Origin of the sequence: Subsaxibacter sp. CAU 1640 (genome assembly GCF_023156585.1) — a bacterium.
GTDB lineage: Bacteria > Bacteroidota > Bacteroidia > Flavobacteriales > Flavobacteriaceae > JBPOFM01.
Map to the genome: position 1 here is coordinate 216,078 of NZ_JALNMI010000004.1, position 46,575 is coordinate 262,652.

48 protein-coding genes and 1 other RNA gene (1 of these 49 cut by a window edge) are annotated in these 46,575 nt (G+C 36.5%); 34 read left to right on the forward strand and 15 right to left on the reverse strand.

What is annotated here, in order from left to right; all coding sequences use genetic code 11:
- From M0G43_RS10875 to M0G43_RS10955, 17 genes are all read left to right on the forward strand, one after another.
- On the forward strand, positions 1–642 hold the 3' portion of the coding sequence (locus M0G43_RS10875) for an ABC transporter ATP-binding protein (protein ID WP_248026365.1). The gene continues 18 nt to the left of window position 1, outside the view; the window shows 642 of its 660 coding nt (coding positions 19–660); its start codon lies beyond the left edge, outside the window; its stop codon occupies positions 640–642.
- 115 nt (positions 643–757) lie between these two features.
- On the forward strand, positions 758–967 hold the full coding sequence (locus tag M0G43_RS10880; protein WP_248026372.1) for a hypothetical protein: 210 nt from the start codon (positions 758–760) through the stop codon (positions 965–967).
- A 100-nt stretch (positions 968–1,067) separates the two neighbouring features.
- Positions 1,068–1,520: a hypothetical protein gene (locus M0G43_RS10885; protein WP_248026380.1), complete on the forward strand. Its 453-nt coding sequence runs from the start codon at positions 1,068–1,070 to the stop codon at positions 1,518–1,520.
- The gene (locus M0G43_RS10890) at positions 1,504–2,073 is read left to right on the forward strand and encodes a TPM domain-containing protein (RefSeq protein ID WP_248026383.1); all 570 of its coding nucleotides are present in this window, start codon (positions 1,504–1,506) and stop codon (positions 2,071–2,073) included. Before M0G43_RS10885 ends, M0G43_RS10890 begins: the two co-directional genes overlap by 17 nt.
- Positions 2,074–2,144: 71 nt before the next feature.
- Positions 2,145–2,510, forward strand: coding sequence for a hypothetical protein (locus M0G43_RS10895; RefSeq protein WP_248026387.1), 366 nt, complete (start codon positions 2,145–2,147; stop codon positions 2,508–2,510).
- 356 nt (positions 2,511–2,866) lie between these two features.
- Positions 2,867–3,190 (forward strand): hypothetical protein, encoded by a 324-nt coding sequence (locus tag M0G43_RS10900; RefSeq protein ID WP_248026390.1) that lies wholly within the window; start codon positions 2,867–2,869, stop codon positions 3,188–3,190.
- A complete protein-coding gene (locus M0G43_RS10905) occupies positions 3,180–3,335 on the forward strand; it encodes a hypothetical protein (RefSeq protein WP_248026393.1) in 156 nt (51 codons plus the stop codon). The genes M0G43_RS10900 and M0G43_RS10905 overlap by 11 nt, the downstream gene beginning before the upstream one ends.
- 217 nt (positions 3,336–3,552) lie before the next feature.
- Positions 3,553–4,032, forward strand: a complete 480-nt coding sequence (locus M0G43_RS10910) for a hypothetical protein (RefSeq protein ID WP_248026395.1) — start codon at positions 3,553–3,555, stop codon at positions 4,030–4,032.
- Positions 4,033–4,293: 261 nt separating this feature from the next.
- Positions 4,294–4,710: a hypothetical protein gene (locus tag M0G43_RS10915; RefSeq protein ID WP_248026397.1), complete on the forward strand. Its 417-nt coding sequence runs from the start codon at positions 4,294–4,296 to the stop codon at positions 4,708–4,710.
- Positions 4,711–4,851: 141 nt separating this feature from the next.
- Positions 4,852–5,358, forward strand: coding sequence for a hypothetical protein (locus tag M0G43_RS10920; RefSeq protein ID WP_248026400.1), 507 nt, complete (start codon positions 4,852–4,854; stop codon positions 5,356–5,358).
- A 226-nt stretch (positions 5,359–5,584) separates the two neighbouring features.
- Positions 5,585–6,181, forward strand: coding sequence for a hypothetical protein (locus M0G43_RS10925; protein WP_248026403.1), 597 nt, complete (start codon positions 5,585–5,587; stop codon positions 6,179–6,181).
- Between the two features lie 116 nt (positions 6,182–6,297).
- Positions 6,298–7,032, forward strand: a complete 735-nt coding sequence (locus tag M0G43_RS10930) for a flavodoxin family protein (RefSeq protein ID WP_248026414.1) — start codon at positions 6,298–6,300, stop codon at positions 7,030–7,032.
- Between the two features lie 81 nt (positions 7,033–7,113).
- Complete coding sequence (locus M0G43_RS10935) at positions 7,114–8,187, forward strand: serine hydrolase domain-containing protein (protein WP_248026419.1); 1,074 nt, start codon at positions 7,114–7,116, stop codon at positions 8,185–8,187.
- Positions 8,188–8,549: 362 nt separating this feature from the next.
- Complete coding sequence (locus tag M0G43_RS10940) at positions 8,550–9,824, forward strand: ribonucleotide-diphosphate reductase subunit beta (RefSeq protein ID WP_248026421.1); 1,275 nt, start codon at positions 8,550–8,552, stop codon at positions 9,822–9,824.
- Between the two features lie 3 nt (positions 9,825–9,827).
- A complete protein-coding gene (locus tag M0G43_RS10945) occupies positions 9,828–11,624 on the forward strand; it encodes a ribonucleoside-diphosphate reductase subunit alpha (protein WP_248026426.1) in 1,797 nt (598 codons plus the stop codon).
- A gap of 405 nt (positions 11,625–12,029) precedes the next feature.
- Positions 12,030–12,689: a hypothetical protein gene (locus M0G43_RS10950; protein WP_248026428.1), complete on the forward strand. Its 660-nt coding sequence runs from the start codon at positions 12,030–12,032 to the stop codon at positions 12,687–12,689.
- 188 nt (positions 12,690–12,877) lie between these two features.
- Positions 12,878–13,408: a hypothetical protein gene (locus M0G43_RS10955; RefSeq protein WP_248026431.1), complete on the forward strand. Its 531-nt coding sequence runs from the start codon at positions 12,878–12,880 to the stop codon at positions 13,406–13,408.
- Between the two features lie 103 nt (positions 13,409–13,511).
- On the opposite strand, the gene M0G43_RS10960 is transcribed toward M0G43_RS10955, so the two are convergent.
- Positions 13,512–14,165: a CPBP family intramembrane glutamic endopeptidase gene (locus tag M0G43_RS10960; RefSeq protein WP_248026434.1), complete on the reverse strand. Its 654-nt coding sequence runs from the start codon at positions 14,163–14,165 to the stop codon at positions 13,512–13,514.
- Between the two features lie 135 nt (positions 14,166–14,300).
- On the opposite strand from M0G43_RS10960, the gene M0G43_RS10965 reads away from it, so the two are divergent.
- The 4 genes from M0G43_RS10965 to M0G43_RS10980 all read left to right on the forward strand — a co-directional run bounded on the left by M0G43_RS10965 (position 14,301) and on the right by M0G43_RS10980 (position 17,261).
- Positions 14,301–15,260 (forward strand): hypothetical protein, encoded by a 960-nt coding sequence (locus M0G43_RS10965; RefSeq protein WP_248026443.1) that lies wholly within the window; start codon positions 14,301–14,303, stop codon positions 15,258–15,260.
- A gap of 95 nt (positions 15,261–15,355) precedes the next feature.
- The gene (locus tag M0G43_RS10970; RefSeq protein ID WP_248026446.1) at positions 15,356–15,586 is read left to right on the forward strand and encodes a PLDc N-terminal domain-containing protein; all 231 of its coding nucleotides are present in this window, start codon (positions 15,356–15,358) and stop codon (positions 15,584–15,586) included.
- Positions 15,587–15,856: 270 nt separating this feature from the next.
- The gene (locus M0G43_RS10975) at positions 15,857–16,630 is read left to right on the forward strand and encodes a TIGR02757 family protein (RefSeq protein WP_248026449.1); all 774 of its coding nucleotides are present in this window, start codon (positions 15,857–15,859) and stop codon (positions 16,628–16,630) included.
- Positions 16,631–16,643: 13 nt separating this feature from the next.
- The gene (locus M0G43_RS10980; protein WP_248026453.1) at positions 16,644–17,261 is read left to right on the forward strand and encodes a hypothetical protein; all 618 of its coding nucleotides are present in this window, start codon (positions 16,644–16,646) and stop codon (positions 17,259–17,261) included.
- A 266-nt stretch (positions 17,262–17,527) separates the two neighbouring features.
- Here M0G43_RS10980 and M0G43_RS10985 read toward each other — a convergent pair whose 3' ends face one another.
- On the reverse strand, positions 17,528–19,417 hold the full coding sequence (locus tag M0G43_RS10985) for a peptidase M61 (RefSeq protein ID WP_248026455.1): 1,890 nt from the start codon (positions 19,415–19,417) through the stop codon (positions 17,528–17,530).
- Between the two features lie 99 nt (positions 19,418–19,516).
- Here M0G43_RS10985 and M0G43_RS10990 point away from each other — a divergent pair, with 99 nt between their 5' ends.
- From M0G43_RS10990 to M0G43_RS11010, 5 genes are all read left to right on the forward strand, one after another.
- Positions 19,517–20,524, forward strand: a complete 1,008-nt coding sequence (locus M0G43_RS10990) for a glycosyltransferase family 2 protein (RefSeq protein WP_248026457.1) — start codon at positions 19,517–19,519, stop codon at positions 20,522–20,524.
- Positions 20,525–20,635: 111 nt separating this feature from the next.
- Positions 20,636–22,558, forward strand: a complete 1,923-nt coding sequence (locus M0G43_RS10995) for a BatA domain-containing protein (RefSeq protein WP_248026459.1) — start codon at positions 20,636–20,638, stop codon at positions 22,556–22,558.
- Positions 22,555–23,811, forward strand: a complete 1,257-nt coding sequence (locus tag M0G43_RS11000; protein WP_248026460.1) for a dihydroorotase — start codon at positions 22,555–22,557, stop codon at positions 23,809–23,811. The genes M0G43_RS10995 and M0G43_RS11000 overlap by 4 nt, the downstream gene beginning before the upstream one ends.
- The gene (locus M0G43_RS11005) at positions 23,808–24,134 is read left to right on the forward strand and encodes a hypothetical protein (RefSeq protein ID WP_248026462.1); all 327 of its coding nucleotides are present in this window, start codon (positions 23,808–23,810) and stop codon (positions 24,132–24,134) included. Before M0G43_RS11000 ends, M0G43_RS11005 begins: the two co-directional genes overlap by 4 nt.
- Before the next feature lie 2 nt (positions 24,135–24,136).
- Complete coding sequence (locus tag M0G43_RS11010; protein ID WP_248026464.1) at positions 24,137–24,793, forward strand: alpha/beta hydrolase; 657 nt, start codon at positions 24,137–24,139, stop codon at positions 24,791–24,793.
- Positions 24,794–24,949: 156 nt separating this feature from the next.
- Here M0G43_RS11010 and M0G43_RS11015 read toward each other — a convergent pair whose 3' ends face one another.
- The 7 genes from M0G43_RS11015 to M0G43_RS11045 all read right to left on the reverse strand — a co-directional run bounded on the left by M0G43_RS11015 (position 24,950) and on the right by M0G43_RS11045 (position 31,437).
- On the reverse strand, positions 24,950–25,987 hold the full coding sequence (locus tag M0G43_RS11015) for a hypothetical protein (RefSeq protein ID WP_248026467.1): 1,038 nt from the start codon (positions 25,985–25,987) through the stop codon (positions 24,950–24,952).
- 292 nt (positions 25,988–26,279) lie between these two features.
- A complete protein-coding gene (locus tag M0G43_RS11020; RefSeq protein ID WP_248026473.1) occupies positions 26,280–26,828 on the reverse strand; it encodes a 1-acyl-sn-glycerol-3-phosphate acyltransferase in 549 nt (182 codons plus the stop codon).
- Position 26,829: 1 nt separating this feature from the next.
- On the reverse strand, positions 26,830–27,891 hold the full coding sequence (locus tag M0G43_RS11025; protein ID WP_248026476.1) for an iron-containing alcohol dehydrogenase family protein: 1,062 nt from the start codon (positions 27,889–27,891) through the stop codon (positions 26,830–26,832).
- Positions 27,892–27,915: 24 nt separating this feature from the next.
- The gene (locus M0G43_RS11030; RefSeq protein WP_248026478.1) at positions 27,916–28,653 is read right to left on the reverse strand and encodes an HAD family hydrolase; all 738 of its coding nucleotides are present in this window, start codon (positions 28,651–28,653) and stop codon (positions 27,916–27,918) included.
- Positions 28,644–29,372 carry a 3-deoxy-manno-octulosonate cytidylyltransferase gene (gene kdsB / locus M0G43_RS11035; protein ID WP_248026483.1) on the reverse strand — a complete coding sequence of 243 codons (729 nt, stop codon included), beginning with the start codon at positions 29,370–29,372 and terminating at the stop codon, positions 28,644–28,646. The genes M0G43_RS11030 and kdsB overlap by 10 nt, the downstream gene beginning before the upstream one ends.
- Before the next feature lie 45 nt (positions 29,373–29,417).
- Positions 29,418–29,981 carry a DUF4126 domain-containing protein gene (locus M0G43_RS11040; protein ID WP_248026485.1) on the reverse strand — a complete coding sequence of 188 codons (564 nt, stop codon included), beginning with the start codon at positions 29,979–29,981 and terminating at the stop codon, positions 29,418–29,420.
- A 31-nt stretch (positions 29,982–30,012) separates the two neighbouring features.
- Positions 30,013–31,437 carry an ATP-dependent RecD-like DNA helicase gene (locus M0G43_RS11045; protein WP_248026489.1) on the reverse strand — a complete coding sequence of 475 codons (1,425 nt, stop codon included), beginning with the start codon at positions 31,435–31,437 and terminating at the stop codon, positions 30,013–30,015.
- A gap of 213 nt (positions 31,438–31,650) precedes the next feature.
- Here M0G43_RS11045 and M0G43_RS11050 point away from each other — a divergent pair, with 213 nt between their 5' ends.
- The 3 genes from M0G43_RS11050 to rsmD are packed head-to-tail and all read left to right on the forward strand — an operon-like array spanning position 31,651 to position 33,738.
- Positions 31,651–32,376 carry a hypothetical protein gene (locus tag M0G43_RS11050; protein WP_248026491.1) on the forward strand — a complete coding sequence of 242 codons (726 nt, stop codon included), beginning with the start codon at positions 31,651–31,653 and terminating at the stop codon, positions 32,374–32,376.
- Between the two features lies 1 nt (position 32,377).
- A complete protein-coding gene (locus tag M0G43_RS11055; RefSeq protein ID WP_248026500.1) occupies positions 32,378–33,184 on the forward strand; it encodes a DUF3822 family protein in 807 nt (268 codons plus the stop codon).
- Positions 33,184–33,738, forward strand: coding sequence for a 16S rRNA (guanine(966)-N(2))-methyltransferase RsmD (gene rsmD / locus M0G43_RS11060; protein WP_248026510.1), 555 nt, complete (start codon positions 33,184–33,186; stop codon positions 33,736–33,738). The genes M0G43_RS11055 and rsmD overlap by 1 nt, the downstream gene beginning before the upstream one ends.
- Before the next feature lie 36 nt (positions 33,739–33,774).
- Here the strand turns inward: rsmD and rnpB are convergent.
- Positions 33,775–34,124: RNase P RNA component class A (gene rnpB / locus M0G43_RS11065), an RNA gene on the reverse strand.
- A gap of 101 nt (positions 34,125–34,225) precedes the next feature.
- Here rnpB and dnaX point away from each other — a divergent pair.
- Genes dnaX through M0G43_RS11085 form a run of 4 tightly spaced genes read left to right on the forward strand, consistent with a single transcriptional unit; the run spans position 34,226 to position 38,265 of the window.
- Positions 34,226–35,944: a DNA polymerase III subunit gamma/tau gene (gene dnaX / locus M0G43_RS11070; RefSeq protein ID WP_248026531.1), complete on the forward strand. Its 1,719-nt coding sequence runs from the start codon at positions 34,226–34,228 to the stop codon at positions 35,942–35,944.
- Positions 35,945–35,949: 5 nt separating this feature from the next.
- Positions 35,950–36,510 (forward strand): hypothetical protein, encoded by a 561-nt coding sequence (locus M0G43_RS11075; protein WP_248026534.1) that lies wholly within the window; start codon positions 35,950–35,952, stop codon positions 36,508–36,510.
- A 1-nt stretch (position 36,511) separates the two neighbouring features.
- Positions 36,512–37,093 (forward strand): tRNA-(ms[2]io[6]A)-hydroxylase, encoded by a 582-nt coding sequence (locus M0G43_RS11080; RefSeq protein WP_248026537.1) that lies wholly within the window; start codon positions 36,512–36,514, stop codon positions 37,091–37,093.
- 44 nt (positions 37,094–37,137) lie between these two features.
- A complete protein-coding gene (locus tag M0G43_RS11085) occupies positions 37,138–38,265 on the forward strand; it encodes a T9SS type A sorting domain-containing protein (RefSeq protein WP_248026545.1) in 1,128 nt (375 codons plus the stop codon).
- A 12-nt stretch (positions 38,266–38,277) separates the two neighbouring features.
- On the opposite strand, the gene M0G43_RS11090 is transcribed toward M0G43_RS11085, so the two are convergent.
- The 5 genes from M0G43_RS11090 to M0G43_RS11110 form a co-directional block, all read right to left on the reverse strand.
- Positions 38,278–38,658: an iron chaperone gene (locus tag M0G43_RS11090; RefSeq protein ID WP_248026548.1), complete on the reverse strand. Its 381-nt coding sequence runs from the start codon at positions 38,656–38,658 to the stop codon at positions 38,278–38,280.
- Positions 38,659–38,692: 34 nt separating this feature from the next.
- On the reverse strand, positions 38,693–39,223 hold the full coding sequence (locus tag M0G43_RS11095; protein ID WP_248026549.1) for a porin family protein: 531 nt from the start codon (positions 39,221–39,223) through the stop codon (positions 38,693–38,695).
- Positions 39,224–39,318: 95 nt separating this feature from the next.
- Positions 39,319–40,227: a Ppx/GppA phosphatase family protein gene (locus M0G43_RS11100; protein WP_248026550.1), complete on the reverse strand. Its 909-nt coding sequence runs from the start codon at positions 40,225–40,227 to the stop codon at positions 39,319–39,321.
- 1 nt (position 40,228) lies between these two features.
- Positions 40,229–42,283, reverse strand: coding sequence for a polyphosphate kinase 1 (ppk1, locus tag M0G43_RS11105; protein ID WP_248026554.1), 2,055 nt, complete (start codon positions 42,281–42,283; stop codon positions 40,229–40,231).
- A 166-nt stretch (positions 42,284–42,449) separates the two neighbouring features.
- A complete protein-coding gene (locus M0G43_RS11110) occupies positions 42,450–42,941 on the reverse strand; it encodes a SixA phosphatase family protein (RefSeq protein ID WP_248026556.1) in 492 nt (163 codons plus the stop codon).
- A gap of 382 nt (positions 42,942–43,323) precedes the next feature.
- On the opposite strand from M0G43_RS11110, the gene M0G43_RS11115 reads away from it, so the two are divergent.
- The coding region (locus M0G43_RS11115; RefSeq protein ID WP_248026558.1) for a PKD domain-containing protein at positions 43,324–46,575 on the forward strand (3,252 nt) is incomplete at its 3' end.

Below are 46,575 nucleotides of genomic sequence, written 5' to 3' on the forward strand. Positions count from 1 at the left end.
ATTCATAAATATTACGGCGACCTGCACGTATTAAAAGGTGTCGATTTGCACATTGCCAAAGGTGAAGTCGTCTCGATAGTGGGCGCTTCTGGTGCTGGTAAAACCACCTTGCTGCAAATACTTGGTACACTCGACAGGGCTTCTACGAAAGATAAAGGCGAACTCATCATCAACAATGTAAGTTTGAACAGCCTGAACGACAAAGCCCTAGCCAAATTCAGAAATGAGCACATTGGGTTTATCTTTCAGTTTCATCAGCTGTTGCCAGAGTTCACAGCTCTAGAAAATGTGTGTTTGCCAGCATTTATCAAAGGCACTGCCAAGGCCGATGCCGAGAAACGTGCCATGGAACTTCTGGCCTTTTTAGGTCTGAAAGACCGCTACCATCATAAACCCGGCGAACTATCGGGTGGTGAGCAGCAGCGTGTGGCTGTGGCAAGAGCCTTGGTAAACAACCCAGAACTTATATTTGCCGATGAACCCAGTGGTAACCTAGACAGCGAGAGCGCTGATAATTTGCATAAACTCTTTTTTAAACTTCGCGACGAGTTTGGACAAACCTTCGTCATCGTTACCCACAATGAAGAATTGGCTGACATGGCCGATAGAAAGCTTGTGATGGTTGATGGGAAGATTGTCTGATTTAAGCTTCCTAATAACCTGTTCAAACAGTCATTGCTTAACCTTATTTTCGACAAGAACAGGAACTACAACGATATGAACAGTATTTTCAGCAGCGTGAACACCATTTCCAGCGATGGGAACAGCTAAAACATCGTTGGGAACAGCATTTCCAGCAATGGGAACAACTAAAACACCGTTGGGAACACAATTTCCAGCGTTGGGAACAACTAAAACACCGATGGGAACACGATTTCCAGCGTTGGGAACAGCTAAAACATCGTTGGGAACAGCATTTCCAGCGATGGGAACGGAAAAACATCGACGGGAACGCGTTTTGCAATAATTTTCACTTAAGTTTTATTTCTGTTCGGCCTTTGAATGAAATTGTTCGTTCATATGTTTTAAAAGTGTATTTTAGTGACATTCTAATACTCTAAATCTATATGAAAAGAATCAACAACACCATAGCGCTTCTAGCCTTTCTACTACTGGTGTCCTGTGGGCTAAAACCTATAACTTCAGAATACACATACATTAAAACCGACCTTCAAAATGTGAAGTTGGATGAACTTGGCAACGGAATCATTCTCATATATAATGGCGCTAATATTTTTCATAAGATAGATAATACGGCACGTTTGAATATTTGGCTCAATGACCAAGCTCTTGGACAGTTAAAACCTAGCGAGTATGTAATCATCAATCTGAAAAGTGGAGATCATCATTTTAAGGTGCTGCATAAAGATGTTGTGAATATGAGAAGCGAACACGATGTTGAGATAGATGCCACTACCAAAGTCATTAAAATAAAACCCAACATTACCTCAAATAAGCTAGAAGTAACCAATGAACTTCCAGAAAACTTTGAAAAATTCAAGTATGCTGAAACTAGATAATCATTGCCTATCTCGCGTTTTTGGAGTCTTGCTGGTGCTAATCCTGACGTTAAATGTGTGCACCTGCAAAGGCATTGCGCAAGAACAGGATACTGTGCAATCTACAACCAAATTTGATTTCTCAAAAATTGAAAAATTCCGCAACACAAAGCTCCAAGGTCAAATCATAAATGATTATGACAGCATTTTCAGTCCGTCTCAAAGAATAGAGCTCACAAAGCTTCTATATGATTACGACATTAAAACCACCCGACAGGTAGTAGTTGTAACGGTTGACAGTATAAAACCTTATTCCGACATCCAAAAATATGCAACAGATTTAATGAACTATTGGGGCGTGGGAAATGCCGAAACAAATAACGGACTCGCAATTGTGCTGTGCAAGCCTTGTAGAAAAGTAGCAATAGCCACAGGATATGGCACTGAACTCGTCCTGACAGACGACATCTGTAAAAAAGTGATAGAAGAAACCATCATTCCTGAATTCAAAAAAGGAGACTATTATCTCGGCATTAAAACAGGTGTACTAGAGCTGATAGAACGATGGGAATAAAAGTCTCCTGGTTTAATCATTAACTTTAATCCCGTAACTGGCGGTTATACGAGACCGTCAGCAAATATTAAATGAAGAACTTAACTATTATATTTACATTTTTAATCACACTAACAGGTTATGCTCAATCAAATTATTCTAAATGGAAAACAGAAAAATTTGAAAATAAAAAAATTTATGTTGATTTGAAAAACGCTTTAGAAAATCCATTAAGCGTAAAAATTTTGGATTTAGGTGGGCAAAATTTAACGGAAATCCCCAAAAGCATAAAAGAATTTAAAAATCTTCAAGTGTTACTTTTAGGCTGGAGACCAAAAAAATATTTAGATAGTTCAATAATAAAAATGGCTCAAAATATTGGAGGTGGATATTTTCATCTTGACCGCAATAGAGGAATCGTTCTTGATTATAATAAAATTCAGCAATTACCATCCTAACTTTGCACTCTAACACAACTGGAATATCTTGAACTGAATTATAATGATATTAAAAGTTTTCCTGATGAAATGGTTAACCTTGAGAATCTGAAACAAATCTCTCTATTTGGAAATTCGACAATTTTCAGGAATAACGAAATCATTGAGGAAATGGAATTAAAAATGCCAAATTGTGAATTCCTGACTGCTCGAAATTTTATGAAAGAGAGAAAAAAGAAAGAACAAAACATTTGCTAACACCGTATATAAGCTATGGCTCGGTCAGTGCACACTTGGAAAATCCTTGCGGATTTTCAGTTTGGTGTGTACTTGCTAAGTTTAGTGCTAACCCACGCAACTACTCATAGCCGAGACCGTTGTACACAATTAAAGACAAACATTTCGCTGAAAAGAAAATGATGGAATTACCAAATGATATTATTGAAGAAATGAAAATCCGCTTTGACTCGGGTTTTGATTTAGCGAATAAAATTTTGACTGAATCTCTCAATGAAAATGAATACCTAAATCACGAGAGAATTATTCGATGTGTAATCTATCTTTCAGACGGAATTCAAAGTTTTAAGCATAATCTGAAAGTAGCTAAAACTGACCCAAGAGATGTTATGCTGTTTGCGGAATATGAACAAATGAATAGAATCAGAGATTTCAATAAAACCTTTGCCGAAAATGATGTTTAAAGAAAAAACGAAGGATAATGAACTTTATGTTTATCTGAATGGAAAACTGATTTACAAAAAGTGGCTGAATAGTGGAGAATCGAAAGTGTTTGACGTAATGGCTTATGACAAATACACTTTGAAAACAATAAAAGAAACGGAATAAAATAACTGTGTACAACAACGTATAAAAATAATTGCTATTTTGTGCTTAAATAAAGGTCGGTGCATATTTGCCAACTTCTGATTTTCCTTCGGAAAATCCTCGCTGACAAACACGCAACTATTCTTATACAAAACCGTTGTGCATAATGTAAAAAAACAACGAAAATACATCAAAATTGTCAAATGAAAAGCGGAAAACTAAACTCAAATATTACGGATTGAAACGGAAAGAAATTTTTTGGCTAATAGCTACATTTGGTATTTCAATAATTATTTGTCTGATTTTGCTTGGACTTAATTGCTTTAGCTCATCGACGACTGACATAAATGTTCACGACACTTATTTCGTTGTGGAAAAAAGTGAATTATCCCTGCTAATTATCAAGCTTACTTTTTTCTTTGTATATCTAATCAGAATGCTAAAAAGAAAATTCAAAAATTTGACGGCAAATCTGATTTTTATGATTGCCAATGTCTTTATGAATTTTTCAGTTGTTGGATTATTTTCACTAATCAAATCATTTGCTCGTTCGACAGGGGTGATTGAAAATAATATGGAAAAAAATTCTATGTTAGATAGTGGTTCAACAGAATATATTATTTTGTGGTTGACATTTCTAATGTTTCAAATATTCTTGCTGATTTCGCTCGGATATACAGGGTTTAAAACCGGACTGAATTACAAAAAGAATGGATAAAACACTATGCACAACAATGTATAACCGCAATTACGGCGGATTCGACTACGTCCGGCACGAGCACGAAGTGCGAACTGGCGTAGCAATCCACTCGGAATTGCTAACGTCTGTGCTTAACCGAAAATTATTAACTTTAATCCCGTAACTGACGGTTATACGAGACCGTTGGCAATAATTATGAAAAAATCGATAATTCTAACGACAATACTTCTGATATTTTCAATGTCCGAAATTTGTGCGTGTAGCTGTTTCAAAAAAAGTGTGACAGAAAACTTTAAAGGAGCTGATTTAGTTTTTACTGGACAAGTAGTAGAAATAATTGAGCATAAAATGATTGATTCAATTCCAACCGACGATGAATTGAAACCTTTCAAAATCCGAAAATATAACCGAATTGAATTTAAGTTCAAAATCTTGAAATTATACAAAGGAGATATTGATTCGGAATTCGTTTCTATATATACAACAGGCGGAATTATTGACTGCGGAAATTACTTCCCAATAAATTCCAAGCAATTTGTTTATTCATATATTACAGACGTAAGACTTAATGACTATGGTTCCGACAGAAAAGTTAAGCCCTATTATTCGACAAGTACTTGCAGTCAAACCAAAGAATTGAAAAGAACCAAACGCCGTGAAATAAAGGAAATTGAACAATTATCTGGAATAAAATAACTATTGCCAACACCGTGTATAAACCATTGCTGGGTCTGTGCTCATCTGGAAAATTCCTGCGGAATTTTCACGTAGATTTGTACTTGGAATGGTCCGGGCAATCACACGCAACGGTCCATACACAAACCGTTGTGAGTAATTATGAGAAACCGAATTACATTCATATTATCAATTTTAATTTTCATTATAGGTTGTAAAAACGAGGAATCTGTATCTGAAAATAAAAATGCAGAAATTGGTCAGTTTAGATTTATAATTTCCGACACATTGGCTTATGGAAAAAATATTGCGAGAATATCTGAATACAATCGTAATTTAAAAGAAAACGAAACTTCTTTAATATCAGTAATAATCAAAAACGAACTGGAAGACGGAACCACGAAAATTGACACTTTTAGTGACGGACTAAAAACACCATTTTTTGGAATTAGTAAATACCGCACTGGAAAACATAAAATCGAAATTAAGGTAGAAGAAAAAATATTGAGAACGAAATCACTTCCGAACGACTCAATGTCTCTCGAAATAAAAGACATATATTACACATACGATTTTGATGTGTTTGTAATGGATAAAGAATATAAATCTGAACTGAACGAATTGTTGCGAAAACAAATGGATATTGAATATAGTGAAAACCCAATATAAAATAACTACTCACAACAATGGCTATAATTCATTGCGGTTGAATTCCTTATCGGAATTCAACCGCAAATTTGCTATCTTCGGTGCACGGCAGACATAAGCCAGAACGTAAATGCTTCTAAAATACGTCAAATGTCGTATTGTACAAAGCGTACTCCTCTCCTACTTTTACAGCTTAATTCTAAAACATTAAGCCATCAAATCATTTTCTAACATTCTAGACCAGCAATTGCAAAACTATCGTAAGTGGGACTTTTTGGTCTTTACGCTTCTCACGTTGTTGGCAGTGCTAAATGGGCAAACCACAGTATTTTACATTATTTATTTCTTTTGGTGGAATGAATTGGCCCGTATCATCATCGACACGTTTATGTACAAACGCAACCCTAATGCTAAACAAGATGGAAAACGCATGCTTCTGTTGGCACCACTGGGTCAAATGTTCATTTATTTTGTATTCATTGTGGTCTTTTTTGGCTTTATGCTCAATTGGGATAACACGCACATTACCATGATCAATATACAGGTCTTGGGGTTCAATAATTGGTTTTTTAATCTGAATTTGTTGTTTGTAATTGCGGAACGTATTTACATACATAAAACACATCAGCCGGTAGATGTTTCATTGGGTATTTTTACACCACCCATGATTGTTTTGCACGTATCCATCATTGTGGGTGGTGTATTGATGTTTTTTGTTGTCAAGAACTTTCCAGATACCTTCACACCAAATAATCTCTGGGGTTCGGTAATAATAATCTTGCCGTTTTTGGGTTTCAAAATGTTGATGAACTGGTGGATGGAGCCTGTAAAAAAGGTTTATTAAGCTTAATAATATACTGACAAGAAAATGTTTTATTAAAGCAATTTATAATGACATTTACATATAAAACAATCAAAAATTGATTAACTTAAGACTTTTGACATCTAAAGTAATAAGTTATGAACACTCCAGATTTCAGTAAACTCCGTTGCATCTACATTAATTGTACCTTAAAAAAATCACCAGAAAAAAGTCATACATCTACCCTGATAGAAGTTTCCAAAAATATAATGGAAAAGGAAAAAGTTCAGGTTGAAGAAATCAGGTTTGTAGATCATGATGTTGCTTATGGTGTGTATCCAGATATGACTGATCACGGCTGGAAAACGGATGAATGGCCAACACTTTTCAAAAAAATCATCAAAGCCGATATTCTTATTATCGGAACACCTATATGGTTGGGAGAAAAATCATCAGTAGCACAGAAATTGATAGAACGTCTATACGCTATGAGTGGTGAAAAAAATGAAAAAGGGCAATACATTTACTATGGTAAAGTAGCAGGCACCATCATTACAGGCAATGAAGATGGCATAAAGCATTGCGCTATGGGCATTCTCTATGCCATGCAGCATATTGGTTATTCCATTCCTCCGCAAGCAGATTGTGGTTGGATTGGTGAAGTAGGCCCTGGACCAAGTTATGGTGATACGGAATGGAATGATAAAAAATTATCTCCTCCTGCGGGATTTGACAGCAACTTTACCAACAAAAACACTACGTTTATGACTTATAATCTGTTACATTTGGCACACACGCTAAAAAGCCAAAATGGTTACAGTGCTTATGGAAACTCAATTGCATCATGGGAGAACGGCAATCAATGGAATTTTGAGAATCCAGAATATCGTTAGTGGCTGAATTAGGCGCATTTATTTTGTATTCCGTAAATTAGTGCATCAAACCAGCTAATTGACCAATCAAAACAACCCTTAATGAGTGCTTCTAACCGATCGAAAGCTCCCAAAAAACCTGTCAGCAACGCAAAGAAAATTTTTAGAATCGTCCTTCTTGTTTGCACCGCCATCTCACTTTACTTTGTGCCTTGGTCTGTGGTCTGGGCATATCTTCAACCACTTCCTGATACCATTCAAGAGCAAGTGGACGATGCTACCAATAAAGGCTTCGACGGTATCATCGTATATGTAGATCAAAAAGGAAAAGCTCCCAAAACCTACACTGCTGGCTATCACAACACCGAAAAGAAAATCCCTGCACGCCCTGATGCCTTGTTTAAAATTGCGAGTAATGACAAGCTTTATACGGCATTGGCCATTGCAAAATTGGTACGAAGCGGCAAACTATCATTAGACAAAACACTGGCTGATTATTTTCCAGAGCTTGCTGATAGAATTGAACATGCTGATAAAATTACTATCAAAATGATGGTACAGCATCGCAGTGGCATTCCCAATTACACCAATACCTATATGTATTGGGCAAACCCAAAGGACAATGACGAAGAACGACTGGATTTGGTGCTCGATACACCTGCCAGCTTTGAGCCAGATACGGACTATGAGTATAGCAATACCAATTATCTCCTACTCTCCTACCTCATTGAAAAAGCAAGTGGTACCACGCGTTTTGAGTATCTCAAAAAAGAAGTTTTGACACCTCTTGGCTTAAATAACACATATGGTTCCATTCACGATGTAGATATGGATGATGTGATGAGCGGTTATTACGTGGGTTATGATGCCGATTTAAAAACAGATGACAATGATTGTATGCTGGCAACTGCTGAAGATCTTGGCAAGTTTTTAAGAGCATTGAATGAAGGCACTGTCTTTACAGACCAGAAAGAGCGAGACATCTACTCCTCCATTTATCGCTATGACCATACAGGGTTGATTCCCGGCTATCAAAGTATATCAAGATATGATAAGGAACTTGATGCTGTGGTGATTCAATTTACCAATACGGTGAACTTTGAAGGTTACAATTGGAACATTTCTGAAGTACTTTATAATAGAGTGATAAAACTTCTTGAAAAGGAAAAAAGTTGATATCTTTAATGAAGTATTTGATGAACAGATTTTTTTATAAATTCAGCACCACAAATGGTGAAAAAATTGCTTCGATGTCATCTTTCATCATAAAAATTTAAACTACCTAATAACCGTCTTCAATCCCTTTTTATTACTGGTTTTAAGTATTATTTTCACTACTTTTTCCAATAGTTTTTCGAAACAAAATTCACAAACGCTTTTTGTTGTAACATTCTGATTAACAAAGTTTAACATGCCTATATTTCCTAATTGTTAATAAAATGTTAGGAACAAAAATGGGGTCACTTCATTTCGTTTAAAATAAATTAGGAATTTTACACCTGTCTTGGTTTAATAACCCCAACCTAATACATTTTTTTATGGAAATTATTTATATCACTAAAAGAGATTTTAGCCAGAAACCTTTTGAATTAAGTAAGATAACACAAGCTATCTTTAAGGCGATGAAAGCGGTAGGCCATGGCCAGGTTGAAGACGCTCAACTCATTGCAAATAATGTACACGATGCGTTGTTGGTGCGTCTTGGCAATGACCCAGAATACACGCCTACTGTAGAGGAAGTTCAGGACATTGTGGAGGATAAATTAATGGAAAGTGCATTCCACGACGTGGCAAAAGCTTACATTATTTATAGAAACAAGCAGGCGCAGAGTAGAAAGAGCAACATTTTTGAAAAGCGCATCAACCTAAAGCCTTACGAGTACCCTCAACTATATGAATATGTACCTGCTATCAGGCACTCTTATTGGATTCACACAGAATTCAACTTTACAAGTGATATACAGGATTTCAAATCAAATTTGAATGAGGTTGAGAAAAGTGTCATCAAGAATACGATGCTTGCCATTTCTCAAATTGAGGTAGCCGTAAAATCATTTTGGGGCGATATCTACCACAGAATGCCTAAACCAGAGATTGGTTCTGTAGGTGCAACCTTTGCGGAGAGCGAAGTGAGACATCACGATGCGTACTCACACCTTTTGGAAATCTTGGGTTTGAACAAAGAGTTTGAAGAACTTAAGAAGAAGCCTGTGATTATGAGACGTGTGCAGTATTTGGAAACGGCTCTTAAAAACTCAAAAAGCGATAATGACAAGGAATATGCAGAGGCAGTGCTTTTGTTCTCTCTCTTTATTGAGCATGTTTCTTTGTTCTCACAGTTCTTGATCATCATGGCCTTCAACAAGCATAAAAATATGCTTAAAGGTATCTCTAATGTGGTTGAAGCGACATCTAAAGAAGAACAAATTCATGGTGATTTTGGTATTGATATCATCAACATCCTGAAACAAGAGCATCCAGAATGGTTTGACGATGCTTACCACACCATGATCCAACAAATGTGTGAAGATGCCTTTGCATCTGAAAGCAAAATCGTGGATTGGATTTTTGAAGATGGCGAACTTGATTTCTTACCTAAAGATGTGGTAAATGAATTCATCAAAAACCGTTTCAACAAATCACTTGAAAGCATCGGTATTGAAAAAATATTCAAGATAGATCATGCACTCCTCTCTCAAACCGAATGGTTCGATGACGAGATTATTGGCACAAAGCATGGCGATTTCTTCGTGAAACGCTCTATCAATTATAGTAAAAGAACACAAAGTATAACTAGCGACGACTTATTTTAATCTATGGAAAACAAAACCCTCTACCAACAGCAAGAGCAACAGGCTCAAGAGAACCAAGCAAAACAATTGGTGAATGCCAGAAAAGAATTCTTAACCAACTCTACATCAGAATCTACTGAAGAAGGTGGTTTTGAATGGTTGAATGAACATAGCCAGCAATTTTTATCATCAGGATATTTGACTGAAGGTGCGACACCTAAAGGTCGTATTCGTGAGATTGCTGTGCGCGCTGAACAGATTCTTGGAATGCCAGGCTATGCCGATAAGTTCTTTAACTATATGTCAGAAGGGTTTTATTCATTGGCATCGCCTGTGTGGTCTAACTTTGGTAAAGAGCGTGGTCTGCCTATAAGCTGTTTTGGGTCGCACATTGATGATGATATGGGGAATATTCTCTATACACAATCAGAAGTTGGGATGATGTCAAAGCTTGGTGGTGGTACTTCTGGGTATTTCGGGAAAATCCGTCATAGAGGTGCGCCTGTTAAAAACAATGGTCAAGCTTCTGGTGCCGTGCACATTATGCAATTGTTTGAATCAATGGTGGATGTGGTTAGCCAAGGTTCTGTGCGTCGTGGTCGCTTCTCTCCTTATTTGCCTATTGAGCATCAAGATATCAAAGAGTTTTTGGAGATTGGTACAGAAGGAAATCCAATTCAGCAACTGACACACGGTGTTACCGTGACCAGCAAATGGATGGAAGAAATGATTGAAGGCGATGTTGAAAAGCGTTCGCTTTGGGCAAAGGTGCTTCAAAGTCGTGGTGAGATGGGCTATCCGTATATATTCTTTACCGACAATGCCAACAATGGTCGTCCTGAAGTATATAAGGATAAAAGTTTGCCTATCCACGCCAGCAACCTGTGTACAGAGATTATGTTGCCGTCTAATGATGATTGGTCTTTCGTTTGCGTATTGTCGAGTGTGAACTTATTGCACTATGATAAATGGAAAAACACGGATGCTGTGGAAACAATGGTATATTTCTTGGATGCCGTGATTACGGAATTCATTGAGAAACTCGAGGCTTACAGAGATTCATCAAATAGAGATGATCGTCAGACCTTCCTATTTATGGAGCGTGCTTATAATTTTGCAAAAGACAATCGTGCGCTAGGTCTAGGTGTTTTAGGATGGCACTCTTTGTTGCAGTCTAAAATGATGTCATTTGATAGCCAAGATGCTTTCAACCTTAACCACGAAATCTTTAAAACGCTTCAAGAGAAATCTTATAAAGCATCATCAGAATTGGCTGAAAAATTTGGTGAGCCAGCAGTGCTTAAGGGTTATGGCAGACGTAATGCTACCTTAAACGCCATTGCGCCTACCACCTCCTCTGCTTTCATCTTGGGGCAAGTTTCCCAAGGTATTGAACCTATTTGGTCTAACGTGTATGTAAAAGACATTGCGAAGATCAAGACCACCATAAAGAATCCATTTTTGGAAGCATTGCTTGAGGATAAAGGTCAGAACACGCCAGAAGTGTGGATAAGCATCAGAGATATGGATGGTTCTGTACAGCACCTAGATTTCTTGACGGATGCTGAAAAGGATGTGTTCAAAACCTATTCTGAAATAGACCAATTGGATATCATTTACCAAGCGGCAGGACGCCAAGCGTTTATAGACCAAGGACAATCGGTGAACATCATTGTGCACCCAGAAATGCCAGTGAAGGATATCAACAACATACACGTTACGGCGTGGAAAATGGGCCTAAAATCACTGTACTACCAGCACAGTATGAACGCTGCCCAGAAGTTTAAACAGAAAAAAGAGTGCACAAGTTGTGAAGCGTAAGCAAATTGCAACTTGATTGAGAACCCCAACGCCCATCCCAAGGCTTTGGGGTTTTTTAATTTTTATGTTGAAGTAATACAAACAAAAAAAACACCTCCTACAAATAAGAAGTGGTTTTCTCTGAATATCAACACTACTTGTCCGAAAGCCTGATCAGTCCTACTCTCCAAAAAGTTAAAGTAAAAGCTAAACGTTGCCAACACGATTATAAGCAGTTTCTTCTTCTTACCTACTTCAGAAAGCGAGGTGGCTAAACCACACCTGATTCTATTTAAATCTTATTTATTATCTTTCACATATGGCTATACAATCTAAACATAACGTTGATTGCAACAATTCTTTACATTTTAATAAGGCATCAAACTTTAAAAAAAACTGACAACTTATCAACTAAAAGACACAACCATGAAATTGAATTTAAATGGAAAAAATACACTGCATAAGTTCTTGGTCATTCCGATCATATCATACGCCCTAATATTTATTTCTTGTAACGAAACCCCTAAAACAAAAGAAAATAAAGAAAGTGAACTAATCATGAAAATCAATGCTGTTCAAGAACAGGTGATGGCACAAGGAAATGTAACTACTGAAGAAGAGCAGGCACTGTTAAGCTTATGTAGCATTGTTTCACAAAAGGATGGTTTAGCTAACTATAGTCCAGAGAACAGAATGGTATTGAAAGATGTGGAAAGAGCCCCTATATATGAGGGTTGTGAAGATCTTTCCGCAGAACAAACGCAAGAATGTTTCAGTCATAAAGTATCAACATTTATACATAAAGAATTTAACTTGGATGTAGCTAAAGAGTTAAATCTATCAGAACCAAAGCAAGTAGACGCTTTTTTTATCATCAATGAAAACGGAAATGTTACTGGCCTAAAAGTCAGAGATGCAGATGTCTCAATACAGGCTGAGATATTGAGGGTATTAAGAAAAATTCCTGCTATGAAACCTGCAATGCACAATGGTAAAAATGTAGCTGTACTGTGCTCGATTATCGTAACGTATGGCAATGACATAAAAATAGAGAATGTATATATTCCCGAATTACCAACTGATTAAGCATAAAAATTTTAGTGCATTAGCTTACAACAGTCATATTTCGATATCAATTGTGCTTAATTTCCATTGAGCAAGCAGAAACATGACCTTCTCCATAATTATCTAATAATTTTATATTTTTAGATTCATGCAACCAGAATCTTTCAGATTCTAATTGAATATGTTCTCTATAAAACACTATTTATAATATGAAAATAATAAACCTCCTAGTGATTTTCATTGTTATTTGCGGCTGTGCACCCCATAATTCTAAAACGATTGATAACTATGAGATATCAAATTCTGTTACTTTAAAATTAACTCCATTTGATTCTCTACAAGTAAACGAATTGAGATTCAGACCTAAATTTGATTCTGATGACTTACAAAAATTTATGTTCAACAAATATGGCGCATGGAATCACTCCATACAGTCTGATAGAAAAGAGAATATTTTAGTTTGGGAGAATGTAAAGCTATTGGATGATAATGAAGAGTTATTCACTATAGCGGTTGGTGGAGATCACGAGAGGTTTAAAACAATTAAAATCAATGATCATCAAAATTATGGTCAAATATTTTATTGTTCCGCAATAGTTTTAGATTCTAAAGGTTTCGATTGCTTCAAACCATCTTCTTATTTAAAGAATAAGCTTGCTACATATTTAATTATGGGAGCTAAATCTGTAAATAAAACTAATGTTCAATTTGAAAAAGAAAAAGAGAAGGTAAAAAAATAAAATTAAACAAGCTCGAGCACAGATTTTTCAATCCGTGCTCACAATATCAACCTAAAAAGCCAAATTTTATTTTGCATGTTCAATTTTTTATAGAGTAATGCAATTACCACACCATCGAATAAAACTCTAAATACCCTAAATAACTCAATGTCAAAAACACGGTATCAATTAGCCCATGCACAATAATATTGATCCATATATTTTTAAATCGATAAAAGATATATCCAAAGAATAGCCCAAACAGGAAAGTCATGGTCAAACCTGCCAAACCTTGATAAAGATGCGGAATGGAAAACAATACGGCAGAAATCGGTATAAAAACCCAATGTCTTCTATTGAAAATATCGCGCAATTTAGCAAAAGCAAAAGCTCGAAACAGCAGCTCCTCGCCCACTGCAGCACTTATCCACATCTTCAATAACCATGAAAAATAAACAGCGGTATCTCCTTCTATAAATCGAAAAGCTGTATAATCAGCCGGTTCATTGAAAATTTTGTTCACCAATGGCTGAAAGACAAAGTCCATTGAAAGTTCTAATACAAGGTAGCTCAACAATATTATTTTCAGTGCTTTTGAATCAAGCTTTCGAAATCTTAAAGGTTTTAAGCTTCGCTTGGTATACCAGGTAACAGCAAGTATATACATGATGATAACACAAAATGTATAGGGAAATTTGGTCACAGGATTGTAGACCAATAATAAGCCAATGAGCAACAGCAAAAGGCTTAAAAACCGTTGGCCAGGTCGTAGTGCCATAGATTTTCTTTTTTTACTAAATGTAGTCAATTAATCAATAGAATGATTCAAGTGGCATTCAATAAAATTCGCCTTCCCAATGCATTGTAACACCTGCACTTCTCAATCGTCTTAAAAACATCAAAAACTGCAATCATGAAACGTATTATAATTCTGTTGATCATCAGCTACAGCACTAGTTTTTTAGCACAAGAAACAACACGTTCTACCTCAAAGGACAGCCTTCTCATCATCGACCAAGATCCAGATAAAGGCTTCTATAGTAATTATCTGTTGTTCATCCCAAAAGGCACACCGCAACATCAAACCAGCTACTTATTGGTAGAGCCCAACAATACTGGAAAAACTTCCGACACCCTCGAAGTGCATACCGCTTACGCCATAGATTTAGCATCGGTTAATTCCATTGGCAACAATATTGCGTCCATGCTCAAAATTCCCTTGCTTGTCCCCATCTTTCCCAGGCCAGATGCGCAACCCCTACTCTACACGCATGCCTTGGACAGAGACGTCATGCTAGAGCAAACTCCCATTTACAAACGCTTGGATTTACAACTGCTCGCCATGATAGACGATGCCAGAACTATTTTAAAGGGTATGCACATTTCCACGCACGACCAATTGTTTATGAATGGTTTTTCGGCATCGGCTACATTCATCAATAGATTTTCCTTTATACATCCAGAAACAATCAAGGCCATGGCAATGGGTGGTTTTAATGGCGAACTCATGCTTCCTCAAAACAAAATAGACAGTGCCGAATTGAACTATCCTCTTGGCATAAATGACTTTGAGGAATTATTGAATAAAAAATTTGATAAAGAGCAGTACCAAAATATCGCACAATACATTTATATGGGTGCACTAGATGATAATGATGCCGTGCAGTATGATGATGCCTATAGTGATAGCGAGCGGCACCTCATCAACAAACACATAGGTAGCAACGTCCAGGAGAGATATGGCCATTGTCAAACACTATATATCGAAAACGGCATCACAGCTATTTTTAAAACTTTTGACAATGTGGGCCATTGGACCACTTCAGAAATGAATCTAGCAACCATAAACTTCTTTTTAAAGCAGATGGAGTAATCACTAAAAGCCTACACATTCAGGCAAACAGAAGCAGTTTTAAGGTTTTCCATAAAGTATTCATTAACTTTAAGTTTGAAAACAGCTTCATTAGCATGATACAATTAATCACTTATTTCGGAGCCATCGGCCCAATTCAAATTCTCATCGGCGGCATTCTCTATTTAATCTTCACTATATCGGCATTGGTATTGGCACTTAAAAATGAAACTTCCGTGAGGGTGTTTTTATGGATACTAATGATTCTTTTTTTACCTTTCTTCGGAAGTTTGATTTATTTAATGAAGCGTTTTATAAATAAAAAGAAAGCGTCAAACACCGCATAATCATCACGCAATCGTTGATGTTTTCCACCAACATTCAAAAGGTTTACAATAACAACCCAAAACATTTGCCAAGGCATTTACACAGTTTTTTGGACAGTCTCTAAAAAACCCTTTCGTCAAGTCTGAATTAGTTCCCGCCAACTCTGAATTAGCTCTCGCACCCTCTAATTGCAAAGACAGTTGGTCATCGGTCACCCGTCACCCGTCTTCAACACACATTTTCCCAAACGTCCTCTAAAACTCCCTCATAAATCGTAACTTGCAGCCGCTATGAAACACCTCTCCCAAACAGACCTTAAAGACTTCCTAGACCAAAAGGTAGAACAATATAACAACACCAAGTTCATTGAGTCCGACCCTATCCAAATTCCACATCTATTCTCTAAAAAGGAAGATATAGAGATCGCGGGCTTTTTGACGGCAACCATCGCTTGGGGCAACAGAAAAAGCATTATCAACAATGCACACCGAATGATGAGTCTATTGGACCATAGTCCACACAATTTCATACTTAATCATGAAGAATCAGACCTGGAGAAAATTCTACCGTTTGTTCACCGTACTTTTAGCGGTATCGATATGGTTCAATTTGTCCAGAGCTTGCAACATATTTACAAGAATCATGGTGGCATAGAAGCGGTTTTTCACAAACATTCTGAAGAACACTCAACGCAAAACGCCATTCATCAATTTAAAAAGGTTTTCTTTGAAGTTGAGCATTTGCAACGTACCCAAAAGCACATCAGCGACCCTTTGAAAAACTCTGCGGCAAAACGTATCAATATGTTTTTGCGTTGGATGGTTCGCACAGATGCCAGCGGTGTCGACTTTGGGATCTGGAACAGCCTCTCCCCTTCTCAACTTTCGTGTCCACTAGATGTACACTCTGGCAACGTCGCACGAAAACTCGGTCTTCTTCACAGGAAACAAAACGATGCCAAAGCCTTACAGGAACTCGATACGGCGTTGCGACATCTCGACCCAAAAGATCCTGTGAAGTATGACTTCGCACTCTTTGGACTTGGAGTTTTTGAGAATTTTTGATTATATTCCCGATATGAAAGTGTTGTTATTGATCCTAATTTTCGTATCAAGCATAAGTCTCTATTCCCAAAAGGAAAAAGACAGTCTGTTAAAACGTGATTTGAATAAGGTATTACAGACCTTGGAATTCATGGCTGAACTTGAGATATACAAACCTAAAATTGATAAGAGTCAATCCTTCGAAGACTATTTTGACATGAATATCTCAAAGGACATTGATTCTCTCAAACTTAAGATTATAAATTTCTTGGAATTAAAAAAACCGCTGTCAGAATATACTCATCAAAGATATTATGAAATAGTATATGATAGAATTATGGTAGAATTTATTAATCTGATAGAAAATTACGGATATCCATCCTTCGGAAGAATAAATAGGTTTAAAACCACTCACCAGTTTAAAAATCCCATCAAGTTTATTCAACTAGCAAAACCCCACATGGCCAGAAAACTACTAAAGATAGCAAAAACTGAACTATCTTTAGGAAACATGTCACAATTATCTTATGATTTAATAAGCTGGAAGGTGGATGGGGTTTTTGACCAACGTCTCTTGACAGATCCAAGAATTAAACAGCTTCCCAAAGACAGTATCAAAGATTTTGAAGTCGTTTGGCCCAAATCAGATTGATCTTATCCAATATTGCTCGTTTATTTATATATCCTCTAAATGTTGAAATTTCCTTAATGATGGGTACTGAAGTGAATATAAAGGCATTCTTTCAAACAACTCCTTTATTTAAGATTGGACATTTCAGTATCTGAAACAGTAGATTTCATAGCTTTTATGAAAAAAAAGAAAAAAGACACTTTGCCTAAAAGTAATATTGATTAGTAAATTTAAACAAAAAAGCCTGAAAACAACTTTCAGGCTTTTTTATCATTTCATTCTTAAGATTATCCTTTCAACCACGCCTTGCGCAATGCAATCTGCGCTGCGGTGGCATTCTCGTCTTCCATCAAAGTCTTTTTGTTGGTGTACGCTTGTGCTAACTTGCCTTTAAACACGACTTCTTTGCCATCGCGCTCTACCTTCACTTCAAAGTCTTGTCCTGGTTGCCACTGGTACATGCTACCAAGCAACAATTGGGCTTTTTCAATAGTAAATTCGGTACCATTGATTTCTTTTACAATATCACCTGGCATCACACCTTGTTCTGCCCAGAAGCTATTGTCTTTCACACCTTCAGAAAAGAAAATGTGGGTTTGCTCTTCATTGGCATCAAAGATAAAACCAGCAGAATTTTGAATATAATTGGTTTCTACTTCGCTGTTACTCATGGTCAATCCCACTTTTTTGAAGAAGTCTTCATAATTGATGGGGGTTGTCCCTACCACATGGGTCTGCAAAAAGGCGCCCACAGATGGGTATGTCATTTTTGTAATCTCTGCGATGATGGAATCATCATCAAACGGTTTGTCCACGCCATACTTGTTAGACAATTCTTTCATCAACGATAACATGCTACGCTGTCCATTGCTCTCTTCACGCATCAAGATGTCGATGCACATCCCTATCAATGCACCTTTTGAGTAAACATTGATGTAATTCTTTGAATATGGTTCATCCATGATGTTTTCGCTCATCACTGTAAAACTCATCTCATCATCAAAATAATGAGATATGTTGATTTTACTCATGATTTCGGCATAAAACTCATCATTGGTTGCCAAACCTTCATAGACTTGGAAGTGTTGTGCGAAATACTCGGTAACACCTTCATACATCCACAAATGCTTGGAAAACGTCGGGTTGATGTAGTCAAAATAATGAATGTCTTCAGAATGCACCGAAAGCGGTGTGACAATATGAAAGAACTCGTGGGCCACGACATCAATCATAGATTTGGCCAATTGTTCTTTAGAAGATTGCTCTCTCAATACAACAGTAGTCGATTTGTGATGTTCCAAGGCTCCGAAACCTTTAGGTGATCCTTCTCCGCCAGCAGCCAAATACAAAAAGATGTCATAACGTGGTGTAGAGTTGATGTCACCCAAATATTTCTTTTGAGCTTCCATCATCTTATACACTGTTTCCTTTAAGCTTGCAGCCGAATGTACTTTATTTGGAGAATATACACTCAATACAATCTTTATGTCTCCTACCAAGAACTCTTCGATGTCTAACTTACCGTACATCATAGGATTATCCATGATGTCAAAATAACGAGGTGCGTAATAGCTGTTAGTAATGGCAGCACCATCAGGACTAGATTTCACACCTGTTGATTGCAACGCAGAACTATGCTTAAAGGTAGCTGGCGCAGTAACGTCCAATGAATATTCTGCATTCTTTAAATTGTCAAAATAGCCGAGATATCCATATAAATTCAACACATAGTTATTTGGTTCTATATTGGTACCTGCAGGAGAGAATGGCATCTCACCTCCTATGCCGCCTACCACTTCTTGGTCATAGGTATCATTAACATAATAAGTAATTTTATCCAATTCTTTGGCATTGGCAATTACCCAAGTATTTTGATCAGGATGTGTAACCGTCAATTCGTTGCCGTTATAATCAATTGCTTTAAAATTATCTATAAAACGGCCATAATCACCCAATGCATAGGTGCCAGGAACCACAGATGGCATATAATACGTTACTGTTTCTTCAACAAAACGACCTGGATTAATAACTACAGGCAATTTATCATTAGAAACTTTAGTAATATCGATTGAAGTGACGATTGGATTGGAGGTCGCCAAGTCATTCTTCACTTTTGAAGCCGAGCCACAACCGAGCATTAAGGCTCCCATAAAGGCAATACTTAATATTTTTTTCATTTCTTTGAATTTGATTTTTGAGTAAGTCACGCAAAACTACAATCTGTTACACTCTAAATAGTGAACATTTTGTTAAAACTTGCTATTAAACTTAATACGATGTCGCAACCACTCATCAGCATCCTAACACCCTTCAAAAACACTGAAATATTTTTGGCAGAATGTCTGGATTCCATAATTTCTCAAACATATGCCAATTGGGAATTGTTGATAGTTGATGATGCTTCAACCGATCATAGTTATAATTTGATAAAAAGTTATTCTGTCAAAGATGAAAGAATCAAATTGATGAAAAATGATGGCAATGGAATTATTGATGCCCTACGTTTTGCGTTTGAAAACAGCAATGGCGACTATATCACCAGGATGGATAGTGATGATGTGATGCCGAAAAACAAATTGGAAGTATTAGTAAATAATTTGATGCAGCACGGAAAGCAACACGTTGCGGTTGGAAAGGTAAATTATTTCAGTGACGAAGGCATTAGCGACGGTTATGCACGCTATGAAAAATGGCTGAATGATTTGACGCAGGAAGGCGCCAATTATTCTGAAATATATAAGGAATGTGTCATTCCTTCCCCTTGCTGGATGATTCACAGAGATGATTTAATAACTTGTGATGCCTTCAATCCCAACCATTATCCCGAAGATTATGATTTGACTTTCCGATTTTACAAATATGGAATGAAATGCATTCCTTGTGACCAAGTTTTGCACCACTGGAGAGATTATGCCACCAGAACTTCACGCACCCACGAGCATTATGCACAGAATTATTTTCTGGACATTAAACTGCACTACTTTTTGGAGTTGGATTATGACCCGAATAGAGTGCTGACGGTTTGGGGAGCAGGTTTTAAAGGAAAACACATTGCAAAAATGCTCAAAAAGCGAAAGATACCGTTCATTTGGATCTGCAACAATCCGAAAAAAATAGGCAAACATATTTATAAGATTGAATTACACAGCTTTAAATATCTCAACGAACTTGAAAATCCGCAAAGCATTGTCACCGTTGCCAATGAATGCTCACAAACACGAATCAAAGCGTATTTTAATGAGCAGAGAATGTTCCCAATGAAAGACTACTTCTTTTTCTGTTGATGACATTTGTGAAAGGTCGGTATTTTTCAAACGTTAAATTTCCCTAAATCCATCCGTTGTAATCTTTCAGCATTTAATATATTTGGTTGCACAATAAATCACACTCACGGAATGCAATTCAAACATCCAGAAATTCTCTATGCGCTGCTGCTCCTGGTCATTCCCATTATTGTGCATTTATTTCAGTTGAGACGTTTTCAAAAGGTTGAATTCACAAATGTTGAGTTTCTTAAAAAGATTACACTTCAAACCAGAAAAAGCTCTCAACTCAAAAAGTGGCTGACGCTTTTAACGCGTTTGTTGCTTCTAGCCTGCGCCATTATTGCGTTTGCCCAACCATATCTGGCGGATTCAAATACGTTCAATGCAAAAAGTGAAACGGTCATTTATCTTGACAATTCCTTTAGTATGCAAGCAAAAAGTAGCAATGGCTCACTGCTAAATAAGGCTGTGCAAGACCTCATCGAGACAATGGATGACAAGGAGCAAATAACCTTGTTTACCAATGATAATACCTTTGTAAACACTACTACAAAAGCCATTAAGAATGATTTGATTCAGTTAAAACATTCGCCCAATCAACTATCTTACGAGGCTGTGGTTTTGAAAGGGAAAAATGCATTTTCAAATGACAAAAGCAGTATTAAAAATCTCATTCTGATTTCAGATTTTCAACAGAAGGATGACCCATTTTCAATAGAAAAGGATAGTTTGGTGCGTTTTAAATTGGTTCAACTCAAGCCAGAAAACCTCAACAATGTTTCGATTGATACTATTTTCATTTCCAACTTCAATGTCGATAATCTTGAGTTGACTGTCAACCTAAACAATGAAGGTGCTGCAATCGAAACACTTCCTGTTTCGCTTTATAATAATGATAATCTTGTAGCAAAAAGTGCTGTCAGTATTGAGGACAAAGCCGAAACAACGTTTACCATTCCGTTGGACAATGCTTTTGATGGTAAAATAATTATTGAGGACACCAATCTTCAATATGACAACAGCCTCTATTTCAACATCAATCAGCGTGAGAAAATCAAGGTGCTTTCCATCTATGAAGCCGATGATGTTTTTTTGAGAAAAATTTATACTGATGATGAATTTGAATATACATCAGTAAGGTTCAATGAACTCAATTATAACACCTTGGAATCTCAAAACCTGATAGTTTTAAATGAGTTGAAAGACATTCCAAATTCATTGACAATTGCCTTAAAATCATTTACTGAAAATGGAGGTTATCTCGTAACTATTCCTTCAAGCGAATCATCACTAACTTCTTACAATCAATTATTTGCCAATTACTCATTGCCTAGCTTTAATAATTTGATTTCATCAGAAAAGAAAATAACGAACATCAACTTTTCGCACCCATTGTTGATGAATGTTTTTGACAAGAAAGTAAGCAATTTTCAATATCCAAGGGTTGGCTCTTTCTTTCCAACAAACTCAAACAGCTCATCGGTTTTGAGCTATGAAGATGGTGCATCTTTTTTATCAGAAGCTAATCATTCCTTTGCCTTTTCATCGCCATTGAATGAAGACAATTCGAACTTTAAAAATTCGCCATTGATTGTTCCTGTACTTTATAACATAGGAAAACAAAGTTTGAAAGTGCCGCAACTCTATTACACTATTGGGCAAGAAAACACAATCGATATCTCTACGCAGTTATCGCAAGACAATATTTTGACCCTTGTGGTTGATGAACATTCTGTGGTGCCTTTGCAACAAACGTATACTAATAAAGTAGAATTGAAAACCAGCGAATATCCTGATGTCGCTGGGATTTTGGCTGTAAACAATAAGGAAACGACGTTGCAACATTTAAGTTACAACTATAACAGAAACGAAAGTAATTTGAGTTATTTCAATCTTTCTGATATGGATGATTTGGATGTTCAATCGAGTGTTGCTTCAGCTATTGAAGACATAAAAAGTGCCACTAATGTGAACGAGCTATGGAAATGGTTTGTTATTTTTGCATTGATTTTTTTAATCATCGAAATGCTCATCTTAAAATTCCTTAAATGAACGTACTCATAAAATCTGCGACGATTGTTGATACAAAGAGTGATTTTCATAATCAAACGGTTGATATTTTAATTGAAAAGGGCGTCATAACACAGATTGGGAATTCTCTCAAAAATCCAAAAAATTATAAAGAAGTTCATCTAGAAAACCTACACGTTTCGCAAGGTTGGTTTGATAGCAGTGTGAGTTTTGGAGAACCTGGTTTTGAAGAGCGTGAAACCATTGAAAATGGATTGAAAACAGCTGCACTTTCAGGTTTTACATCAGTTGCAGTGAACAGTAACACACAACCTGTGGTTGATAGTTTTGCTGATATTTCATTTTTAAAAGGAAAAGCATCACGAAATGCCGTGAATCTTTACCCTATTGGCGCATTGACCAAAGAAAGCAAAGGTGAAGATATGGCAGAGCTGTTTGATATGAAAACCGCTGGAGCTGTTGCCTTTTATGATTATCAAAAACCTATTATCAATCCAAACCTGATGAAAATTGCGCTGCAATATGCCAGCAATTTTGGTGGTTTGATATTTTCTTTTCCACAAGAATTGAAAATCTCTGGATTAGGTGTGATGAATGAAAATGTGACAAGCACCTCGTTGGGACTTAAGGGCAATCCTGCATTGGCCGAAGAACTTCAAATAGCACGAGATTTATTTCTGCTGGAATACACTGGAGGAAAACTTCACATTCCGACGATTTCGACTGCTAAATCTGTGGAATTAATTAGAAATGCCAAAAAACAAAAACTTGATGTGAGCTGCAGTGTAGCTATTCATAATTTGATGCTGACAGACAACGAATTGAATACGTTTAACACCAATTACAAAGTGTTGCCTCCATTGCGAACACAAGATGATTGTGATGCGTTGATTGAAGGTTTGAAAGATGGCACTATTGATATGGTAACCAGTGATCATAATCCAATTGACATCGAACATAAAAAAATAGAATTCGATCACGCTAAATACGGTACCATTGGTCTCGAAAGTGCTTTTGGAGCGTTAAACACGGTCTTTACACTGAAAAAGAGCATTGATTTGTTGACCAAAGGAAAAGACCGATTTGGCCTTGAAAATACATCTGTAACCGTTGGAAATACTGCAGATTTGACGCTGTTCAATCCGAATGGAAGCTATCAATTTTCAAAAAAAGACATCATCTCAAGTTCTAAAAATGCCATTTTAGAAAACCACGAACTTAATGGAAAGGCATACGGGATTTTCAACAATAACCAATTGATTTTAAATAAATGAACCAACAGACTGTAGAAGAAGGAAAAACTTGGGCAATTGTATCTTATTTCACTTTTATTGGCTTGATTATCGCTGTAGTAATGAATCTTGAAAAGAAAAATCCTTTCACCTTTTTTCATATTAGACAAATGTTGGGATTGATTCTTCTTTTAATCTTCTCAAATTTGGTTGAAAAGTATGTCAACAGTTGGCTAGGCACCGCATTTTGGGCAGTTACATTTGTGAGTTGGCTGTATGGAGTAATCATAGCCAGTCAAGGTAAAGCTGAACCTATTCCTGTTTTGGGACCACTTTTTCAAGATTGGTTTAAAAATTTAAAATAATAATGACTGAACTTTCCTTATATCACATCACTCGTCCATCAACCTTAAAAGAAAATGCCCCTCTTTTGATAATGCTTCACGGTTATGGTAGCGATGAGGAAGATTTGTTTTCATTTGCTTCAGAATTGCCACAGGAGTTGTTTATCATTTCGGTAAGAGCGCCCTATCCTATGCAGCCTTATGGCAACGCTTGGTATGCCATTAATTTTGATGCAGAAATGAATAAATGGAATGATAATGTACAGGCTCAACAATCTGTCGATTTGATAGCAAGATTTATTGATGAAGCTTGTGAAGCTTATCCAGTAAATAAAACTAACGTCACAATGCTAGGCTTTAGCCAAGGAAGCATCTTGAGCTATGCTGTGGCACTCACCTATCCTGAAAAAGTGAAGCAAATAATTGCATTGAGCGGTTATATCAATGAAGAGATATTGCCAGAAGATATGCAGACTAAAGATTATTCAAATCTAGACTTTTATTGTTCGCACGGAAGTGTTGACCAAGTCATTCCGGTAGATTGGGCCAGAAAAGCTCCAAAATTTCTCGATAGCCTTAATATTAAGAATACTTATTCTGAATTTCCTGTTGGGCACGGTGTGGCTCCGCAGAATTTTTATGATTTCAAACATTGGTTAAGCAAACGACTTAAAAACTAGAAAAGCCACCAAACACAGAGCTTGGCAGCTTTTCACTTTCTCATAGCAATCTTAAACTTAAGACCTACAATCTATTTACGTAAATAAATCAAATAGGGTTTTATAAATAAAAAAGCTTTCCAAATGGAAAGCCTTTTTTTGATATATCTAAAATATTTATTCTTTAGAAAGATAAACTGAAGAGGCCGCGGCTAAAGAATTATTGACAACAGGTGATAAATTTCCACCAGTCCCAATATTATTGAAAGCTAAAATACGGCCTCCACCATTACCAGCTTCAGCAATAAATACTGTACCAGTTGAAGCATCATAGGCAACATCAACAGGATTTCCCATCAATGTATTGCTTCCTGCTACCCTTACTTGTTGACCAACTGCAAGTGTACCACCATTTGACACAGCACTGAATTTTGCAATGAAATTAGAAATGACGTGAAAGCCTCCATCATCTTGCGTGTTCGCAGCATCACCAATATCAGTCATAATCATTGTTCCATTCGAACTGTCATAAGTAAGTCCATGGGTTCTCACAATACCTTCAACAACGACTCTTTTTGAAGCTGATAAAGCAGTATTTGAAGTATTATTTAAGAAATTATTAAAAACCGCTAATTCATTATCAGCATCTACAACTGCGTACAAATCGTTGCCAATAAATGTAATACCCCAAACTTTGAAATCTACAGTGATTGTATTTCTCAACGTGAATTGTGTTCCATTACTTTGATACACATAAAAACGTCCGTCAGGTGTATTTGTATCTCCATCTACATCAGCGTTATCAGCTACAACCACAATATTACCACTAACAGCAGTTTCTCTTGGGCTTTGCATGTCTGCACTACCAATTATATTTGCCGTAATCGCAGTATTTGTAGTCAATGCTGAGATATCGGTAAACGCTTCGAGATTTAAACCTGATCTTGATGCTTGAAGCACTACATCACCATTTGGATCATAAAATATCCCATCGGCTGCTGTGGATGTTGTGAGCAATGTAGTTGTTGTAATATTTGAAAAATCGGTTACATCGTAATATGTAATATTTCCGTTTGAATTGTTGGAAGTAAATAGCCTGGTCATAGATGGTTCTGGATTTTGATTTCCACTATCATCATCATTGCTACAAGAAAATGAAGCAATTGAAATGACCATTAGCAAACTCAAAAGTTTGATTGAATTTAAAGTTTTCATAAAATGTTTTTTAAAGTTTATACCACTATTTACGAAGCCTCTTATCGACTAGTTTTAAGAGTTACCAGCTTTAACAAAATTTTGTGAACAAAATTAGAAGGTCATTTCAAATTATATATTGATAGTCATATTATTAACGATATTATGCATAAAACAAAAAAGCTGCTCCAAAACATAATGAAGCAGCTATTTAAATGCAAGTTATCAATGTTTCTCTTTAGGGACAAAAATTGTTTACTGTATGTTTCATCAATCACCTACAGCATAAAATGCCCAAAATCCATGCCAAAATCTAGGAATATTCGGCTACCTTACCTTTAACACCTTTAAAAAATCCTTTGATAAATTTCATGTCTGCTTTAAAATCATCGGTTGGGTAAAAAGGCTCTGAAATTTTATTTTGCTTGTTTTCAAAATCCAGCGTAAACATAAAGATTGGCACATTAGCTTTTTTCGCGATAAAGTAAAAGCCCGTTTTCCAAGTTTCGACTTTCTTCCTAGTACCTTCTGGAGCTAAAGCCAACCGGAATTCATCATGTTCATTAAACAATGCTGCAATAGCCTGAACTTTATCCTGTCCAGGAGTTCTGTCTACCGAAGCACCTCCAACACTTTTGAAGTAATAACCAAAAGGCCAAACGAACAATTCTTTTTTTGCGATAAAGTTTGCTTTGATACCAATGACCTGACGAAGCAACAATGCTATGTAGAAATCGTGCCAACTGGTATGAGGTGCAGCAATGATTACTGCCTTCTTAATTGTATCTTTTGACATTGTAGTGTTACCAACCACTTTCCAGCCCAAGAGCTTAAAATAAATCCACTTGGACAACCGTCTCATACTACATTTTTTGGTACAGAGATTTTAATTTCTCTCTAGTGATGACCTGCTTCCAATTCTTGCCTATTGCATTCATCCACAAAGGTTCTAGACCAAGAGCCACATCAATCATTATATCAAACTGTTCATCAGTTAAATCTGCGCATAAACCTTCCGGAAGTTCTATACCATGGAGGTTTTTCATTTTATTGAACAGCTCAACACCTTCAGGGTAAAACTCTTCCAAATGATTAAAAACAATGCAGTTGCCGATACCATGCTTGGTGCCAAGTAGATATGAAAGCCCGTAACTCATGGCGTGAGCGACTCCTACTTGGGAATAAGCAATACTCATACCTCCATGCCAGGATGCCATCATCAATTTATCTTGTGATTCTTCTTCGGATAGATTGCCTTCCACAAAAATTTCTTTACACAACTCAAATGCTTTTTCCCCATAGCTTTGGCTGAAGGCGTTCAGAAAAGTACCGTTAAGAGACTCTATACAGTGAATGTAACAATCCATACCTGTATAAAACCATTGTTGCTTTGGCACATTCTTGGTCAATTCTGGATCTAAGATAACTTGGTCAAAAGGTGTATAATCAGAATTGATCCCCAATTTTTTTTCTGGTCCTGTCAAAACTGTAGTTCTCGAAACTTCTGCACCAGTTCCTGAAATAGTCGGGATACCAACGTGATAGACAGCAGGAGTTTTTACCAAATCCCATCCTTGATAGTCTTTAGATTCACCTTCATTGGTAAGCATAATTGAAACAGCTTTTGCCAAATCTAGAATAGTGCCTCCACCTATACCTATAATACCTGAAGGTCTGTCGTTATGTGTCAAAATAATCTTCTCAACCAATTCATCTACTTGAGATGTCTTTGGTTCTTCAGCAGCAGAAATAAAAATCAATTCGTCATCATAAGCCAAAGGAATTCGAGTCGTAATAAAAATATCTCCCTTGAATACATCATCCACCAAAAATATAAATGGCGCAGTCGGACTTAATCTCTTGGATTCCAATATTTCACCTAACTGATTAAAACTGCCTCGTCCAAATACAACCCTGGACACCATTGGGTAATTTTTATAACTCATACATTAATCGTTCTTAACCATTGCATTACGTTTTTTTCTGCTCAAAAGAGGAATTATCTCTAACAGATTGCCAACAGTTTTATAGCTTTTATCTTGTGTTTCGTTATCACTCACTTGCTCATGCATCCATGTGGTATGAAAAGGTACATGAATGGCCTGTGCCTTAATGTTGACCAAAGGTAGAATATCAGATTTCAAAGAGTTGCCAATCATTAAAAATTCTGATGGTTTGATGTCCAAATGATTCAATAATTTTGAATAATTAGCTTCCTGCTTATCACTCAAAATTTCAATATGATGGAAATAATCCAACAATCCTGATTTTTCCAATTTACGTTCTTGGTCTAACAAATCGCCTTTCGTAACGACTATCAATCGAAAATCCTTTGACAATGTGAGCAATACTTCTTCTACGCCTTCCAACAATTCAACAGGTTTGTTGAGCATATCTTTACCTATTTCCAAAATCTTTCCAATGGTAGCGTTTGAAATGTTTCCATTTGAAAGTTCGAGAGCCATTTCAACCATTGAAAGAACAAACCCCTTTATACCATATCCATACAAAGGCAAATTTTCTATTTCCTTCTTGAACAGTTCTTGGTCTATTTTATTGGCTGTTTCATAAGGTGCCAGTAGTTTGGCAAATTCCAACTCGGCATCTCTAAAATATGTTTCATTGACCCAAAGCGTATCATCTGCATCAAAACCAATAACCTTTATGTTGGTGTAATCTATTTCCATAAACGTTTGGCTCTTTCTAAATCTTCTGGTGTATCAATCTCCACACCTTGCACTGTGGTTTCAACCATCTTAATTTTCTTACCGTACTCTAAATATCGAATACATTCTATCTTTTCTGTAGCTTCAAGAAATTGCATTGGAAGTCTATAAAAATCCAACAATGCTTGCTTTCTAAATGCATAAATACCTTTGTGTTTGAAATAACGAGCACCAGCTTCCTTATCTCTTGGAAAAGGAATCGGACTTCTTGAAAAGTAAAGAGCAAAATTGTTTTGGTCCACAATGACCTTCACCGTATTAGGGTTGCTTATTTCATCCCAATCATCAATCTCTACCATCAATGAGGCCAAATCTATTTCTTTTTGGACATCATGTTCAAAAACACCCAGAACTTTTTCCAAACTTTCTCTTTCCGTAAAAGGCTCATCACCTTGAACATTCACTACGATGTCTACATCCAAATCTTCTACGGCTTCCGCAATTCTATCACTTCCAGATTGATGTTCCTTCTTGCTCATAATAGCTTTCCCTCCATTATTCACAATCTCGTCATAAATCAATTGGCTGTCGGTAACCACGTAAACATCATCAAACAATTGTGTAGCAACCGTAGCTTCATAGGTTCTTAAAATAACGGTTTTTCCGGCCAAATTTTGCATCAATTTAGCAGGAAAACGAGACGCACTGTAACGTGCAGGAATCATTGAGATGATTTTCATAATTAAGAATGAATTCTAACCAAAAATAAAACTTTTTGGAGGAAATCAAGATTTTGATGGTCTAATCTTTTTATAAAATTTAAAAATGATGTAGAAGACCACAACCACCAATACCAATGCAACAATAGGAAGAAAAATGGATACCACAGACATGATTATCGAAGCTCCTGTCTCTACGGTTGTTACGAGCGGATTTCCAAAACCAGCGGTTGAGACCGAAGAAGCAACTCTAGTGGCTCCAGATGTACTTTTGATGGCTGCTGCTGTACCTCCACCAGCTATGATTGCCAATGCCCAAGTGACCACAGGACTTAAATCCGCAACAGTGGACACCATTACCGCAGTTCCTGCGATGGTGGCAAGAGGAATCGCAATTGAGTCTAACAGATTGTCCACGAAAGGAATATAGTATGCTATGATTTCGACGAATGTAGCTACTCCTAAAGTAATTAAAGCCGTCAAACTGCCAATCCACTGCCATGATTCATTGAGTTCCCAAACATTGAAATAAGAAGCCAAGCTCAAAGCAAACAATGGTAGAAATACTCTGAACCCAACCGAAGCGGCAAGACCTATTCCCAAACATATACTTATAATTGTTTCTGTCATTCTAGTAGTTAGTGTTTACATAAAGTATTCGTTACTCAACAAAAAATTCATTCTTGAAGCCTATCAAATATAATTTATTTTTCGCTCTCGTTACAGCGGTATATAGCCATCTTAAGTATTCTTTATCAATTCCATTGGGTAAATATGGTTGTTCTACGAAAACAGTATTCCATTGTCCTCCTTGCGATTTATGACAGGTGATGGCGTAAGAAAATTTCACTTGCAACGCATTGAAATGCTTATTGTTCTTAATTTTCAAGAACTTTTTATAGTTTGATGGTTCATCTTCATAATCTTTTTGGACCTCTTGATATAACCGATTGGAATCTTCGTAAGCCAACGAAGGAGCTTCAGCCTCAATAGTATCCAATAACAATACGGTTTCAAACGGCTTCATTCTTGGATAATCTGCCATTTGGACTTTGACTTCCGCAAATCGAAATCCATATAAATCTTGAATGCTATGAATTTCCAATACCTGAATGATATCGCCATTGGCAATAAACCCTGCTTCAGTAGTAGGTTTTATCCAGAAATAATTATTCTTTACCACCATGAGAAAGTCACCAACTGTCAATTCATTTTCATTGTTCAAAATGCGCTCTCTAATTTGTTTATTGTAAAGATTCGCTCTTTTGTTGCTCCTAACGATGATACTGGTTTCCTCATGACCTTCTTCGCTATACGCATCATTAATGGCATCCATAATTTCGTGTCCATCTATCAATCTTATAATATCGTCATAACCCTTCAGATCAAACTTAAAGGCTTCCATAAATTCACCATCCATAACTTCGCGAAGATGTGTCGCATTCATTAAAATACCAGAATCTTGCCCTTGCCTCACCACTTCATCAAGCTCCATGGTTTTGACTCTTTTATTGTAGTACAAATCGAGCTGACTGGCATCCAAAGCCGGACTCAAATCAGACTTTACAGGTGGCAGCTGTGCTTTATCTCCTATCAGCAATAGTTTGCATTTATGACCTGAATAGACATATTGCATCAAATCATCCAAAAGAGAACCATTTTCAAACAATTTTGAGTCGGCAGGTGCATCGGGAATCATCGACGCTTCATCAACTATAAATATGGTATTGCGGTGCTTATTGGGCTGCATCACAAACTTGACGCCTCCTCCTTTATCTTTTTTTGGAAAATAGATTTTTTTATGAATCGTAAAAGCTTCTTTTCCCGAATAATTAGATATCACTTTGGCAGCTCTTCCTGTAGGAGCTAAAAGAATGGCACTTTTTTTTACTTCCCAAAGATTCGAAACTAAAGTCCCGATAATACTTGTTTTTCCCGTTCCTGCAAACCCTTTTAAAAGATACAGTCCATTGGGTGAATCATCAAAAACAAAATCTGAAAGTTGATTTAAAACAATGTTCTGCTTATCTGTAGGTTCAAACGGGAATTTTGTCTTTAACAGTCGATAAAATTCAGAAGCATTCATGTATAATTTTTTGAGAATTGGAAAAGCCGAAAGATACTATTTAATTTATTGGCTATAAAAGCTTAAATGAGCTAAAATCATTTTCTGTCAAAATTCAATTGCTCTTTATGCCGCCAATTTTATTTCATTTTTGCTGTTATTGGTTTTTGTGAATAAAAAAAAATTGTAGATTTGCGTAATACCTAAAACTATAAAATAATAAACAAGCTAACTATGAGAGACATCATTATTGCGATAGTAGTTGTTATTCTTCTTACGATTGGGATCGTTTGGTTGATTGACAAATTTGTACCAAAAAAACTGAAGGTTGTTGTGAATCTTGTATTATGGATCATCATTTTCGTATTGGGATACTTCACCTTTATGTCTGTTTATGGTGAAATTCAATTCAACCAGCTTAAAGAAAAACGCTATGCAAAGGTTATTGATAGAATGATTGACATCAGGGATGCACAGTTAGCCTATAAACAAGTAAATGGAAAATTTACAGATAGTTTTGATGAATTGGTTAAGTTTATTGATAATGGTAGATTTACAATCACACAAAGGAGAGATTCAACCGTCAAGGATGAAGTAATGTCAAAACAGTTCGGTGTTTACATTCCTAAAGATATTGTCATCATCGATACGTTGGGCACCAAACCTGTAAAAGACTCTCTTTTTGGAGCCGATACGCGTTACAGGGAAATGATGAACGTACCAGTTGGGGAGCCCGGAGCGAAATTCAAAATGCAAGCTGGAACTCTAGACGACATTGCTGTTTTTGAAGCTAGTGTCGATAAATCAGTAATTCTTTATGACCAAGACAAAAATCTTGTGGATAAAGAGAAGCAAGTTGTTTCCGTTGATGGCGTTAATGGACCAACGTTGACAGTAGGTTCAATGAACGAAATCAAAACTACAGGAAACTGGCCTAAAAACTATTCAAAAGAAGAATAAATTGAATAAAAACAATATTATAAACTTGTCCATTCAAATCTCTTTGAATGGACTTTCTTTTTGTATCCTAAACAGGAGTACAAATCTTATTGAGTTTTTACAGCACAAATCGACCAATAAAAAAGCCAATCCATTTGAATTACTTGATTATCTTAAGCAAGCATTAGAAAGCTATCCGCAGCTAAAACAAACGTTTTCTTCAGTACAAGTTATTTACCAAAATGAACTTTCAAATTTAGTCCCAAAAGAACTTTTTAATGAAGAACATCTGGCAGACTATTTAAAGTTCAATTCAAAAATCCTGAAGTCAGATTATATCTCTTATGATGAAATTGCCGTAAATGAAAGTGTGAACGTATATGTTCCATACATGAACATCAACAATTTCATTTTTGATACGTTTGGTGTTTTTGAATATAAACATGCTTCTACAATTTTAATAGATACTTTTCTTCAGAAGGAAAACGATTCAGAAGCTGGTGCTGTTTTTATGAATGCCAATGAAACTACATTTGAATTGATAGCCATCAAAAACAACACTTTATTGCTTTATAATAGTTTTGAATTTTCCACAAAAGAAGATGTCATTTATTATTTGTTGTTTACGATGGAGCAGTTAAAATTGAGCCCAGAAAGCGTTAAGTTGAAGCTCATGGGACAAATAGTTAAAGACGATGATATTTACAGCATCATTTATACGTATGTGCGACATATTGAGTTTTACCAACCTAAATACAGTTTTGATTTCAATGAACATTCAAAACCATCAGAGCAGCACAATCACGCAGTTATTTTAAATAGTTTTTAATGCGAATCATTTCAGGAACATATAAAGGCCGACGCATCAATCCTCCAAAAAAATTACCAGTACGCCCTACTACTGACATGGCGAAGGAAGCATTGTTCAATATTCTGAATAATCTGTATTATTTTGATGAAATCACTGTATTGGATTTGTTTGCAGGAACTGGAAGCATAAGTTATGAATTTGCCTCCCGTGGCACACAACATATCACAGCCGTAGACCAAGATTATGGCTGTATTAAGTTTATCAACGAAACAGCAGAAACCTTTGAAATGCCAATACAAACTATCAAAGGCGATGTGTTTAAGTTCTTGGAGACATCAAGACAACAGGCAACCGTTATTTTTGCTGATCCTCCTTATGCCTTCACAGTTGAAGAATTTTCTAAAATTCCGCAATTGGTTTTTGAAAATGAGCTGTTGGAAGACGATGGCATTTTGGTGGTTGAACATTCAAAGCTAACCGATTTATCTTCTGTAGAAAATTTTCATTATTCGAAAAATTATGGAGGAAGCATGTTTAGTTTCTTCGAAATGCCTACAGACGAAGAAGAATAAAAAACAAAGCTCTTTGAAAGTTTCAAAGAGCCTGTTTAAGTAAGTAAATCTGTAAGCCGAATTCTGTACTTTCTTTTTTAGAAAAGAATTCTAAAAAAAATTAGAATAAATTTAAAAAAGAAAATCCTTATCATTTATCTGAATGCATTGTTGCCAATACACTTTAGCTGCCTACCCTCCAACAATCGAGCGTGCCGCCCTCAAGCGTTGGTATACATGGCATTGCACCGCATAGAGTTTACCTGATTTCACTACAGCATGACCTGTACATTCTTTCTGTTGCACTGTTCCTGACCTCACGGTCGATGGCCATTAACCATTATGTTGCACTATGGTGTTCGGACTTTCCTCCACGTCAAAGACGCAGCGATAAGGCGAAATACTTGCCGACAAATGTACACAAATTGTTAATAACTACTCTCAAATATGGGTTTCTTACTTCTTAATTTTGCCTTGAATTTTTAACTTTGTTACTTCAAGATTTTTCATGGAGCATTTCGTAGTATCAGCACGTAAATACAGACCGCAAACCTTTAAGGATGTTGTGGGTCAACAGGCTATTACCAATACGTTGCTGAATGCGATTGAGCATAATCATTTGGCGCAAGCTTTATTGTTTACAGGTCCTCGTGGTGTTGGTAAAACCACTTGTGCGCGTATTCTTGCCAAAATGATCAATAGCGATGGCTCTGAAAAGGAAGATGAGGATTTTGCTTTCAATATTTTTGAGCTAGATGCGGCTTCTAACAATTCAGTTGACGACATTAGAAATCTGACTGACCAAGTTCGCATTCCGCCACAAGTTGGAAAATACAAAGTCTATATCATTGACGAGGTGCATATGCTATCTCAAGCAGCTTTTAACGCCTTTTTAAAGACATTGGAAGAACCGCCTAAACACTGCATTTTCATCCTTGCAACGACCGAAAAGCATAAAATCATTCCAACCATTTTATCACGCTGTCAGATATTCGATTTTAAGCGCATTACTGTCAAAGATGCTAAAGAGTATTTGAAATATATTGCAGAAGAGCAAGGTGTGGATGCGGAAGATGATGCTTTGCACATCATCGCTCAAAAAGCAGATGGTGCCATGCGTGATGCTTTATCTATTTTCGATAGAGTGGTTAGTTTCTCTGGAAAAAACCTGACACGTCAGGCTGTGACCGAAAATCTGAATGTATTGGATTATGAAACATACTTTACCAGTACAGATTTGATTCTGGAAAATAAAATCCCAGAATTGTTGATACAATTTAATGAAACGCTTTCAAAAGGTTTTGATGGACATCATTACATTGCCGGATTGGCATCACATTTCAGAGATTTGATGGTTTGCCAAAATGATCAAACCGTAGAACTACTTGAGGTTGGAGATGAAACCAAAACCAAATATCTCGAGCAAGCGAAAAAAGCGCCTTATAGTTTTCTATTGCGTGGTATTGAACTTGCTAACGACTGCGATTTGAAATACAAAAGCAGTAAAAATCAACGCTTACTTGTTGAACTCACTTTAATGCAGCTTGCCTCTATCACTTTTGATGGAGAAAAAAAAAATAGCAAGCATTACATAATTCCCGCCTCATATTTTAAATCCAAAGGCATCAAACCTGTTGCTATAAAGGTTCCCAATGAGCAACCAACAACTATAGTTGAAACTTCTGAAGAACCAAAAAAAGCAAAGATCGCAACTCCCGATCCAGTCGTTCAAGAGCCTATTCCTGTTATCGATTTAAAAAGTGATACCCACAGAACTTCTGGTCTATCTTTGAAAAGTATCAGAGCAAAAAAGGAGCATCAAATCAGACAAATGGATGTGGTGATTGACCCGAACGACCTTCCACGTGAAGAAGTGAAGGAACCAGAATTTTTGAAAGCATGGAATGATTATGTGCGAGGTCTGGAACAAAAAGGCGAACGAATTATGGCTTCCATCCTAACAATGGGCACTCCTAAACTCAACGATACCACAATCCATCTTGAGTTTCCAAATGAAACGCTTAAGGTGGAATTGGAACGAGCACAATTTCCTTTAATGGAATATTTGAGAAAGGCGTTAAAAAATTATGATTTATCTTTGGATATATCTGTAAATGAAGAAATTGAAAAACAGTACGCATTTACGCCTATAGAGAAATATCAAAAACTTAAAGAAAAAAATCCCAACATCGAACTTTTAAAAAAGACTTTTGGGTTAGATATTTAATACGAATGAAAAAATTAATCTTCCTTATTTCGATTATGTGCGTGGCTTTTTATAGTTGTGATGGTCGGAAAAGCAAAAGTGTTTCATTAAAGGAATCGATTCAAGAATTTAATCAAAAGTTATCAGAATCTCCTATTATTGATTATTACCCAAAGGAATACACAGAGATTGTCACAGATACTATTATTTCAAATAAAGTAAAGGTACGCATCAAGAACTTTTCGCTTCCTTATGAAAGTATTTCGATGTCGAACAGTGAAAAATCGAACATAAAAATTCAAAAACATCATCGTGTTTTTGAATCTGAAGTGATTGTTTCTACTCAAAATAAGGAAATTTTGAGCACGCACATATCAGTAGAGAAGTTCAGAGAATTATATCCAGATGATTTTTGGACCAACGTTACCTTGCAACATGTTTGGGTAAACCAAGAATTGTCATCTCCTGAAATGATCAATTTGGATATGTCATTCATCAATCCAAAAAGTAAAGCATTCAAGGTTTACAGAATGACCATTGATGGAAAAGGACAACAACAAATTCAGTTAATCGAAGAACGCGCTTAAGATGCTTGGACTTAAATTACCTACAGACCCACGATGGGTGAACATAGTTGAAAAAAACATTGAAGATATCCTAACAGACCACGCCTATTGCGAGCAAAAGGCCGCCAGTACAGCTATTTCATTGATTGTCAGCTTCCCTGAATATACTGATTTGGTGCAGGAAATGATAGCTTTGGTCAAAGAGGAAATTAGCCATTTTAAAATGGTGCACGATAAAATTCTTAATCGAGGCTGGACTTTGGGCAGAGATCGAAAGGATGAGTATGTGATACAATTATTGAGCTTCTTCCCAAAAGGTGGCAGTAGAACGACACAGTTAGTACACAGGTTGCTCTATGCAGCGTTGATTGAAGCCAGGAGTTGTGAGCGTTTTCGTTTACTTTCAGAAGAAATGAATGATAAAGAATTGGCTGAATTTTATCGAAAATTGATGGTGAGTGAAGCCAACCATTACACCATGTTTCTGGGTTTTGCAAGGCAATATGGCGACCGAAAAGAAGTAGATGCCAAATGGCAGCAATTGCTTGACTTTGAAGCAGACATCATGAAAAATTTGAGCAAGAAGGAAACGATACATGGATAATTTTTCTATATTTAGAAAACTATATCGCTTCAAAACTCATAGACATGAAACATTCCTACTTATATATCTTTTTACTTTTTAATGGAAGTCTATTTGCCCAAAACAATCTACTGGGTCAGTGGTATCTATATTACATTGAGGTTGATGGTGTACAGCAATATAGTATTATTCCGAACAATTATAATAATGACTATACCTACAAAACCATAAATTTCAATGATAATAATACTTTTGATGGATTTGTTTGCTCTAATGAATATCAAGGAAGCTATTCAGTAATTGATGATAGTCAGGTTGATATTGGGAACTTCGCAGCTTTAGCTGGTTCTTGTTTATATCCAACAGAGTCTAGTTTATTCTTGTATCCATATTTTAACGTCTTAACAAATGGAGGAGGACAACCAAACAATATTTTCACTTATGCCATTTCGGGTTCTGGTGATGATGAAATACTAGTTCTTACTAATCCCGAAAGCAATAAAGCAGTTTATGGTAGAATTCGATTACCTGAAAGTAGACTACCCGGAGTTTGGTATCTACACTCTATTACAAGAAATGGCATTGAGAGTACCAACGACTTCAATCCTAATTTCTCAATTGATTTTAAATTTTATCCTGGGGTTTTTACTGGTTTGTCTTTTGATGGAAATTCCATTTGCAACGGTTATTTTGGTGATTACTACTTAAATACCCAAACATCTTTAAGATTTGGATACTTTGGAAGAACTCTTGCCCAATGTAATGATATAGACGCTGACTTATATGAATCTTCGAACTTTTCCTTTTTTGATGATTATCCCAATAGTTATTCGATTTTAGATTTCAATATATCAAATTCTGGAGATGATGAAATACTTGTTCTTACAGATGAAGATGGTGATTTTTTGACTTATGGAAGACAAACTTTATCGGTAATTGATAGAGATTTTAATGAAACATCTATCCGTTTAATAGAAAACCCTGTTTTCAACTCATTACAACTTAAATTTGTAGAAAATTTAGGGAATGTATTCAATTATAAAATTTATTCAATTGATGGAAAACTGATTAAAAGTGGAAACTTGAATGATTCTAATGATATAAACGTCGAAGATTTAAATTCAGGACTGTACTTTCTTGATATAATCGACAAATCCGCTTATAGACAACAATTGAAGTTCATCAAGAAGTAAGCAGGAATCATTTCACTTCTTGATGTTATTCTCTTTAATTCTAAACTCAACAATCTTCCTAATTAAATCTAAAGGGAGTGGTTTATCCAGAGGAAATTGGACAGAACCCTTACCTTGTTTATATCTTGAAAGTTCTTTTATAAAAGCTTCGTGGCCTGTAGGTGTGGCATAAAACCCGATATGATTTTTATATCCTGCGAAATATACCAAGGGTTTTTTGTTTAATTTGAAAGCTGGCATTCCATAGCTAATTAATTCTTCAGCGTCCACAGCGACAATTTTGATTTCATGATATATTTGTCTCAATTTCTCTTGAGTCGATTCTGGAAACTGTTTGATATAATCTTCAATTTCTTTCATAACAACTATCAAAAATAAAAAAGCTCCAATCATTAGATTGAAGCTTTAAATATAACTTAAAATTTGTTTAGATTTTTATTCCGATACCAATCTGGATGTTGTTGTTTTTTGCTTCAATACCTTCAAAATCTTCATCTAGAATATTCGTGATTCCGTATGAGAAACGTGCATCTATAAAGAGTTCATCCGTAATCACGTACTCGACACCTCCAATTCCTGAAAAAGAAAATGTTGAAAAAGCATCTTGATTTTTCCAAGTCTTCAAACTTGCCATTGGACCAGCTCCAATAGTGAATTTATCTCCAATATGAAATCGAAGCATCAAAGGCATCTGGATGTAATCGGCCTTTAAATCGTCAGCTTTACCACCTTCTGCTGAATATTGTAATTCCACTTGAAGAGAAATAAGTTCCGTAAATCCATAATCGACAAAACCACCAAAAGTAAAACCATTTCTATGCAAATTTTGAAAATCAGCGTCTGGCGTAAAGTCGAGATTTGAAATGTTAAGTCCTGCTCTAACACCATACTTGGTTTCTTGAGAAAAAGTTAAAGTTGAAAGACTTGCGAAAAGTAAAAGGGTTATTAGTTTTTTCATAAAAAGATGATTTGAGGCTGTGAATATAATTTGAAAAGCGTCAAATTCAACTAAATATTAGTTATGTAACAAGAAAAATAAGACCAAATGCCTATTTATGCCATTTTAACACTCGAAACTGTTTCAAAATAAACACTTTTGATAATTCCGTCGGAAAGCCCAATTTTTGGAACGTAAATATCCTTTGCACCACTCCATTTCATTGCAGAAAGATAAATTCTTGTCGCTGGAATGATAACATCTGCCCTATCTTGATTCAGATCTAATTGTGTAATCCTTTCCTCATAAGAATAAGTTTGAAGCATGTTATAAAACGAAGTCAAGTAAAAGTAAGTCAGTGGTTTGCCAGCTGCTTTGCCGGAAATCTTAAAAATTTTATTGATGTTGCCGCCAGATCCTATTAAATCAACCTTCTCATATTCATTGGTGTGGTGTTTGATCCACTGTTCCAAATCGAACCAAGCTTCTTTTTGAACAATGTCATTTAACAATCTAACCGTACCAATCTTGAATGATCTAGAGGCAACCGTTTTGCCTTGGTGGATGACGGTGAACTCTGTACTGCCTCCACCAACATCTACATATAAATAGGTTTTACTATCATCTATATATTGATTCAAATCTGTTGCAGCAATAATGGCGGCTTCCTCCTCTCCATCTATAATATCAATTTTTATTTTACATTGCTTGGCAATATGTTTTGCCACTTCAAATCCATTGTCTGCCTCTCGCATCGCAGACGTGGCACAGGCCTTATAGTTTGTTACCTTATGAGCTTGCATCAACAATCGAAAAGCATTCATGGTGTCTACCAGCCTTAACTCATTTTCTTTTGAAATTTGCTGCTGAAGAAAGACATCTGCACCCAACCTGATAGGCACACGTACCAATGAGCTTTTTTTGAACAATGCCGGTTTTCCCTTTTGCTCTATAATATTTGAAATAAGTAAACGCACAGCATTTGAGCCAATATCGATAGCTGCGTATTTTTTGATTATCAACATTCTAACTTTGCAATTTTTTTAAGTAGTAATCATATGTGTCAAATTGTGAGTGCACTTTTGGCAAATCATTTTTCTTATAAATATTACTCTGTGTTTCATCTAAAATTCTGGCTTTTACATTGTCATTCCAACAAATTTCAAAAATATCCATTAATTCCTGTTTGATATCATTGTCATAAATTGGACATGTTACCTCTACTCTATTTTCAATGTTTCTAGTCATCCAGTCTGCTGAAGATATAAAAACTTTTGGATCATCGTTATTGCAAAAAATGAGCATTCTGGTATGTTCCAAAAACTTATCAATAATGCTTATGATTTCAATATTTTCGCTCATTCCCCGAACTCCAGGCACCAGACAGCATAGACCTCTAATGATCATTTGTATTTTAACTCCAGCCCTGCTCGCCTCATATAATTTATCGATCATCATATAACTTGAAATACTGTTTAATTTAATCTTTATGAAGGCAGGTTTCCCTTTTTTAACATTCTCAATTTCGTTGTCAATCATCTTAAAAAATCTCGACTTGGTATAATGAGGTGAAGTGATGATGTGCTTATATCTGAAAATTTTATAATTGGTTTCAAAAAAATTGAAAACTTTATTGATGTCTTTCAGAATGCGTTGGTCAGCAGTTAGCAATGTAAAATCTGTATAAACCTTGGCTGTAGATTCATTAAAATTTCCAGTACTTATAAACCCGTAACGAACGATAGAATCTTCTTCTTCACGTTCAATGACACACATTTTACTGTGAACCTTTAAACCTCTGACTCCAAACAGTAGATTGATGCCTTCTGAAACCATTTGTTCGGCATAATCAATATTGGCTTGCTCATCAAAACGTGCTTGCAATTCTATGGCAACGGTAACTTTTTTACCATTTTTTGCAGCATTGATAAGAGAACTCGCAACATGCGAAATCTGCGCCAGGCGATAGATGGTAATCTTAATTGATTTTACTTTAGGGTCTAATGCTGCTTCACGAAGAAATTTTACGATATATGAGAAAGTGTGAAAAGGTGTATATACCAAATAATCTTTGTTGGCAATGGTGGAAAAAATACTGCGTTCAAGACTTAACCCCTTAACTGGTAAAGGGCTAATCTTGTCATACAATAAATCAGTTCTTCCTAAACTTGGAAAATCCATATAATCACGACGGTTATGATATCGACCTCCTGGAATGACACTGTCGTTTGTTTCAATGGACATTTTATCCATGAAATAACGCAACGTTTCCTCATCGATAGTTTTATCATAAACAAATCGGATGGGTTCACCTATTTGACGATGTTTCACACTATCGGAAATTTTCTCGATAAAACTCTTACTCAAATCACTGTCAAAATCCAATTCACCATCTCTGGTGATTTTAATCATATGAGCTGTAATATCTTGATATTCAAATATGCTAAAGATATCATGGAGACAATATCGCAACAAATCATCCAGCATTATAATATAATCAATGTTGTCCTTTTTGGGCAGAACTACAAAACGATCCATCGTTCTTGAAATCTCTATCAAAGCATATTGACATTTTCCGTCCAATAGTTTCATATTGCAGGCAAGATATGCTGCACTATCTTTTAACGTTGGTAAATCGACTTGATCACTTAAAACGATAGTGACCAGGGCAGGACTAACATGCTGTATAAAATAGTTTTTTATAAAAGAATGTTGAGATTCATCAATTTGATCTTCTTTTACAATATAGATATTTTCATCTTCTAATTTCTCATGAATCTTGTTCAGGATATCAAGACTCTCACTTTGTTGCTTTATGACAATCTGTGTGATTATTTCAAGGAGTTCGCTTGCAGCATAGCCTCCCAATTCGCTTCGGGCTGCTTTACCAGCTTCTTCAATACGCTTGATGGTAGCATATCGTACCTTAAAAAATTCATCAAGATTATTGGAAAATATTCCCAAAAACCTCAATCTTTCAATTAACGGAACACTTTCGTCTTCAGCCTCCTGAAGAACTCTCGCATTAAATTGCAACCAACTTATTTCCCTATTTATATACGTATATTTGTCTTTAATCATCTATCATAAAACATTGATGTTACAAATATATTCTAATTAACCATTATATAAAAAGTTACAATGGAAGCCAAAAGAATAAGTTTAAAAAATTAGTTTGTATTTCTTGAATGATTGAAAGCGATTAAAAAAATAGATTCAAGTTTACTTTAATCTAAACCACAATTTCTTATCGATCTTTCAAATTTCTCGGGAAAAGAATCTTTTTAGTATGTCCTTTATCGATTTTTATCCACGAATCACAATTAAAGTCTATAGAGACCAATCCACAAGTTGGGACATTATCAATATATTTATCTCCAAACTTGTTTACAATTGATGTAAATGCATGGTTATGGCCAAAAATCATTACATCCGATAGTTTGTCCGAGAGCGCATAAATGAATTTGACGACTTGATTTCCATCAAAATCATATAATTTTTCATTAACTGTTAGCATATTTTCCTTAAAATTTAAAGTATCCATAAATATCCTACACGTAGTCAGTGCTCTATTGGCTGGGCTAGAAAAAATAGCGTCCGGACAAAAATTGTGTGTTAACAATTCATTTGAAAGTAAATTCGCATCATTATATCCTCTTATGCTCAAAGGTCTATGAATGTCAGTTAAATCGTGCTCCCAAGAAGATTTAGCATGCCTTACAAAAGTGATTGATTTCATTTTATTTTCGATAAAGTGCAAAATATTTCGATAAAGTGTTGCATAATTCCGTTTTAACGATTATTTTCGTCGCTTCAACATTTATTTTTGTTCAGTACATAAGTAATGAGTTGATTTGCTGTAGTAAATTAATGTAAATGACCCCAAATCTAAAATATATTAATCAATCCATTAATTCAGCATTGGCATACAATGCTCTTCCCTCACTATTATTGAATTTTGTAATCAACCAATTTATGATGTTTAAGTCATCGAATGGTATGTGAAGTTACATTTATTTAATAATTAAATCAAAGTTTTAAAAATTAATAAAGAAAATATAATCCTGTAAATCATATTTTCTTAATAAACAAAAATATCCCATCGACTAAAATTAGGGCTTATGAAAACAAATACGTATAGAATTGGTAAAAAATATTCTTTATTTTTTTTGATACTGCTGATTCAAGCATTTGCCTTCGGACAGAGAAATGCATCACTTTCATCAACAAAAAGTGAAAATATCATTGTTGAGAGTTCTGCATTTTCAGATTGTACCGCTAATGATTTCAGAGTTGGACAATTTTATTTGGCTGACTCAAACGGTAACCCGTTGAATAATACTTGTACACCAGGAAATATTCAATCTGGTTATATCTACGCGGTTTTTACAGCTAACACCAACGCAAATAGATATAGTCTCTATATTGATTATGACATTTATATTAATGGTGTATTCAGTTCTCATGTTACTGATTGTATCTTTCCACAATCTCCGATTCCGGTTGGACCAAGCGTCAGAATTCAGCAAATTAACTGGACATGCGGTGATAGAATAGAATTTAAAAATTATTATATGGCATGGCAAAGTTCCTCAAATGCTTCATGTGGTACAAATCCATCCAAATGCTTTTATTCGCCTCTAGGATTTGTAGTGAACGCACCATTAATCGCTAATTTTACTATTGGTTATAATTGTAATTCATATTTAGTTAATTTAGCAAGTACCACAACAGGAGGGAATATTTTAAATCCTTATTCATATCAGTGGGATATTAATAATGATGGCTCTGTAGAATATACTGTAGCAAATCCTAACCATACTTTTCCTGGTCCTGGGACTTATACAGTTAAGTTAACGGTGTTTGACTCTAATGGAACTAGTGATTCACAAATATATAATGTTGTAGTTAGTCCACATCTTCAAGGCTTAATTTTGAATGTAACAAATATACCTTGTACTGGCGGTTACGGTTCTATTGTAGCAAGTGGTACAACCGGTGGAACTGGAAATTATACCTATAGCATCTCGCCACAACCTAATGGATATGTTCAAAATGGGAATCAGTTCTCCAATTTACCTGCGGGAACCTATACTGTCACTGTAAGGGATGGGAGAGCTTGTACAATCAGTAGGACGGCCACCATTGTAGTAATTGACAATACAAATCCTACCATTAATGCTCCAAACGATATTTTGGTAGAAGGATGTTCTGCAAATGATGCCACCAATGGCAATTTAACAACATTACCTTATAGTCCAACCCCTGTAAGCATATCTGTACAGCAATTTAACGCCAATGGAGGAACTTTCGTTGAGCAGAATGTTGCATCCATTACGTATCAAGATCATTTGACAACGGATATTTGTCCAAGAAAAATTGATAGAACTTTTACCATAACAGATAATTGTGGAGGTACCGCTTCAGACATACAGTTTATAATAATTCAAGATTCAACACCTCCTGTTGTACCAAGTCCTCCAGCGGATGTTACTTATGAATGCTTCGATGATGTTCCTTTGCCAAGCAATTTATCAGCAAATGATACCTGTAGTGGTACAATTACTTCATTGGGTATAGATTCGGTAAGTGGGACTGATACTTGTAACTACATTATTACACGAACTTGGACATTTACTGATTCATGTGGTAATTCAAGTGTTATTTCTCAAAGTATAACAGTACGAGATGATACACCTCCAACTATAAATAATGTGGCTGCAGATCAAACTGTTCTATGTGATGGATCTGGGAATACTCAAGAATTCCAATCATGGCTGAATACTCATGCGGGTGCTATGGCTAGTGATAATTGTTCTGAAGTAATCTGGACATACGAAATTTTGTATACAACAAGTCAGTGTGGAGGTAGCTCTAGGACTTTGGTAAGATTTATTGCTACGGACGAATGTAATAACTCTAGTACTACAACAGCATTATTCACAATTTTAGATTTACAACCGCCAACTATAGTTACAAATGCAAGTGACCTTACCGTCGAGTGCGACGGAAACGGAAACATGGACGACCTGAACAGCTGGTTGGCATCACAGGGCGGTGCCACGGCTTCAGATGCATGCTCAAACGTGACATGGACAAACAACTACAGCTCGCTCTCCGACGAGTGCGGGGCAACGGGTTCTGCTACGGTGACCTTCACAGCTACCGACGAGTGCGGGAACACGGCAACGTCAACCGCGACATTCACCATCGAGGACACGACCCCTCCGGTGATCGATGCCGGTGCAACTGACCTTACCGTCGAGTGCGACGGAAACGGAAACATGGACGACCTGAACAGCTGGTTGGCATCAAACGGTGGTGCCTCTGCTTCAGATGCATGCTCTAACGTGACATGGACCAACAACTATAGCTCGCTATCCGATGAGTGCGGGGCAACGGGTTCTGCTACGGTGACCTTCACAGCTACCGACGAGTGCGGGAACACCGCAACGTCAACGGCGACATTCACCATCGAGGACACGACCCCTCCGGTGATCGATGCCGGTGCAACTGACCTTACCGTCGAGTGCGACGGAAACGGAAACATGGACGACCTGAACAGCTGGTTGGCTGCACAGGGCGGTGCCACGGCTTCAGATGCATGCTCAAACGTGACATGGACAAACAACTACAGCTCGCTCTCCGACGAGTGCGGGGCAACGGGTTCTGCTACGGTGACCTTCACAGCTACCGACGAGTGCGGGAACACGGCAACGTCAACCGCGACATTCACCATCGAGGACACGACCCCTCCTGTACTGGATGTTGAAGCCACAAACATTACGATTGAGTGTGACGGAAACGGGAACAACGGTGCCATCGAGGAATGGCTCAACAATAATGGGAATGCAACTGCTTCAGATGCATGCTCGAACGTGACATGGACAAACAACTATGCAGGCGAAGCTTCGGATTGCTCCCTGCCCGTGGAAGTGACGTTCACCGCTACCGATGAGTGCGGGAACTCCGTCTCCACAACAGCTACATATACTATACAGGATACGGTCCCACCTGTGATCAACGGGGGAGCTGACCTTACCGTCGAGTGCGACGGGAACGGAAACATGGACGACCTGAACAGCTGGTTGGCATCAAACGGTGGTGCGACCGCGTCTGATGACTGCTCGGCAATCTCTTGGTCGAACAACTTCAGCTCACTCTCTGATGAGTGCGGGGCAACGGGTTCTGCTACGGTGACATTTACAGTTACCGATGGATGTGGAAACTCTGCATCCACAACAGTGACCTTCACCATCGAGGACACGACCCCTCCGGTGATCGATGCCGGTGCAACTGACCTTACCGTCGAGTGCGACGGAAACGGAAACATGGACGACCTGAACAGCTGGTTGGCTGCACAGGGCGGTGCC

What these genes read in the sequence shown, in the direction of transcription:
- M0G43_RS10880 (WP_248026372.1), top strand. Translation starts at nt 758, where the DNA reads ATGGGAACAGCTAAAACATCGTTGGGAACAGCATTTCCAGCAATGGGA.
- M0G43_RS10885 (WP_248026380.1), top strand. Translation starts at nt 1,068, where the DNA reads ATGAAAAGAATCAACAACACCATAGCGCTTCTAGCCTTTCTACTACTG.
- M0G43_RS10890 (WP_248026383.1), top strand. Translation starts at nt 1,504, where the DNA reads ATGCTGAAACTAGATAATCATTGCCTATCTCGCGTTTTTGGAGTCTTG.
- M0G43_RS10895 (WP_248026387.1), top strand. Translation starts at nt 2,145, where the DNA reads ATGAAGAACTTAACTATTATATTTACATTTTTAATCACACTAACAGGT.
- M0G43_RS10905 (WP_248026393.1), top strand. Translation starts at nt 3,180, where the DNA reads ATGATGTTTAAAGAAAAAACGAAGGATAATGAACTTTATGTTTATCTG.
- M0G43_RS10920 (WP_248026400.1), top strand. Translation starts at nt 4,852, where the DNA reads ATGAGAAACCGAATTACATTCATATTATCAATTTTAATTTTCATTATA.
- M0G43_RS10930 (WP_248026414.1), top strand. Translation starts at nt 6,298, where the DNA reads ATGAACACTCCAGATTTCAGTAAACTCCGTTGCATCTACATTAATTGT.
- M0G43_RS10935 (WP_248026419.1), top strand. Translation starts at nt 7,114, where the DNA reads ATGAGTGCTTCTAACCGATCGAAAGCTCCCAAAAAACCTGTCAGCAAC.
- M0G43_RS10940 (WP_248026421.1), top strand. Translation starts at nt 8,550, where the DNA reads ATGGAAATTATTTATATCACTAAAAGAGATTTTAGCCAGAAACCTTTT.
- M0G43_RS10945 (WP_248026426.1), top strand. Translation starts at nt 9,828, where the DNA reads ATGGAAAACAAAACCCTCTACCAACAGCAAGAGCAACAGGCTCAAGAG.
- M0G43_RS10950 (WP_248026428.1), top strand. Translation starts at nt 12,030, where the DNA reads ATGAAATTGAATTTAAATGGAAAAAATACACTGCATAAGTTCTTGGTC.
- M0G43_RS10955 (WP_248026431.1), top strand. Translation starts at nt 12,878, where the DNA reads ATGAAAATAATAAACCTCCTAGTGATTTTCATTGTTATTTGCGGCTGT.
- M0G43_RS10960 (WP_248026434.1), bottom strand. Translation starts at nt 14,165, where the DNA reads ATGGCACTACGACCTGGCCAACGGTTTTTAAGCCTTTTGCTGTTGCTC.
- M0G43_RS10965 (WP_248026443.1), top strand. Translation starts at nt 14,301, where the DNA reads ATGAAACGTATTATAATTCTGTTGATCATCAGCTACAGCACTAGTTTT.
- M0G43_RS10970 (WP_248026446.1), top strand. Translation starts at nt 15,356, where the DNA reads ATGATACAATTAATCACTTATTTCGGAGCCATCGGCCCAATTCAAATT.
- M0G43_RS10975 (WP_248026449.1), top strand. Translation starts at nt 15,857, where the DNA reads ATGAAACACCTCTCCCAAACAGACCTTAAAGACTTCCTAGACCAAAAG.
- M0G43_RS10980 (WP_248026453.1), top strand. Translation starts at nt 16,644, where the DNA reads ATGAAAGTGTTGTTATTGATCCTAATTTTCGTATCAAGCATAAGTCTC.
- M0G43_RS10985 (WP_248026455.1), bottom strand. Translation starts at nt 19,417, where the DNA reads ATGAAAAAAATATTAAGTATTGCCTTTATGGGAGCCTTAATGCTCGGT.
- M0G43_RS10990 (WP_248026457.1), top strand. Translation starts at nt 19,517, where the DNA reads ATGTCGCAACCACTCATCAGCATCCTAACACCCTTCAAAAACACTGAA.
- M0G43_RS10995 (WP_248026459.1), top strand. Translation starts at nt 20,636, where the DNA reads ATGCAATTCAAACATCCAGAAATTCTCTATGCGCTGCTGCTCCTGGTC.
- M0G43_RS11000 (WP_248026460.1), top strand. Translation starts at nt 22,555, where the DNA reads ATGAACGTACTCATAAAATCTGCGACGATTGTTGATACAAAGAGTGAT.
- M0G43_RS11005 (WP_248026462.1), top strand. Translation starts at nt 23,808, where the DNA reads ATGAACCAACAGACTGTAGAAGAAGGAAAAACTTGGGCAATTGTATCT.
- M0G43_RS11010 (WP_248026464.1), top strand. Translation starts at nt 24,137, where the DNA reads ATGACTGAACTTTCCTTATATCACATCACTCGTCCATCAACCTTAAAA.
- M0G43_RS11015 (WP_248026467.1), bottom strand. Translation starts at nt 25,987, where the DNA reads ATGAAAACTTTAAATTCAATCAAACTTTTGAGTTTGCTAATGGTCATT.
- M0G43_RS11020 (WP_248026473.1), bottom strand. Translation starts at nt 26,828, where the DNA reads ATGAGACGGTTGTCCAAGTGGATTTATTTTAAGCTCTTGGGCTGGAAA.
- M0G43_RS11025 (WP_248026476.1), bottom strand. Translation starts at nt 27,891, where the DNA reads ATGGTGTCCAGGGTTGTATTTGGACGAGGCAGTTTTAATCAGTTAGGT.
- M0G43_RS11030 (WP_248026478.1), bottom strand. Translation starts at nt 28,653, where the DNA reads ATGGAAATAGATTACACCAACATAAAGGTTATTGGTTTTGATGCAGAT.
- kdsB (WP_248026483.1), bottom strand. Translation starts at nt 29,372, where the DNA reads ATGAAAATCATCTCAATGATTCCTGCACGTTACAGTGCGTCTCGTTTT.
- M0G43_RS11040 (WP_248026485.1), bottom strand. Translation starts at nt 29,981, where the DNA reads ATGACAGAAACAATTATAAGTATATGTTTGGGAATAGGTCTTGCCGCT.
- M0G43_RS11045 (WP_248026489.1), bottom strand. Translation starts at nt 31,437, where the DNA reads ATGAATGCTTCTGAATTTTATCGACTGTTAAAGACAAAATTCCCGTTT.
- M0G43_RS11050 (WP_248026491.1), top strand. Translation starts at nt 31,651, where the DNA reads ATGAGAGACATCATTATTGCGATAGTAGTTGTTATTCTTCTTACGATT.
- rsmD (WP_248026510.1), top strand. Translation starts at nt 33,184, where the DNA reads ATGCGAATCATTTCAGGAACATATAAAGGCCGACGCATCAATCCTCCA.
- dnaX (WP_248026531.1), top strand. Translation starts at nt 34,226, where the DNA reads ATGGAGCATTTCGTAGTATCAGCACGTAAATACAGACCGCAAACCTTT.
- M0G43_RS11075 (WP_248026534.1), top strand. Translation starts at nt 35,950, where the DNA reads ATGAAAAAATTAATCTTCCTTATTTCGATTATGTGCGTGGCTTTTTAT.
- M0G43_RS11080 (WP_248026537.1), top strand. Translation starts at nt 36,512, where the DNA reads ATGCTTGGACTTAAATTACCTACAGACCCACGATGGGTGAACATAGTT.
- M0G43_RS11085 (WP_248026545.1), top strand. Translation starts at nt 37,138, where the DNA reads ATGAAACATTCCTACTTATATATCTTTTTACTTTTTAATGGAAGTCTA.
- M0G43_RS11090 (WP_248026548.1), bottom strand. Translation starts at nt 38,658, where the DNA reads ATGATTGGAGCTTTTTTATTTTTGATAGTTGTTATGAAAGAAATTGAA.
- M0G43_RS11095 (WP_248026549.1), bottom strand. Translation starts at nt 39,223, where the DNA reads ATGAAAAAACTAATAACCCTTTTACTTTTCGCAAGTCTTTCAACTTTA.
- M0G43_RS11100 (WP_248026550.1), bottom strand. Translation starts at nt 40,227, where the DNA reads ATGTTGATAATCAAAAAATACGCAGCTATCGATATTGGCTCAAATGCT.
- ppk1 (WP_248026554.1), bottom strand. Translation starts at nt 42,283, where the DNA reads ATGATTAAAGACAAATATACGTATATAAATAGGGAAATAAGTTGGTTG.
- M0G43_RS11110 (WP_248026556.1), bottom strand. Translation starts at nt 42,941, where the DNA reads ATGAAATCAATCACTTTTGTAAGGCATGCTAAATCTTCTTGGGAGCAC.